This window comes from Nocardia sp. NPDC058480, assembly GCF_042720495.1.
GTDB lineage: Bacteria > Actinomycetota > Actinomycetes > Mycobacteriales > Mycobacteriaceae > Nocardia.
In genome coordinates, this window is the sequence record NZ_JBHXMN010000004.1 from 1 (window position 1) to 57,671 (window position 57,671).

50 protein-coding genes (1 of these 50 running past the window's edge) are annotated in these 57,671 nt (G+C 66.8%); 31 read left to right on the plus strand and 19 right to left on the minus strand.

The window, feature by feature from the left end; all coding sequences use genetic code 11:
- Window positions 1-183: 183 nt before the first annotated feature.
- Entirely contained in the window at window positions 184-1,542 is a 1,359-nt protein-coding gene (locus ACFWO8_RS11690) for a sulfotransferase (protein ID WP_378948326.1), read from the plus strand.
- 104 nt (window positions 1,543-1,646) lie between these two features.
- On the opposite strand, the gene ACFWO8_RS11695 is transcribed toward ACFWO8_RS11690, so the two are convergent.
- Window positions 1,647-2,429, minus strand: a complete 783-nt coding sequence (locus tag ACFWO8_RS11695; protein ID WP_378948329.1) for a dioxygenase — start codon at window positions 2,427-2,429, stop codon at window positions 1,647-1,649.
- Window positions 2,430-2,528: 99 nt separating this feature from the next.
- Between ACFWO8_RS11695 and ACFWO8_RS11700 the strand changes: the two genes are divergently transcribed.
- From ACFWO8_RS11700 to ACFWO8_RS11725, 6 genes are all read left to right on the plus strand, one after another.
- Window positions 2,529-3,023 (plus strand): MarR family winged helix-turn-helix transcriptional regulator, encoded by a 495-nt coding sequence (locus ACFWO8_RS11700; protein ID WP_378948332.1) that lies wholly within the window; start codon window positions 2,529-2,531, stop codon window positions 3,021-3,023.
- A gap of 40 nt (window positions 3,024-3,063) precedes the next feature.
- Window positions 3,064-4,263: a PucR family transcriptional regulator gene (locus ACFWO8_RS11705; RefSeq protein ID WP_378948335.1), complete on the plus strand. Its 1,200-nt coding sequence runs from the start codon at window positions 3,064-3,066 to the stop codon at window positions 4,261-4,263.
- A 161-nt stretch (window positions 4,264-4,424) separates the two neighbouring features.
- Window positions 4,425-5,873: a dihydrolipoyl dehydrogenase gene (lpdA, locus tag ACFWO8_RS11710; protein WP_378948338.1), complete on the plus strand. Its 1,449-nt coding sequence runs from the start codon at window positions 4,425-4,427 to the stop codon at window positions 5,871-5,873.
- An 11-nt stretch (window positions 5,874-5,884) separates the two neighbouring features.
- Window positions 5,885-6,979 carry a pyruvate dehydrogenase (acetyl-transferring) E1 component subunit alpha gene (pdhA, locus tag ACFWO8_RS11715; protein ID WP_378948341.1) on the plus strand — a complete coding sequence of 365 codons (1,095 nt, stop codon included), beginning with the start codon at window positions 5,885-5,887 and terminating at the stop codon, window positions 6,977-6,979.
- 19 nt (window positions 6,980-6,998) lie between these two features.
- Window positions 6,999-7,982, plus strand: a complete 984-nt coding sequence (locus tag ACFWO8_RS11720) for an alpha-ketoacid dehydrogenase subunit beta (protein WP_378948346.1) — start codon at window positions 6,999-7,001, stop codon at window positions 7,980-7,982.
- Between the two features lie 27 nt (window positions 7,983-8,009).
- Window positions 8,010-9,290, plus strand: coding sequence for a dihydrolipoamide acetyltransferase family protein (locus tag ACFWO8_RS11725; protein ID WP_378948349.1), 1,281 nt, complete (start codon window positions 8,010-8,012; stop codon window positions 9,288-9,290).
- A 95-nt stretch (window positions 9,291-9,385) separates the two neighbouring features.
- Here ACFWO8_RS11725 and ACFWO8_RS11730 read toward each other — a convergent pair whose 3' ends face one another.
- The 3 genes from ACFWO8_RS11730 to ACFWO8_RS11740 all read right to left on the minus strand — a co-directional run bounded on the left by ACFWO8_RS11730 (window position 9,386) and on the right by ACFWO8_RS11740 (window position 13,797).
- Window positions 9,386-10,525: an AI-2E family transporter gene (locus tag ACFWO8_RS11730; RefSeq protein ID WP_378948352.1), complete on the minus strand. Its 1,140-nt coding sequence runs from the start codon at window positions 10,523-10,525 to the stop codon at window positions 9,386-9,388.
- A 70-nt stretch (window positions 10,526-10,595) separates the two neighbouring features.
- Window positions 10,596-12,383, minus strand: a complete 1,788-nt coding sequence (locus ACFWO8_RS11735) for an FAD-dependent oxidoreductase (RefSeq protein ID WP_378948356.1) — start codon at window positions 12,381-12,383, stop codon at window positions 10,596-10,598.
- Window positions 12,376-13,797, minus strand: coding sequence for an NAD(P)/FAD-dependent oxidoreductase (locus ACFWO8_RS11740; RefSeq protein ID WP_378948359.1), 1,422 nt, complete (start codon window positions 13,795-13,797; stop codon window positions 12,376-12,378). Before ACFWO8_RS11740 ends, ACFWO8_RS11735 begins: the two co-directional genes overlap by 8 nt.
- A gap of 202 nt (window positions 13,798-13,999) precedes the next feature.
- Between ACFWO8_RS11740 and ACFWO8_RS11745 the strand changes: the two genes are divergently transcribed.
- Window positions 14,000-14,638 (plus strand): TetR/AcrR family transcriptional regulator, encoded by a 639-nt coding sequence (locus ACFWO8_RS11745; RefSeq protein WP_378948362.1) that lies wholly within the window; start codon window positions 14,000-14,002, stop codon window positions 14,636-14,638.
- A gap of 13 nt (window positions 14,639-14,651) precedes the next feature.
- Here the strand turns inward: ACFWO8_RS11745 and ACFWO8_RS11750 are convergent, their stop codons facing one another.
- Window positions 14,652-14,816 carry a hypothetical protein gene (locus tag ACFWO8_RS11750; protein ID WP_378948366.1) on the minus strand — a complete coding sequence of 55 codons (165 nt, stop codon included), beginning with the start codon at window positions 14,814-14,816 and terminating at the stop codon, window positions 14,652-14,654.
- Between the two features lie 152 nt (window positions 14,817-14,968).
- Between ACFWO8_RS11750 and ACFWO8_RS11755 the strand changes: the two genes are divergently transcribed.
- Window positions 14,969-15,886 carry a helix-turn-helix domain-containing protein gene (locus tag ACFWO8_RS11755; RefSeq protein WP_378948369.1) on the plus strand — a complete coding sequence of 306 codons (918 nt, stop codon included), beginning with the start codon at window positions 14,969-14,971 and terminating at the stop codon, window positions 15,884-15,886.
- A 23-nt stretch (window positions 15,887-15,909) separates the two neighbouring features.
- On the plus strand, window positions 15,910-16,740 hold the full coding sequence (locus ACFWO8_RS11760; protein ID WP_378948372.1) for an SAM-dependent methyltransferase: 831 nt from the start codon (window positions 15,910-15,912) through the stop codon (window positions 16,738-16,740).
- 53 nt (window positions 16,741-16,793) lie between these two features.
- Here the strand turns inward: ACFWO8_RS11760 and ACFWO8_RS11765 are convergent, their stop codons facing one another.
- Both ACFWO8_RS11765 and ACFWO8_RS11770 read right to left on the minus strand, forming a co-directional pair.
- On the minus strand, window positions 16,794-18,074 hold the full coding sequence (locus ACFWO8_RS11765; protein ID WP_378948375.1) for a class I SAM-dependent methyltransferase: 1,281 nt from the start codon (window positions 18,072-18,074) through the stop codon (window positions 16,794-16,796).
- Between the two features lie 72 nt (window positions 18,075-18,146).
- Entirely contained in the window at window positions 18,147-18,539 is a 393-nt protein-coding gene (locus tag ACFWO8_RS11770; RefSeq protein WP_378948378.1) for a hypothetical protein, read from the minus strand.
- Window positions 18,540-18,709: 170 nt separating this feature from the next.
- Here ACFWO8_RS11770 and ACFWO8_RS11775 point away from each other — a divergent pair, with 170 nt between their 5' ends.
- Together ACFWO8_RS11775 and ACFWO8_RS11780 are read left to right on the plus strand one after the other, a co-directional pair.
- Window positions 18,710-18,937, plus strand: coding sequence for a hypothetical protein (locus tag ACFWO8_RS11775; protein ID WP_378948381.1), 228 nt, complete (start codon window positions 18,710-18,712; stop codon window positions 18,935-18,937).
- Window positions 18,934-19,317, plus strand: a complete 384-nt coding sequence (locus ACFWO8_RS11780) for a DUF1304 domain-containing protein (protein WP_378948384.1) — start codon at window positions 18,934-18,936, stop codon at window positions 19,315-19,317. Before ACFWO8_RS11775 ends, ACFWO8_RS11780 begins: the two co-directional genes overlap by 4 nt.
- 28 nt (window positions 19,318-19,345) lie before the next feature.
- On the opposite strand, the gene ACFWO8_RS11785 is transcribed toward ACFWO8_RS11780, so the two are convergent.
- Both ACFWO8_RS11785 and ACFWO8_RS11790 read right to left on the minus strand, forming a co-directional pair.
- A complete protein-coding gene (locus ACFWO8_RS11785; protein ID WP_378948387.1) occupies window positions 19,346-20,548 on the minus strand; it encodes an AI-2E family transporter in 1,203 nt (400 codons plus the stop codon).
- Window positions 20,549-20,574: 26 nt separating this feature from the next.
- Complete coding sequence (locus ACFWO8_RS11790; RefSeq protein WP_378948390.1) at window positions 20,575-22,416, minus strand: glycoside hydrolase family 15 protein; 1,842 nt, start codon at window positions 22,414-22,416, stop codon at window positions 20,575-20,577.
- Between the two features lie 235 nt (window positions 22,417-22,651).
- Here ACFWO8_RS11790 and ACFWO8_RS11795 point away from each other — a divergent pair, with 235 nt between their 5' ends.
- A complete protein-coding gene (locus ACFWO8_RS11795; RefSeq protein WP_378948393.1) occupies window positions 22,652-22,843 on the plus strand; it encodes a hypothetical protein in 192 nt (63 codons plus the stop codon).
- On the opposite strand, the gene ACFWO8_RS11800 is transcribed toward ACFWO8_RS11795, so the two are convergent.
- The gene (locus tag ACFWO8_RS11800; RefSeq protein WP_378948396.1) at window positions 22,833-23,822 is read right to left on the minus strand and encodes an AraC family transcriptional regulator ligand-binding domain-containing protein; all 990 of its coding nucleotides are present in this window, start codon (window positions 23,820-23,822) and stop codon (window positions 22,833-22,835) included. The two genes, ACFWO8_RS11795 and ACFWO8_RS11800, sit on opposite strands and share 11 nt — an antisense overlap.
- A 243-nt stretch (window positions 23,823-24,065) precedes the next feature.
- Between ACFWO8_RS11800 and ACFWO8_RS11805 the strand changes: the two genes are divergently transcribed.
- Window positions 24,066-24,800: an ATP-binding cassette domain-containing protein gene (locus tag ACFWO8_RS11805; RefSeq protein WP_378948399.1), complete on the plus strand. Its 735-nt coding sequence runs from the start codon at window positions 24,066-24,068 to the stop codon at window positions 24,798-24,800.
- Here ACFWO8_RS11805 and ACFWO8_RS11810 read toward each other — a convergent pair.
- Window positions 24,789-25,244, minus strand: a complete 456-nt coding sequence (locus ACFWO8_RS11810; RefSeq protein WP_378948402.1) for a MarR family winged helix-turn-helix transcriptional regulator — start codon at window positions 25,242-25,244, stop codon at window positions 24,789-24,791. The two genes, ACFWO8_RS11805 and ACFWO8_RS11810, sit on opposite strands and share 12 nt — an antisense overlap.
- Window positions 25,245-25,358: 114 nt before the next feature.
- Here ACFWO8_RS11810 and ACFWO8_RS11815 point away from each other — a divergent pair, with 114 nt between their 5' ends.
- Window positions 25,359-26,486, plus strand: coding sequence for an NADH:flavin oxidoreductase (locus ACFWO8_RS11815; RefSeq protein WP_378948405.1), 1,128 nt, complete (start codon window positions 25,359-25,361; stop codon window positions 26,484-26,486).
- A 55-nt stretch (window positions 26,487-26,541) separates the two neighbouring features.
- On the opposite strand, the gene ilvD is transcribed toward ACFWO8_RS11815, so the two are convergent.
- Together ilvD and ACFWO8_RS11825 are read right to left on the minus strand one after the other, a co-directional pair.
- Window positions 26,542-28,233 (minus strand): dihydroxy-acid dehydratase, encoded by a 1,692-nt coding sequence (gene ilvD, locus ACFWO8_RS11820; RefSeq protein ID WP_378948408.1) that lies wholly within the window; start codon window positions 28,231-28,233, stop codon window positions 26,542-26,544.
- 63 nt (window positions 28,234-28,296) lie between these two features.
- Window positions 28,297-29,145: an acyl-CoA thioesterase domain-containing protein gene (locus ACFWO8_RS11825; RefSeq protein WP_378948412.1), complete on the minus strand. Its 849-nt coding sequence runs from the start codon at window positions 29,143-29,145 to the stop codon at window positions 28,297-28,299.
- Between the two features lie 189 nt (window positions 29,146-29,334).
- Here ACFWO8_RS11825 and ACFWO8_RS11830 point away from each other — a divergent pair, with 189 nt between their 5' ends.
- Window positions 29,335-30,597: a hypothetical protein gene (locus tag ACFWO8_RS11830; protein ID WP_378948415.1), complete on the plus strand. Its 1,263-nt coding sequence runs from the start codon at window positions 29,335-29,337 to the stop codon at window positions 30,595-30,597.
- Between the two features lie 127 nt (window positions 30,598-30,724).
- Here the strand turns inward: ACFWO8_RS11830 and ACFWO8_RS11835 are convergent, their stop codons facing one another.
- Window positions 30,725-31,021 carry a hypothetical protein gene (locus ACFWO8_RS11835; RefSeq protein WP_378948418.1) on the minus strand — a complete coding sequence of 99 codons (297 nt, stop codon included), beginning with the start codon at window positions 31,019-31,021 and terminating at the stop codon, window positions 30,725-30,727.
- 447 nt (window positions 31,022-31,468) lie between these two features.
- Here ACFWO8_RS11835 and rph point away from each other — a divergent pair, with 447 nt between their 5' ends.
- Window positions 31,469-34,087 (plus strand): rifamycin-inactivating phosphotransferase, encoded by a 2,619-nt coding sequence (gene rph / locus ACFWO8_RS11840; RefSeq protein ID WP_378948421.1) that lies wholly within the window; start codon window positions 31,469-31,471, stop codon window positions 34,085-34,087.
- Window positions 34,088-34,134: 47 nt separating this feature from the next.
- Here the strand turns inward: rph and ACFWO8_RS11845 are convergent, their stop codons facing one another.
- On the minus strand, window positions 34,135-35,079 hold the full coding sequence (locus tag ACFWO8_RS11845) for a LysR family transcriptional regulator (RefSeq protein WP_378948424.1): 945 nt from the start codon (window positions 35,077-35,079) through the stop codon (window positions 34,135-34,137).
- Window positions 35,080-35,187: 108 nt separating this feature from the next.
- Between ACFWO8_RS11845 and fdxA the strand changes: the two genes are divergently transcribed.
- Window positions 35,188-35,523: a ferredoxin gene (fdxA, locus tag ACFWO8_RS11850; RefSeq protein WP_378948427.1), complete on the plus strand. Its 336-nt coding sequence runs from the start codon at window positions 35,188-35,190 to the stop codon at window positions 35,521-35,523.
- 60 nt (window positions 35,524-35,583) lie between these two features.
- Window positions 35,584-36,504 carry a D-alanyl-D-alanine carboxypeptidase family protein gene (locus ACFWO8_RS11855; protein WP_378948430.1) on the plus strand — a complete coding sequence of 307 codons (921 nt, stop codon included), beginning with the start codon at window positions 35,584-35,586 and terminating at the stop codon, window positions 36,502-36,504.
- Here the strand turns inward: ACFWO8_RS11855 and ACFWO8_RS11860 are convergent.
- A complete protein-coding gene (locus ACFWO8_RS11860; RefSeq protein ID WP_378948433.1) occupies window positions 36,462-37,544 on the minus strand; it encodes a hypothetical protein in 1,083 nt (360 codons plus the stop codon). The two genes, ACFWO8_RS11855 and ACFWO8_RS11860, sit on opposite strands and share 43 nt — an antisense overlap.
- 111 nt (window positions 37,545-37,655) lie before the next feature.
- Window positions 37,656-38,666 (minus strand): glutathione S-transferase family protein, encoded by a 1,011-nt coding sequence (locus ACFWO8_RS11865; RefSeq protein WP_378948436.1) that lies wholly within the window; start codon window positions 38,664-38,666, stop codon window positions 37,656-37,658.
- A gap of 343 nt (window positions 38,667-39,009) precedes the next feature.
- On the opposite strand from ACFWO8_RS11865, the gene ACFWO8_RS11870 reads away from it, so the two are divergent.
- From ACFWO8_RS11870 to ACFWO8_RS11890, 5 genes are all read left to right on the plus strand, one after another.
- Window positions 39,010-40,554, plus strand: a complete 1,545-nt coding sequence (locus ACFWO8_RS11870) for an MFS transporter (protein WP_378949748.1) — start codon at window positions 39,010-39,012, stop codon at window positions 40,552-40,554.
- Between the two features lie 367 nt (window positions 40,555-40,921).
- A complete protein-coding gene (locus ACFWO8_RS11875) occupies window positions 40,922-42,247 on the plus strand; it encodes a lipase family protein (RefSeq protein WP_378948439.1) in 1,326 nt (441 codons plus the stop codon).
- A gap of 14 nt (window positions 42,248-42,261) precedes the next feature.
- Window positions 42,262-43,857: a GMC oxidoreductase gene (locus tag ACFWO8_RS11880; RefSeq protein ID WP_378948442.1), complete on the plus strand. Its 1,596-nt coding sequence runs from the start codon at window positions 42,262-42,264 to the stop codon at window positions 43,855-43,857.
- Between the two features lie 48 nt (window positions 43,858-43,905).
- A complete protein-coding gene (locus ACFWO8_RS11885) occupies window positions 43,906-44,574 on the plus strand; it encodes a TetR family transcriptional regulator (protein WP_378948445.1) in 669 nt (222 codons plus the stop codon).
- A gap of 31 nt (window positions 44,575-44,605) precedes the next feature.
- A complete protein-coding gene (locus tag ACFWO8_RS11890) occupies window positions 44,606-45,937 on the plus strand; it encodes a glycoside hydrolase family 76 protein (protein WP_378948448.1) in 1,332 nt (443 codons plus the stop codon).
- Between the two features lie 97 nt (window positions 45,938-46,034).
- On the opposite strand, the gene ACFWO8_RS11895 is transcribed toward ACFWO8_RS11890, so the two are convergent.
- On the minus strand, window positions 46,035-46,508 hold the full coding sequence (locus tag ACFWO8_RS11895) for a hypothetical protein (RefSeq protein ID WP_378948451.1): 474 nt from the start codon (window positions 46,506-46,508) through the stop codon (window positions 46,035-46,037).
- A 282-nt stretch (window positions 46,509-46,790) separates the two neighbouring features.
- Here ACFWO8_RS11895 and ACFWO8_RS11900 point away from each other — a divergent pair, with 282 nt between their 5' ends.
- The 4 genes from ACFWO8_RS11900 (at window position 46,791) to ACFWO8_RS11915 (ending at window position 51,089) form a co-directional block, all read left to right on the plus strand.
- Window positions 46,791-48,032 carry an oxygenase MpaB family protein gene (locus ACFWO8_RS11900; RefSeq protein WP_378948454.1) on the plus strand — a complete coding sequence of 414 codons (1,242 nt, stop codon included), beginning with the start codon at window positions 46,791-46,793 and terminating at the stop codon, window positions 48,030-48,032.
- A 34-nt stretch (window positions 48,033-48,066) separates the two neighbouring features.
- Window positions 48,067-48,360, plus strand: a complete 294-nt coding sequence (locus ACFWO8_RS11905) for a hypothetical protein (RefSeq protein WP_378948457.1) — start codon at window positions 48,067-48,069, stop codon at window positions 48,358-48,360.
- 140 nt (window positions 48,361-48,500) lie between these two features.
- Complete coding sequence (locus ACFWO8_RS11910; RefSeq protein ID WP_378948460.1) at window positions 48,501-50,477, plus strand: trypsin-like serine peptidase; 1,977 nt, start codon at window positions 48,501-48,503, stop codon at window positions 50,475-50,477.
- A gap of 240 nt (window positions 50,478-50,717) precedes the next feature.
- Window positions 50,718-51,089: a hypothetical protein gene (locus ACFWO8_RS11915; protein WP_378948463.1), complete on the plus strand. Its 372-nt coding sequence runs from the start codon at window positions 50,718-50,720 to the stop codon at window positions 51,087-51,089.
- Between the two features lie 153 nt (window positions 51,090-51,242).
- On the opposite strand, the gene ACFWO8_RS11920 is transcribed toward ACFWO8_RS11915, so the two are convergent.
- A complete protein-coding gene (locus ACFWO8_RS11920) occupies window positions 51,243-51,992 on the minus strand; it encodes a hypothetical protein (protein ID WP_378948466.1) in 750 nt (249 codons plus the stop codon).
- A gap of 293 nt (window positions 51,993-52,285) precedes the next feature.
- On the opposite strand from ACFWO8_RS11920, the gene ACFWO8_RS11925 reads away from it, so the two are divergent.
- From ACFWO8_RS11925 to ACFWO8_RS11935, 3 genes are all read left to right on the plus strand, one after another.
- Window positions 52,286-54,073 carry a peroxidase family protein gene (locus ACFWO8_RS11925; protein ID WP_378948469.1) on the plus strand — a complete coding sequence of 596 codons (1,788 nt, stop codon included), beginning with the start codon at window positions 52,286-52,288 and terminating at the stop codon, window positions 54,071-54,073.
- Window positions 54,070-55,164 carry a catalase family protein gene (locus ACFWO8_RS11930; protein ID WP_378948472.1) on the plus strand — a complete coding sequence of 365 codons (1,095 nt, stop codon included), beginning with the start codon at window positions 54,070-54,072 and terminating at the stop codon, window positions 55,162-55,164. Before ACFWO8_RS11925 ends, ACFWO8_RS11930 begins: the two co-directional genes overlap by 4 nt.
- 119 nt (window positions 55,165-55,283) lie before the next feature.
- Window positions 55,284-57,671, plus strand: partial view of a LuxR C-terminal-related transcriptional regulator gene (locus ACFWO8_RS11935; RefSeq protein WP_378949750.1) — the 5' portion only. Its footprint extends 195 nt past the window's final position; 2,388 of the gene's 2,583 nt are visible here — the first part of the coding sequence; the start codon lies at window positions 55,284-55,286; its stop codon lies beyond the right edge, outside the window.

The following is a 57,671-nucleotide window of genomic DNA, read 5'->3' on the forward strand; positions in this document are numbered from 1 at the left end:
TTCACCGCAGGCAGCCCCCAGGAAGCCCTTGACTGCGCCTGCGATCTCTACCTCGGACACTGACCCCCGAACGACTTACGGGCGTGACCACTTAGTCGCACCGCGCCATCCGGGCTCACTACCTGCAACATCGTGCATCATCACGACGTAGCAGTGCCCGTGGTGACGGAGCTGCTGCAGCGTATGTCACCGCTCCCGCTGACTCTGGTCTCCGAACCGCTGACGAATCCGAACCTGTACGAGCGCAGTGTCATTCGTAGCCCTGCTCGCGTCGTCATCCCCTATTTGGCACACCGCCGGACATTCGACGACACCACGTCTCGCCGGTTGATCGGCCCACCGACTCGTGAGACCACAGTCGACCTGAACTACCTGCTCTCCGGTATCGGGTTCGACCGCGAAATCGCGGAGACAGGCGCAAACGAGCCAGCGCCGGACCGCATCGCTGCCCGCACGATCCCAGCCCCGCAACCGATCCCGGCACCGCCACTGATTCGGGACGTTACGGCCGTCCGGGGGCTGACATTCGTGGTCACCACAGGCCGCAGCGGATCCACCGCCGTCTCACGCATTCTGCGCGCGCATCCAGATGTGTTGAGTCTCAATGAGTTCTTTCTGTCGGTACGGACCTCGACAACTCCCGACACCATCCTGACCGCCGAACAATTCTGGCAGGTCCTGGCCGATCCGCATCCGTTGTTCGACCCGATGATTCGCGGCGGTTCCGGCATACCCGAACTGCTCTACCCCCATCTGTCCGGCACTCGGTTCGACGCAGACTCCACAGGCATCCCCGCGATCAGTCTGATGACACTGCCCCACCTGTCCGACACACCCGATATGGCCTTCGACGAACTGTCCGTCGAGGTCTCCGGGTGGCCCGAACAGCGTGTCGCACAACACTTCCGCTCACTGTTCGGGTGGCTTGCGGCACGCTTCGGCGGATCGGTCGTCGTCGAACGCTCCGGCATGTCACTGGGCTGGGCCACCTGGTTGCGCCACAGCTTCCCCGACGCGCGCTTTGTCCACCTCTACCGAAACGGTCCCGATACCGCGCTGTCCATGAGCCGCCAGACCGGCTACCGCATGATGGCCCTCATCCAAGACGGGCTCGACCTACTTGCCCTCGGTGATGCCGGGACTGAACGGTACTGGCAGTTCGACCCAGCGGCTATCCCGGCCGAGGCCGCCGAACTGCTCGGCGACCGCATCGACTCCGATTACCTCGCCGACCTCGACATACCCCTGAGCCGATTCGGACGGATGTGGTCACAACTCGTCCACATCGGCACCACCGCCCTCGCAGACCTGCCACCAGACCGGCATCTCCCGCTGTCCTTCGAGCGCCTGCTCACCAGACCGACCGAAGAACTGACGCAGCTGGCCGCATTCCTCGATATCGACCCCGATCCCACTTGGCTTGCCCGTAGCGCCGCCACCCTCGATACCACCCGCATCGGTACCGCCCATCAGCTCACTGCCGACGACTACCGTGCATTGATCGAAACCTGCGATCCCGGAACACAACTCCTGTCCCTCTGAGTTCCGCGGACGTGCTGAACTCGCGGCTGATCTGTTCTCGCCGCTTCGCATGATCATGTCCTTGGCTCGGGTAGGCCAGGCTGAGGTACCGGACCGGGGTTGTCTCAGCCGAGCTGGATGGAGCGTTTGGACAAACCCAGCCAGAAGTCGTCGATGACGGTGCGCTGGGTGGTGATGTCGTCGGCGCCCGCGCCGAGTGTGACGAAGAGTGGGGCGAAGTGTTCGGTGCGCGGATGCGCCAATCGTGATGCGGGGGCTTTGTCTTCGAAGTCGAGCAGCGTGTCGATGTCGCCCGCGGCAAGAGCGCGGTGGCCCCAGTCGTCGAACTCGGTCATCACCGGATGCACCGAGCCGTCATGGGTCAGCGCGCGCAGATTGTGGGTGAAGAACCCGCTTCCGATGATCAGTACGCCTTCTTCTCGCAGTGGTGCCAGTTTCCGGCCGATTTCCATGAGTCCGACAGGGTCCAGTGTCGGCATCGACATCTGCAGGACCGGTACCTGTGCGTCCGGGTACATCTCCACCAGTGGCACGTAGGCGCCGTGATCGAGTCCTCGGTGCGCGGCATCCTGCACCGATCGCCCGGGTCCGCGGAGGAGTTTGCGTACCTTCTCGGCCAGTTCCGGCGCTCCGGGTGCGGGGTAGGTGACCTCGTAGTAGTGCTGCGGGAAGCCGCCGAAGTCGTACACCAGAGGCACGGTGGTCGTCGCGCCGAGAGTGATCGGAGCGTCCTCCCAGTGGGCCGAGATCATGAGGATTGCGGTGGGTTCGGGTAGCTCGGCGGACCAGGCGGCGAGCTGGCCCGGCCAGATCGGATCGTCGGCCAGCGGTGGCGCACCGTGGGAGAGGTAGAGCACCGGCATCGGGGCGGTGTGGTCTGCGTTCATGTTCTTCTCTCACCCTCCGGTCATGTTGTTCGAATTTGAACTACATAGTCGAAGGTACATCATTATTCGAATTTGAACAATGTGCGTTAAGCTGGGGTAATGGATCAACCGAGGTGGCTGAACGAGGACGAGAGCCGCGCCTGGCATGCCCTCATCGCTGGGTGGTCGTTACTGAACCGGCAGATCGAGGCTCAGCTCAAGAACGATGCCGGGCTCTCCCACGTCCAATACGAGGTGCTCGTCCGTCTCGACGCGGCGCCGGGCGGGCGACTGCGGATGACCGAGCTCGCCGACGCGCTGTTCAACTCCAAGAGCGGGCTGACCTATCAGATCGGCCAGCTGGAGAAGGCAGGGCTGGTCCGGCGCGAGTTGTGTTCCACCGATGTCCGGGGCGTCAACGCCAGTCTCACCGATGCCGGTCGCGATGCCCTGCGTCAGGCGGCCCCTGGCCATGTCGGCCTCGTCCGCGAGGCCTTCATCGATGTGCTGACACCCGAGCAGCTCACCGCCATCGCGGAGGGTCTGGGGAAGGTAGCTCACCGCATGCAATCACCCACTGCCGAACGCCCAGGGCGTGATGGCCGGTCGAGGTGATGATCCTGATCAGCGGCGCCCGCGCGTAGCGTCTAGCGACATGGCCGCGCGACCCGAACACACCCCGCCCCCGGCGGGCACCAGGCAGTTGGTGGCCGCGTGCCGAACCGAGATTCCTGGGCTGACCCGGCAGCTGATCGCCGCGATCTTCACCGACATTCCGGAGTGGACCGACTACTCGCCGGTCAGCCGGGACGACCTGCGCCATGCGTGCTGCCGCTATCTGACCAGGGTGCTCGATCTTGTCGCCGGCGACGTGACCGGCCCGGACCGCGACGATGTCGCCGCGGCCATCGGCCGCAATCGCGCGGCGCAGGGCGTGCCGCTGGAGGTCATGTTGCGGACGTTCCGGCTCGGCGGTCAGATCGTGTGGGAGGCGCTACTCGACAGGGCGGGCGAACTCCCGCCCGGCGAGGTCCGCAAGATCGGGGTGGCCACCTGGTCCGCCATCGACGGCATGTCGTCGGCGTTGGTCACTTCCTATCGCAGCACCGAACTGGAGCAGGTACGTCGCGACGAGCGTCGTCGACATGGGTTGATCGAAGAGCTGCTGGCGGGCAGTGCGCGCGACGCGACGTTCGCCGCGCGTGCGGCGCGCGAGCTGAACTTGCCCGCCCACGGCGGGTACCTGGTGGTCGCGGTGCGCGGCGACCGGCCGAATGTGGAGATCGGTACCGAGACCGCGTTGGCGGCCTTGGGGGTTCGGTCGGTATGGCACGATCGCGTCGACACCGTGGTGGGGCTGGTCTCGCTCGAGCAGCGGGATGGTTCGGCTGTACTGGACCAGGTGCGGAATCGGATCCGGGGCCGGGCAGCGGCTTCGCCCGTGGTGCAGGGATTGGCGCACATCGAGACGGGGCATGCGCTGGCGATGCTCGGCTTGGAAACCTTGCCCGCGGCGGCGGGGGGTTTGGTGTCGTTGGAGGAGCGCTACCCGGAAGCGCTGTTGCTGCGCTCGCCCGACCTGACCGCGCTGATGATCGCTCGCACCCTCGGCCCGGTGCTGGCACTGCCGGCGAAGGAGCACGAGATCTTGTTGCGCACGCTGGCGATCTGGCTGGAGGAGAACTGTTCGGCGGCGAATGCCGCGCCCCGGCTGCACTGCCATCGCAACACCGTGATCAACCGGCTACAGCGGATCTCCTCGCTGTTGGGTCGGCGACTGGAAGGACAACGGTCCTACCTGGAGCTTTCCCTCGCCTTGGCCGCACTGGAGATGGGCGTGAACACACCCGGCTGAGGGCCACGCCGCTGCGACCGATTGGGCGCTGCGCCCATTCTCTAGCCCCGAATTCTGGGCTGTCGGTAGATTGTTTGTGCATTTGTGGACCACAAGACTCGACAGATGACCCGAGCCGCAACCGTGGATGGGTTGATCGTTCGAGCTGAGGAGCACCACGAGTGCCGGAATTCGATCTATTGGTGATCGGTGGTGGACCGGGCGGATACGTGGCCGCGATCCGCGCCGCGCAACGCGGCCTGAAGGTCTGCGTTGTAGAGAAGGAGCGCCCCGGCGGCGTATGCCTGAACTGGGGTTGCATCCCAACCAAAGCGATGCTGCGCTCGGCCGAGGTGTTCCAGACCCTCGCCACCGCAGCGGAATTCGGTGTTTACGCCGATAATGTGCGCTACGACTTCGCCGCGGTGCGGCAACGCAAAGACGGCATCGTCAAAGAGCTGACCGACGGTGTCGCGGGCCTGTTGAAGGCCAACGGGGTCACGGTGATCGAGGGTCATGCCCGGTTCGTCGAACCGACCGTCGTGGAGGTACACGAGGTCGGCGCCTCGCCGATCTTCGACGGCGGCCCCCGCTACGCCGCCGCCGCGGGAAACGCGATGCGCCGGGTGAGCGCGCGCGACGTGATCGTGGCGACCGGCTCGGTGCCCGCACAGCTGCCGATCCCGGGCGCGGGATTGCCCGGCGTCGTCACCTCCGATGGCGCGTTCGGGTTGACCGAGGTGCCGCGACGGTTGGTGATCATCGGCGGCAGCGCGGTCGGGGCGGAATGGGCCAGCCTGTTCGCCACGTTCGGTAGCCAGGTCATGGTCGTGGAGATGCAGGACCGCCTGGTTCCGTTGGAGGACAAGGAGATCGGTGACGCGCTCGGCCGGTCGTTCCGCAAGCGCGGCATCACCGTCCTGACCGGCGCCACGGTCACCGCCATCGCCGAGGGCGACGCGCTGCGGGTGTCGGTCGGCGGTTCGGCGGCACAGAACCTCGACGCCGACGTCGTGCTGGTCGGCGTCGGGCGACGTCCGAACACTTCTGAGCTAGGCCTCGACGTGGCCGGAATCGCCACGGACGCACGCGGTTTCATCGAGGTCGACGATCAACTACGCACCGGGGTCGAGCACGTGTACGCGATCGGCGATGTGACCGGGCGGGCCCTGCTCGCCCACGTCGCCTCACACCAGGGCATCACCGCAGCCGAGGTGATCGCCGGCCACGACGCCCACATCGACTACTCGGTCATCCCGGCCGCGACGTTCACCCACCCGGAGATCGCGAGCGTCGGTCTCACCGAAGAAGCCGCCCGCGCCGCCGGCCACGAGGTGATCACCGCGAAGTTCCCGTTCGCGGCGCTGGGCCGGGCCAAGACTTTCGGCGAGACCGAGGGGTTCATCAAAATCGTTGCGGGGCAGGCACATCAGGAAGTGCTCGGCGTGCACATCATCGGTCCCTCTGCCAGCGATCTGATCGCCGAGGGCGCACTCGCGATCTCGCTGGAAGCCACACTCGACGAGCTGGCCGACACCATTCACGCCCACCCCACTCTCGGCGAGATCGGTATGGAGGCGGCCATGGCCGGACTCGGACTGCCGGTACACATCGCGCCACGCAAGCGTTGAGGAGCTCGACCATGACCACGACCACCGTGCGGATCAAGCCAACCCGCAAGCCGACGAAAACCGATCCCGGGACAGACGTCGAATCCGCTGTCGCGACGGAAGATCCCGAGACCCTTCGTGGTCTCTATCGCGACATGCTGTTCGTGCGACGCTTCGAGGAGCGCACCGCACAGAGCTACCAGCAGGCCAAGATCGGCGGCTACTGCCATCTCAATCTCGGTGAAGAAGCCACCGTGGTCGGCCTGGGTGCCGCGATGCGCCCCACCGACTACCTGTTCACCAACTATCGCGAACACGGATACGCACTGGCTAAAGGCATCGAGGCCGGTCGAGTGATGGCTGAGCTCTACGGCCGCACCACCGGCACCTCGAAGGGCTGGGGTGGCTCGATGCACATGTACGACACCGCGACCCGTCTGCTCGGCGGCTACGCCATTGTGGGCGGACAGGTTCCCCTGGCCATCGGCGCCGCACTGGCCATCGACTACAACGACGGCGACGACGTAGTGGTGTGCCAGATGGGGGAGGGCACCACCAACATCGGCGCCTTCCACGAATCGCTCAATATCGCGGCGCTGTGGCGGCTGCCGGTGGTGTTCCTGGTGATCAACAACCAGACCGGCATGGGCACCACGGTCGAGAAGTCCTCGGCCGAACCGGATCTGTGGAAGCGCGCCGCCGCCTATCGCATGCGTGGTGAGCGGGTCGACGGCACCGATGTGCTGGCCGTGCGCGACCTGGCGAGCGAACTCATCGAAGACGCCCGCCGCGAAGGCAAACCCGCACTGCTCGAAGCGGTGAGCTATCGCCTCAAAGGCCACTCGGTCGTCGACCCGGCCAAGTACCGCAGCACCGACACGGTCGCCACGGCCCGCGAGCACGATCCGATCGTGCTGTGGGAGCAGCGTCTGCTCGCCGCCGGGGTGCTCACCGAACAGTCGCTGGCCGATCTCGACCGCGAGGTGGCCGACGGGGTCGCCGCCGCCGTCGAATTCGCCGACTCGAGCCCACATCCGGAGCCGTCGAGCTTGTTCGACTACACCTACGCCACCCCGGTGCCGGGCGATTCCCGCCGTCTGCCCGCCGATCCGCTCTTCACCCACTGAGGACTCCACTGTGCCTGTCATGACCTATCGCGAAGCGCTGCGCGAAACCCTGCGCGAAGAGATGCGACGCGATGACGACGTTTTTCTGATCGGTGAGGAGATCGGCGTCTTCGAAGGCTCCTACAAGATCACCGCCGGTCTGCTCGAGGAGTTCGGCGAGAAGCGGGTGCGCGACACCCCCATTGCCGAGGAAGGTTTCGTCGGTGCGGCGATCGGCGCCGCGATGCTGGGGTTGCGTCCGGTCGTGGAGATCATGACGATCAACTTCTCGCTGCTGGCGCTGGATCAGATCGTCAACCACGCCGCGAAGATCTACGGCATGTTCGGCGGGCAGACCAACGTGCCCATGGTGATCCGGACTCCCGGTGGCGGCGGCCAGCAACTCGGGGCGACCCATTCGCAGAATATCGAGCTGTACTACGCCTTCGTGCCCGGTCTCAAGGTCGTGGCACCCAGCACTCCCGCGGATGCGCGGGCATTGCTCAAGGCCGCGATCGAGGACGACGATCCGGTGCTGTTCCTGGAGAACCTGTCGCTCTACAACACCAAAGGCGAAGTTCCCGAGGATCTTCCACCTGTTCAGATCGGCAAAGCCGCGGTCACCCGGGAAGGCACCGACATCACGCTGATCGGCTATTCCCGCATGGCCACCGTCGCCACCGAGGTCGCACAACGCCTTGCGGCCGAGGGTATTTCGGTGGAGGTGATCGATCTGCGCAGCCTGCGTCCGCTGGACCGCGACACCATCGTGGCCTCGGTCCGCAAGACCGGTTGCGCGGTCATCGGCGAGGACGACTGGCTCACCTACGGTATCGGCGCGGAAATCGCGGCATCGATTTCCGATGGCGCGTTCGACTATCTCGACGCCCCTGTTCGTCGCGTCGCGATGGCTGAGGTCCCGCTGCCCTATGCCAAGCCGTTGGAGAAGCTCGCCCTGCCGTCTGCGGAATCGCTCTATACCGCGGTGACGGAAACCCTGGCGGCCGTCGGCCGGCGGCGCTGAGAACCAGGAATAGGACGGACACAAGTCATGCCTGAAATCGTCATGCCCCGGCTCTCCGACACCATGGAGGACGGCGTCGTCTCCGCCTGGCTCAAGCAGGTCGGCGACCAGATCACCCGCGGCGAGATCGTCGCCGAGATCGAGACCGACAAAGCCCTGATGGAGCTCGAGGCCTACGACGACGGAGTCCTCGAAAAGATCCTCGCCGAGCCCGGCGTTCGTGTCCCGATCGGCGAACCTATCGCGATCGTCGGAGATGGCACCACATCGACTGCGGATTCCGTGGTACGAGGCACCGCTACAGCGGCCACGCAAACGAGCGTCGCACCCTCCGGCGTCGGCTCGACCGCCCAAGACACTGGGCCGCACCGTGATTCGCACAGTGAGACCGGCTCTGGCTCGCCCCGGACCGTGATCAAGTCCTCGCCCCTCGCCCGCAAGATCGCACGCGAGTTGCAGGTCGATATGGGCACTGTCGTGGGCACCGGTCCCGGCGGGCGGGTCACGAAACGAGACGTGGAGGCCGCTCACAGCGCCGGCGCCGCCACTCCCAGTGCCATCGCGACGCCGTCACGCGAAACGAGTGCGGTTGCTGTGCACCCTGTTCCGGTGTCAGGGGAGTTCGAGGAGGTCGCGCTGACGAACATTCAGCGCGTCTCGGCCATTCGGCTCACCGAGAGTAAGCAGCAGGCACCGCACTTCTACGTGACCAGCGCGATCGACGTGACCGAGTTGTTCGCCTTCCGGGGCCGGATCAACGCGACGCTGGACGCGGCGGGCGAAGGCAAGGTCAGTGTGAACGATCTGCTCGTCAAGGCCGTAGCCGTCGCTCTGCGAAAGAATCCCTCGATCAACGTCAGCTTCGCGGGTGATAAGCTGTTGCGGCACAAGGGAATCCATCTCGGCGTCGCGGTGGCGACCCCGGCCGGGCTGCTCGTTCCGGTGATCCGTGACGCGGACCGCAAGAGTGTGTCCGAGATCGCGACCGAGAGCCGTGACAAAGCGACCCGCGCCCGCGATCGCAAGCTCCGCGCAGACGAGATGTCGGGCGGCACGTTCACGATCTCCAACCTCGGCATGTTCGGCATCGAGCAATTCACCGCGGTCATCAACTCGCCCGAGTCCGCGATCCTCGCGGTCGGAGCGGCGGCCGACGAGCTACGCCTGGATGGCGACAATGTGGTCGCCCGCAAGATCCTTCGCGTGACTCTGTCAGCGGACCACCGCGCTATCGACGGCGCGGTCGCAGCCCAATTCCTGGCAAATCTGAAAGAACTGGTCGAAAACCCGTTGCGGATTGTGGCGTAGCGACGGGCGACTGGCAACGTCGACCTGATCGACGACTTCGGGTGGGGCCGGCCAACAGTGTGCGGGTTGGTCGGTGTCGCCGCCGGTGGCGCGGTTCAGTCGTGGGTGGGGGTTCGTTTCCGGCGCGGTGTCGTCTGTTCGATGCGCGGATCCTCGGTTACCGCAAAGTGTTTCACGTACTCGGACAGGAACGCCTGCAATGTCGCGGTGGCCGGGATGGCCAGGAGCGCACCGACCGCTCCGAGTAGCGCGCCACCGGCCAGCACGGACAGCAGGGCGATCGCGGCGTTGACGTCGACGGTGCGCGCGGTGATCCGAGGCTGCAGCAAGTAGTCCTGGAACCACTGGTAGACGACCGCGAACAACAGGATCCACACCGCGTCGAGCGGGTCGACCGTCAGCGCCACGAACACCGGGACGATCGCGGCGATGTAGGTACCGATGGTCGGGATGAACGCGGAGATCACGCCGAACCACACACCAAGGGCGATGGGGTTGGGGATGTGGAGGATCGACAGGAACACCCCGTGCGCGACGGCGGAGATGATTGCCAGGATCAGCCGCGAGAATAGGTAGCCGCCGGTTTTGTCGATGGCGAGGTCCCAGGCGTGCAGGAAGGTCTGTTGACGGGCAGGCGGTAGGAGCGAACACACGGTGCGCCGCACCCGCGGGCCGGCCGCGGTGAGGTAGACGCTGAACAGTGCGATGGTCAGGATCTGGGCCAGGCCGCCCAAGACCGTTGTCGACACGCCCCAGGCGTTGTCGGCGGCGGCGTGAGCGTAGCCCTCGATCAGGTCGGACTCGTGGAGCAGCCGCTGGCTCAGGTCGTGCACCGTGAAGTGCTGACCGAAGGTGTGATTGACCCAGGCGACGCCCTCGTTGAGCAGGCGCGGCGTCTCATGGGCCAGGTTGGTCGCCGTCTCCACCAGCAGCGTCACCAGCGCGGCCAGAAAGGCCAGGACACAGGCGAAGGTACCGACGAACACCAGGCCGGTGGCGAGTCCGCGCGGGACACCCCGTCGCACCAGCACCGCGACGGCCGGCTCCATCGCCAGGGAGACGAAGAACGCGACGAACAGGATGATCAGGAGGCCGGTCAGCCGGTGGAAGGCCCAGTCGGCGAGCAGGAACAGCCCGAAGAACACCAGAGCCAGCACCATCGCCCGGGGCAGCCACTTCGGCATTCTGGTCCGTGCGGGCGCCTGCGGGGCGTTGTCCGGGGAGTCGATGTCCACGGCTCCCAGTGTCGCCCCGGATCGGCCCATTTCCCGGCACCAACGCGGGCTCGGCTCGCAAGGTAATGGCTCAGCCGTCGAGTAGGTGCGGTAGGCCGGCGCGGAAGCGATCGGCATCGATGGCTTTGGCGGCAGCGAACGCGGGCAGGGATACCAGCGGGAAGATCTGCGCGCGGGGACTCGGGTCGTCGGCGGCATCGAGGATGGCGTTGGCAGCGGCGCGTCCGGATTCGTTGGCACCCTCCATGGTGGCCAGGTCGATGTGGTTGCGGACGTGATCACCGCCGAAGTAGAGGTTGGGAATCGCGCAGTGCGCATCGGGGCGATTGTCGTAGGAGCCGATCGTATTGACCAGCAGTGGGGTTTCGTTGTGGATGCTGCCGCCGGACCAGGTGATACCGGGGTCGAGGTGCCAGGAATGGATGTCCTCGTCGCGTAGCCAGTCGGTGCCGGTGTTGAGCCAGGCTTTGAGCTGAGCCCAGGTCTCGGTGGCGATCTCGTGCGCGGTGCACTCCTTGGCAGTGCGGCCGAAGCGGATTCCGGGTGTGTCCCAGTCGGAGATGTCCACCGACAGACATTCCAGCACCGAGCCGTCGCCGTAGGTCGCGGGGAAATCACCCACCCACATGGGAGCTTGGCGCAGGGCGGTGAGGGCCCAGGGGGAGCCGAGTGCGGCGATGTGTCCTTCGGGTATATCGGTCGTGCGGCGGAGGAAGAACTGGATGCCGACCATCCAGTCGGTGACGAGGTTTCGCATCCCGCCCAGGCGTGGATCGGCGTCGATGATCGCGTCGTCGAGGAGATCGACGGTGCGGTCGACGGGCATGGCGCACAGATAGTGATCGGCGGTCACCGTAGTGCTCCCACTCGTGCCGGTGATCGTTGCCGATGCGATGCGGCCGCCCGCCATCTGGAGCGCGGCAACTCCATGACCCATCACGAAGCGGACCCCGAGTGATCGTAAGTACTCGACCCACGGATCGATCCACGCGATGCTGGTCGGGCGGTTGAGAATACGGTCGACACCACCGGCGAACTGCGGGACCGTGCCGGACGCGGCGAGGACGAGTGCCTCGCCGATAGTACCGATGGTGCGTGCTGAGCTGGTCTGTGGTTTCGCGGCGACGGTGATCCGGGTGAGCGCGTTCACCAGATACTTCCGGTAGGCGGGCGACTTCCCCTCGGCATGCATGATCTGTTCCCAGGTCACGTATTCCCACTGGCCGAAGCGCCGTTCGGTGCTGGAGGTGAACCACACGAGCATCTGTTTGGCGAAGAACGCCAGCTCGTGTGCCGGTAGGTCGGGGATGAAGCCGAGCGCGCCGATGATGCTGTTGCGCACCAGTTCCGGCGTCAGTTGACTCAGTCCACCGATCTCGACCGGGGCGAAGATCGGCGGGAGATCCTGGAATCCGGCGACTGTCCCCTCGACCCGCACCAGGTTGTCGAGCACGCCGTTCGGGTTGCCGGGGAACGGGATTCGGCGCATCGTGTCGGGAACGTGCTGATAGCAGCCGGGGAAGAAGCGGAACCCGTGCTCTCCCGGCAGTTCCTGTCGACCGGGCGACGCTGTCCCCGGCACACCCATGCTGCGCGCTTTGCCACCGAGGAACGCGGGTTCGTAGACGGTGATGTCGTATCCGCGCTCGGCCAGTTCGTGAGCCGCGCTCAGACCGGCCATGCCGCCACCGAATATCGCCACCGTCTTACCGACGGAGCGCAACAGTGGCGTGCGCCGGGCGCTCGGCGCGGCGGCGACCGGGGGAGCGACGGTGAGTGCGGCGCCGGCGACGAGACCAGCGCGCAACGCGGTGCGGCGGGTGATCGGTGCTGACAACGGTGTCGGCTGATCAGGCATGGTGTTCTCCTGGACCTGCGATGGTGAGGGTAGCGGGCGGCGTGGATGGTGCCGCGGAGTGCGGTGCATTGCCGCGCAAGGTCGTTCGTGTGGTGCGCCATTCGCGGGTCGAGTCGCGGATCTCGCGCGCCATGTCGGTGAGGACGGCGGGCAGGTGCGCCCGCTGATGGCGCAACGCGCGGACCGCGAGACCGAGCGCGCGTGCCGGGGTGTAGAGCTCGGCGGGCCGGTGGGTGCGAGAGAAGATGCCCACGGTGATCTCCGCCAGCTCCGGATTACCGACGGCGCTGCGGTAGAGCTCGATCTCCAAGGGCCGCATGTTCTCACCACGGGCCAGCCGGTTGGTCCAGTGGAAGATCTCGCGGCACTCGATGACGCGACGGCGCTCCCACTCCGACAGCGCCGCGTCGAGTGCACGCGGGTCGTCGAGAGCTTCGACGACCGACTCGGCGAGCGTGCGTCCGTAGTGCAGTGCGTCGCGGATGCCCTGCGCGGTGACGGGATCCTTGAAATGTCCGGAGTCGCCGGGCAGGGCCCAACCGGGGCCCGCGGAACGACGGAAGTACGAGGAGATGCCGGTGGCGGAGCGAACCCGGCTCACCCGCTCACAGCCGCTCAGTCGGGTGGTCAGGTCCGGAATCCGGGCGAGGGCCTCGGCATAGCGGCGTTCCGCCGCGCCGGGACCGCGTCCGTGTTTGCTGACGGAGGGTGGCTGCACCAGGCTGAGCACCAGGCCGTCGTCGCACGGGAAGGCCGTGCCGAGGTCGGCGCCCGCACGCCACTGGGCGGCGATGTGGCGTGGGGCGTCGGCGGTGTCACGCCAGTACGCGAAGTAGCAGTCGCGCCCGCTGGGCACGGTCAGGAACGGCCGCTCGGCGCCCACCGCCCTGGCGATGGTGCTGCGCCGCCCGTCCGCGCCGACGACGAGCGCGGCGCGAAGCTCCACGATCTGGCCCGCGGCGTCGAGATAACGCACACCGGCGCAACGGTTTCCGTCCCACACCACCGAGGTCACCCGACAGCGTGGCCGCACCTCGGCGCCCGCGGCCTCCGCCGTGCGCAGCAGCGCGGCGTCGAGTCCGGTGCGGCGCACGCACATCGCGTAGTCGATGCCGTCGACCGGCGGAAAGCCGGAACCGACACCGTATCCGGCGCCCTGTGCGTATGCCCGCGTCAGCCGTGGCGCACCGAGAGCCTCGACGGCGGCCAACGCGTCGAGGCGCTGGAGTTCGGCCAGGCCGGCCGGCCAGAGCAGATGAGTGGACAGTGTGTCCGACGGCAAGGTGGCGGCGTCGAGCACGACGACGTCGCGGCCCGCCCCCGCCAGTGTCGCCGCGGTCGCCGATCCCGCGCAGCGCGCGCCGACCACGACAACGTCGACCCGTTCGACCGCGGTGGCAAGGGCATCGACCATGGGAACCGCCTCGGTCACTAAGTCTCGGACAGTGTGTCCGATTGATGATGAGACGGGCCGCGCACAGGTGTCAATAGCCAACCAGGACAGGGGGATTGCCGCGGCGCGTACCCCGCCGCCACGGCGGCCCGCTGCGCTACGGGCACAATAGGGCCATGGTCAATGCCAGCGCACCGGGTGCTGCCACGACGACGGTTCGCCGATGTCTTCGCTGACCCGTGTCCCGCGATCAGCGCGCAAACCCACCGACGACCGGCGGGCCGAATTCGAGCGTCGCGTACTGGCCGCGGTCGAAGACCTGCTCGCCGACGGAACGCCGTTCACCGAGATCGCCGTGCAGAAGATCGCCGCGGCCTCCGGGTCGGCCAGGTCAACCTTCTATCGCTACTTTCCGGACAAGAGCAGATTGCTGATCCGGATGGCCGAATTGGCGACCACCGATCTGTTCGCGGCGGCGGAATTATGGTGGAGTGCCGAGCACACCGATCAGCAGGCCGGCGTCGTGCGGGCAATGCGCGCGATGATCGGCGGATTCCGCGACCATCGCTATCTGCTGCTCGCGCTCAGCGAAGTCGGCTCCTACGACCGGGAAGTCGGTGCCTACTGGCGTTCCAGGGTGGCGACCTTCGCCGAACTGGTGCGCGCGCGGCTGGAGGCCGAACAGGCAGCGGGCCACGTTGCCCAGCAACTCGATCCCCGGGCCACCGCGCTGGTGCTCACCTCGATGGTCGAACGCACGATCTCCATCGCCTTCGCCGCCGAAACCGGTATCGGCGAGGAGGAATTGGCCGAATCGCTCGGGCGCGCGATCTGGCTCGTCATCTATGGGGACGCGCCTTAGTGCTCGATTCCGATCAGCCGAGCGCCTCGAGTTCGCGTTCGATAGCTGCTGCCGCGTAGTGCATTCCGGTGCCGCGCAGGTGCTCGATCCTGATGTGTACTTTGTCGATCCCGTACGACCGGACGACCTCGGCGATCCCGACCCTGCCGCACGGATCGGCGACGAATCCCGCGGTCATATCACTCATTCTCATTGCAAGCCCCTCCCAACCGATCCCCTCCGAGTCTACGGGTATGCACGTGCATCTGCACGTGCAGGGAGTTGAGTATCGGCATGTAAGAGGTTGTGGCACACTCAGGTTCGCGAAGCTTGTTGCCGACAGGAGTGGTCGTGAGTGAGGATTTGAGCGCTGTCGCTGGCGCCTGCACGGGTCCGGATCCGGATGAAGATCCCGCCCTGCTGCGCCGGGTGCTCGGGGTGCGCTTGCGGCGCTTGCGTGAGGCCGCCGGCATCAGCGGCGACGCTGCCGGTCGGATGATCCGCGCCTCGCACTCGAAGATCAGTCGGCTCGAAGCCGGCCGAGTCGGCTTCCGTGTCGCGGACGTCGACGATCTGCTGACGGCGTACGGAGTCCGTGATGCCGAACTGCGCGACGAATACCGGCGACTTGTGCAGCGGGCCAATCGGACCGGACGATGGCAAGCCGGTGCGGATCTCACGGTCGCGCGACCGGATACCTATCTGGCACTCGAGGATGCCGCCGCGATGATCCGTTGCTACGCGCCGAACTTGCTGCCCGATGTGGTGTGGACGCCCTCGTACGCGCACACGGTCTTCGCGATCGCCGATCGGCAACCGGCCACCGACATCCAGCGCCGCATCGAATTGCTGGCCCGGCGGCAACGACTGCTCACCCGTACCGATCCACCCCGGGCGTGGTTTGTCATCGAGGAAGCCGCGCTGCGCCGCCCGATCGGCGGGGCCGAGATCTGGCGGGGACAAATGGAACATCTCGCCGAGTTGGCGGAGCGTCCCAACATCACTGTGCAGGTGCTCCCCGATTACATCGGCGGCCCCGCTATCAGCGGCACCCCGTTCACCATGCTGCGGTTCGCGGCACCCGAGTTGAGCGATATCGCGCACTTTCTGCACCTGTCCGGCCCCCAGTTCCTCGAGAAGCCCAGCGAACTGGACCGATTCAACGCGGTCTGGGATCGGCTGTGTGTCTGCGCCCTTCCGCCCGAGCAGACCACTGCGCTCCTGGACACCCTCCGGACGGCCCCCTCTACTGTCGACCTCTCCTCGTAAACACCGATCAGAACAGAGATCCAATGTCCGACAACGCCTTCGGTGCCTCACTGTCCACCGATGTCGATACCACCATCGCCCACGAAGCACGCGTCTACGACTACTGGCTCGGGGGCAAGGACAACTACCCCGCGGACCGGGCACTCGGCGATGTCATCGCGGAGCATGTCCCTGCTATCAAGACGATGGCGCGCGCCAACCGCGCTTTCCTGAGCCGAGCGGTCCGGCACCTGGTCAGTGAAGCGGGGATCACCCAATTCCTCGATATCGGTACCGGAATACCCACGGCCGGAAACACGCACGAGGTCGCCCAGCAGCTCGACCCCAATGCGCGGGTCGTCTACGTCGACAAAGATCCGATCGTGCTCGCCCACGCCCGAGCGTTGATGAGCAGCACCGAGCAGGGCAGCACCCGATTCATTCACGCGGACCTGCACGACCCGCGGTCCATCCTCGACCACCCCGACCTCGCCAGCACCCTCGACCTCGACCAGCCGGTTGCCATCATGCTCGTCGCGATCATGATGTATTTCGCGGACAGCGACCGCCCCCAGGACGTCATCGCCGAGCTGCTCGACGCGGTCCCCGCCGGCAGCTACGTCGTCATCACCCACCCCACCGGGGATTTCGCGCCCGAGGCGATGGCCGGAGTCAAGGCGGCCGCGGAAGCGTCGGGCATCTCCTTTCACCCCCGCAGCAACTCCGAAACCAGCGAGCTGTTCGCCGGAACCACCCTCATCGAGCCGGGGCTGGTCCCCGTCGCCGCCTGGCGACCCGAACTCGTCGACCGTCCCGTCGCCGTCGCCGAGGCCGACAGTGCTTGGTACTGGGCAGGTATCGGTCGCAAATCCTGATTCCTGGTAGGCGCTCTCGAGCGACAGCGACGATCCCGGAACGCGCGGCGGGTTTATCCCCAGATGCGCCGTGTCGCGGGCATATCGGCGTTTCCCGTTGCTTCCGGGACGACGCCGAGTACCTGGTGAATTCCGAGTCCGCCGTCCTCGAAGCCCAAAGCGGAGGCGGCCATATAGAGCCGCCATATTCGTGCACGCCCTTCGCCGACGAGTGAAACCGCTTGTTCCCAACCGGTTTCCAGATTCGCGACCCAATGGCGAAGGGTCCGCGCGTAGTGCTCGCGCAGGGCCTCGACATCGCGAACCTCGAATCCGGCGCGTTCCATGGCCAGGACGACTTCGCCCACATCGACGAGTTCACCGTCCGGGAAGACATAGCGCCCGACGAACGAACTGTTGCGCATGACGGAGCCGCCCGGCGAGGAGATGGCGTGGTTGAGCAGCCGTCCGCGCGGGCGCAGCAATGCGCGCAGGGTGTCGAAGTACTCCGCGGCGCGCTTGGAGCCGACGTGTTCGAACATGCCGATCGAGGAGATGGCGTCGAACTCTTCGCCGCGCAGGTCCCGATAATCGGTCAGCCTGATCTCGACACTGCCCGACAGCCCCGCGTCGGCGACTCGTCGGCGGGCGAGCTCGACCTGAGCACTGCTGATCGTGACGCCGACAACCTGTGCCCCATAGGTCGCCGCCGCGTGCATGGCCATGGACCCCCAGCCGCATCCCACGTCGAGCAGGCGCATACCCGACTGGTCGGCCAATCCCAATTTGCGGCAGATCAGGTCGTGCTTGGCGCGCTGGGCGTCCGCCAATGAGCTGTCGTCCGGCACGAACCGGGCGCAGGAATAGGTCATGCTCGGTCCGAGCACCAGCCGGTAGAAGTCGTTGCCGACGTCGTAGTGATGACTGATCGCCGCCGCGTCGCGATGTTTGGTATGCAGGGGTCCGCGTGCTGGTCGCGCTTCCTCCGGTGGTCGTGGCGGGCGGCGACCGAGCGCCCCGAGCTGCCGGGCTGCGCCGATGGCCTGCCAGGCGGCACCGAGACCGAGGCGGGCGTCGTTCGGCGCGGTCGACTGGAGTGCTCGGAGCATCAGGAAGATGTCGCCGTCGAGATCCACTGTGCCGGAGACGAATGCACGCGCCAAGCCGAGTTCGCCGGGCGCCCAGACCAGGTGGCGCAGCGCATCCTCGGATCGCACACGCATCGTGCCGGGGCTGTCACCATCGGGTTGGATCGTGCTGCCGTCCCAGAATTCGAACCCCACCGCGGGGTGTGGGCCCAAGGAGGCTCGCAGCAGAGGTTCGAACGCGGCGGCGATCGTGGCCTGATTACCCATCCGACCACTATGGTCCGCGTCGCGTCGCTGGTGTGGCAACGACGCGGCGCCATCCGCTGGATCAGCGTCCGATCAGGGCGAGTCGAGCACGCTCACCGGAACGCCGTAGGGGAGAAACCGCACCCGACGGCGGTCGTCGGTGTTGTCGCGGTGGGCGCGTAAGGCTTCGAGCTCGTTCGGGAACACCTGGTCGATCCTGGCCTGACCGGCATCATCGACGGTGTAGATCGCCCACACACCGCTGCCGGTCTCACCGGTGGTTTCGCCCTCGGGTGCCGTTGAACGTGGGCGTTGCGGCTGGACGAACTGGCCGAGGAGCGACGACAGCGCACCGACGCCGACCTGATCCACGCGATCCAGGTATCCGGCGGCTTTCCCGAACAGTTCGTTGAGTTCGGCTCCCGTCCCACGTAGTGCGCGTTCGAAGTCTTCCGGATCGATGCCGAATGGCCCGGTGTTTGCCATCGTGTGTCCTCCTGCGGACGAGTTGGCTTGTCTCTCCACAGTGTGCTCGCCGAATGGCGGATTCGCCACGATGTCGCTGGCCGGTCCGCGGGTCGGTGCCAGGGATATGTCCGTTTTACTCGTAGGTTGATCACAGCCGTACTACTTCCACTTCGAGAAGGGGCTCACACGTGTCGACTCACAAGATCGCGGTCGCCACCGGCATCGTCACCGCTTTCCTGACCGCGGGCACTGTCTCCGCTCAGCCATCGGCACCCGTCCCACACCAGCAACACAGTGAGGTCGCCGGGAACGAGAATGGTGGCAAGGCCGGCAACGCGGACGATCCCGGGAGCGAAGCCGACGAGAAGGGCAAAGGTAAGGGGAAGGGCAAGGGCAAAGGCCAGGCGGATCGATGACCGCGATCGGATTGGTCTTCACCGGCGTGGCGGTGCTGCTGCACGGCTACATCTTCGTGATGGAGTCGCTGCAGTGGACGGCGGCGCGGACGCGAGCGACGTTCGGGATATCCGCGGCGGATGCGGAGGCCACCAAGGAGATGGCCTTCAATCAGGGGTTCTACAACCTCTTCCTGGCCGTTGTGGCGGCGTTCGGGATGGGGTTCACCGCGTTCGGCGACAAGGGAATCGGGCTCGCGCTGGTACTGGCCGGTGCAGGTTCGATGGTGGCGGCCGGCGTGGTACTGCTGGCGTCGTCACCAGGCAAGGCGCGTCCGGCCCTGATCCAGTTGGTCCCGCCGCTGATCGGTTGTGTCGCTGTGGTGATCGCCCGGCTCTGAGCATATCCGCGGCGAACGGCTGACCAGGCTATGCGCTGAGGTCGGGTGATGTGGCTGAGTCGGGTGATGGGGGGCCCACGGCTTCACCGATATCGGGTTCGTCTGTTTCTGGTCGTGAACCGGTGGCAGCGTCGATCTGCTCGCCGATGTAGCGGATCACCACCGCGACCATCGCGACCACCGGTACCGCGAGGAAGGCGCCGGTGATGCCGTAGAGCGAGCCGCCCGCGGCGACGGCGAGCAGCACGATAACGGCGTGCAATTCCATGCTGCGACTCTGGAGGACCGGTTGCAGCACATTGCCTTCCAGCTGTTGCACCGCGATGACGACGCCGAGCACGATCAGCGCTGTGGTGAGCCCGTTGCCGACCAGCGCGACGAGGACCGCGAGTGCACCGGCGACGAAAGCTCCGACCATCGGGACGAATCCACCGATGAAGGTGATCACCGACAGCACCAGCGCCAGCGGAACGTCGAGGATGAACAGTGCCGCGCCGATGAGTACGGCGTCGACCATGCTGACGATCGCCTGCGTACGGATGAATCCGCCCAGGGTCGCCCAGACTCGTTCCAGGACGGCTTCGACGTGGCGGCCGCTGCGGTTACCGAACACCCGATGCATCCAGGGCAGAAAACGTGTGCCGTCCTTCAGGAAGAAGAACACCAGCACCAAGACCAGAAACACGGTGATCAGGACCGAGGTGGCCGTAGACACGCCGGTGAACACACCGTTGGCGATCTGCGCGCCGCTGGACTGGAGTCGCCCAACGATCGCTTCGACCGCGGAATCGAGTTGCTCGTCGCGAATACGCAGCGGTGGTCCCTGGATCCAGTTGCGTACTTGGTTGACTCCGGCGGTGGCCTTGTCGGCGAGTTGGGGTGCCTGATCGGCCACCGAGGGCACGATCAGCGCGATGACCCCGGCCAGCAGTGCTACGAACGACAGCAGGGTGATCGACGCGGCCAGCGCGGGCCGCAGCTTGTGCTGGGTCAGCCAGCGGGTCGGCGGCCACAGAATGGTGGTCACCACGATCGCGAGTGCGACGGGCAGGATCACCACCCAGAGCCGGGCGGTGACGGTACCGAGTACCCACGCGCCGGCCGCGATCGCCACGATGCACAGTGACCATTTGGCCAGCCACAGGATCCCGCCGCCGATCGCGTCGCCGCGGTCACGCGACGGCTTTCCGTTCGGTTGTGCCCCACTGGTTTTCTGCACCGGCCCGCTCACGTTGCTAGTCTGGCACGCTCGCCGGATCAGTGCGTCGTCGACGGCGGCTCGTCCTCGACCCGATCGAGTTCTTCGTCGAGCGCGATGGCCGCGGTGATCAGGGCCAGGTGGGTGAAGGCCTGAGGGAAGTTGCCCAGCTGCTCGCCGGAGGGACCGATCTCCTCGGCGAACAGGCCGACGTGGTTGGCGTAGGTGAGCATCTTGTCGAAGGCGTAGCGGGCCTGTTGCAGGCGCCCGGTCCGGGCGAGGGCTTCGACGTAGAGGAAGCTGCACAGGTTGAAGGTGCCTTCGGCGCCGCGCAGGCCGTCGGGTGATGCCGCGGGGTCGTATCGGTAGACCAGGCTGTCACTGACCAGTTCCTTGTCCATCGCGTCGAGCGTGCTCAGCCACATCGGGTCGGTGGGGGAGAGGAACCCCATTCGGGGCATGAGCAGCAGCGAGGCGTCCAGTACGTCGGTGGCGTAGTGCTGCACGAATGCCTGGCGTTTGTCGCTCCAGCCCCGTTCGACGATCTGCCGGAAGACCGCGTCGCGTTCGGCTGTCCAGCGGGTCACGTCGGCGGGTCTGGCGTGCTCGGTCGCCATGCGGATGCTGCGGTCGAAGGCCACCCAGGTCATCAGTCGGCTGTAGGTGAATTCTTGGCGACCGCCACGGGTTTCCCAGATGCCCTCGTCGGGGCGGTCCCAGTTGTCCGCGAGCCAGTCGATGAGGCCGGTGAATGTCCGCCAGCCGGCAATGGCGGCCATATCCGATGCCTGCGCCAGCGCGTCGGCTGCCTCGCCGTAGATATCGAGCTGGATCTGGTCAGCTGCCCCATTGCCCACCCGCACCGGCGTCGAGCGCTGATATCCCTCCAGATGGGTCAGGGCCACCTCGTCCAGGTGGGGGTCGCCGTCGACGCGGTACATGATCTGCAAGGGTTCGCCGGAGGCGGTGCCGCCTGCTTCGACCCGTGCGCGCAGCCAGCGACGGAAGGCATAGGCCTCTTCCGTGAAACCGAGATCGACCAGCGCGCGCACCGACAGCGAAGCGTCCCGGATCCAGGTGTAGCGATAGTCCCAATTGCGTTCGCCCCCAATCTGTTCGGGCAATCCCATGGTGGCGGCGGCGATCGGCGCGCCGGTCGGGGCGTAGGTGAGCAGTTTGAGGGTGATCGCGGAACGGTTGACCATGTCGCGCCAGCGCCCGCGGTAGGTGGACGAGCGCAACCAGGTCTGCCAGAACAGACGGCACTGGTCGAATTCGTGGGCGATCGATGTCCACGCCGGTGCCGACGAGACTCCCGCGCCGGCCGAGCTGGTGGTCAGCACCACCGCCGCTCGCTCACCAGCGGACAGTGTGAATCGCGCGGTGATGTCCGCGCCGTCGGCGTGCAGGGTGATCGGGTCGGTGGACTGTAGGTGCAGATCGGCGGTGGCGGAACGGAAGACGGCGGTTCGTTCGTCGACTAGATCGAGGGTGTGGGTGGCGCGTGCGTAGTCGAACCGGGGGCGGCACGCGAGGGTGAACGTCAGACTGCCGCGTACCACTCGCACGACCCGAACCAGCCTGTGCCGTGCGGCGGGTTCGGTGCCGCGAATCGGTTCCATGAAATCGGCGACCTCGCCCACGCCGTCGGGTCCGGAGAACCGCGTCAACAGGATGGCGGTATCCGGAAGGTATAGCTGCCGGACGGTTACCGCACTGGTGGGTTCGACGGCGAGCGAACAATGTCCGCCCTTCTCGCTGTCGAGCAGCGACGCGAACACGCTCGGTGAATCGAATCGGGGAGCGCACCACCAGTCGATCGTCCCGGCGGCCGACACCAGCGCCGCGGTCTGCAAATCGCCGACGATGCCGTGCTCGTCGATCGGCGGGTACGTGTTCACGAACGCTCCTCGCCTCGGACCGCCCGTCCGTGCGGGCGGCGAGATTCAGCAAACCAGCCGACGTCGGCGACGCCCTCACCCGGAACGGGTGAATCCCCGCGCCAGGTCCGTGGACGACGGCTCGACGAGGTTGGCGCGTTCGGCACGAGATTGGCGCATTCTGTCCTTGTCGTGGCCCCGATGGAATTCGACACTTGCTTTCGTATTGTCGGTCTGCGAACGATGGGAGTGCGCGGTGTCGGTTACGAGGGAGAGCGCCACCGCCTATGTGATCTCCGCGCTGGAAGCAAAAGGAACCGCGACCCGTGACGATTTCGACGTCGCCGGGATAGTCACTGCGTTCCGGGACATCATCGATGGGTGGGATTTCCGGCTGTTGGAACGGGATACGTTCTGGCGGATCGCCTCGACCTACCTCAGGACGTGATGGCCCGGACCGGATGGGCACCCGCCCAGCGTCGGGCCGCCCTGCGCAGCGAGCCCGCATCGGAGTAGCCGAGGAGCTCGGCTTGCCTGGTGCCACTGAGCGACACCGCTTGCGATAACCGGGCACTGCGGGCGCGGTCCAGTTCGGCCCGCCACGTCGTGCCCGATTCGGTCAGCCGTCGTTGCAACGTTCGGGGGCTGACGTTGAGGATCCGGGCGACAGTATCGAGGGAGACCACCCCGGCCTCGATCGCTTCGTCCAAGGCGTCGGCCACCCGTTCGGGCCAGGCCGAGGCCAGGGTTGGTGGGGGTGCCAGCGCGGCGGCCAGCGGCTGCAGGACGGCGGCAAGTACTGGATCCGCGGTGGTCAGTGGCAGATCCAGGTCAGTCGCGCGGAAGGTCATGGAATCGGCTGGTGCGTCGAATTCCAGCGTGGCGGAACCGAAGACGGCGCGAAATCCGTCGACGCGCGCGGGAGCGGCCTGGCGCAGCGAGATGCGCACCGGGTTCAACGGATCGTCGACGACCCGGCGTGCGCGGCTCAGGACGGCCGACAATCCCCACAGTTGGGTGTGGTCCCGTCCACGACCTTCGCCATCGAGCATCTCGAGGTACAGGGTGGACTCGCCCTCGGCCTCGGACACCAGGTCGAAACGGTGATTGGTGGTGACCGCGGTGATGTAGGGACCGCAGGTGGCCAGCCCGGCGCCCAGCGTCGGCGCTGACGCGAACAGGTAGTCGTACAGGCCCAGGCTGGACAGCTTGTAGCGCCGGGCGACCTGCAGGGCGACGTCCGGGCCGAGACGATGTTCGCCGATCTCCCACAGCCGGGAGAACGTCGCACTGGGTAGATGCACGTCGTGGCCGGTCATCGACCAATCCGGGACCCCGGTGTCGCGAATCAGCTGCGCGCGATCCAGCCCGGCAGCGTCGAACTGGGAGATGACGAAACGATGCAGCAAACTCTGGTCGGTAGCCATGACGTCTCCTCGTGGCAGCATGCCGATCGGCGAACGGGTCGCGGCCGCAGACGTCGACCGATAGGGGAGAGTCCGTCGGTCAACGTCTGTCGTTTCGAGATCGGCACCTTTTGGTGTGATCCGGTTCTACAGTATTCGACCGTGCCATGTTCGTAGAGGGCCGGATATTCTTGGGCCCGAGTAGCCTGTGCCCGCAAAACGCGTGACGCATCGGCACCGGCCCCTCGTCCAGAAAGCTGGCTTATGACCGCTGAACTGTGCTGCCTGACCGTCCGCATAGACACCGGTCGATGGAGCGAAACCGTGCTCACGGAGGTCGACCTTGTCGTGCCTGTCGGTGAGATCACCGCCGTGCTCGGCGCGCCCGGTGCCGGCAAAACAATGGTTGGTTCGGCTCTCACAGGACGATTGCCCGCCACGGCGCGATCGCAGGGGCGTGTCGTGATCAATGGTGAGACCGTGACCGGTGAGCGATGGCCGGCTCTGCGTGAGCGTGTCGTCGGCTACGTGCCTCAAGAGGGTGTGACCGCCTTCGACACCGACAAGACGGTGGGCGCCCAGTTGCGAATTCTGGAGCGACGGCACCGAGCGTGGACTGTCGAGCGAGCATGCGCCGCGGCGCACTATCCCACCGACACCTTGGACCTTCTCCCGCATCAACATTCAGGAGGCCAGATCCAACGAGCCGCACTGGCCGCCGCGCTGCTACCCGCTCCGTCCATCCTCATCGCGGATGGACCTACCAATTCCCTCGATAGGGGAACGGCGTACGGGGTGTGGAGATCTTTGCGCGACTACGCCGACTCCGGCGCGGCGGTACTCGTGGTCAGCAACGAGGTGCGGATGCTGACTCAGGGCGGCTTCGCCGACCGAATGGTGATTCTGCACGCGGGCCGAGTCCTTGCCGCAGGGACGACCGCGGAGCTGACCAACTCGACCGACACGTTCGTGCGGGCCCTTCTCGGATCAAGCCTCTGATTCTGCTGACCGGCACGAACCGCGGGTGACGAAAACGCGTTCCAGCAGGGCGTAGAGACAGTCCCGGTCTCGGTCGGTGAGTCTCGTCAGGCCTTCTTGGGTGGCGCGCATCTTCGCCCGGATCGAATCGGTGACCTGCTCGCCCTCGGGCGTGATGACGAGATGGGTGACGCGGCGGTCGGAGGCGCTGGCCTCGCGGCGCACGAGGCCACGCTTCTCCAGCCGGTTGATGATTCCGGTGACATTGGACGCGTCGCAGCCCAAGGTGTCGGCCAGGGCACGCATCGCGACGGGGCCTCGGCGCAGCACGGTCAGCGTTTTGCCCTGGCTCGCGGTGAGGTTCTCGCTCGCGGCCGCGGCGGTGAAGTCCCCGTAATAGACCCCGAGCGACACCGAGAGCAGCTCCATGAGCTGGGCCGAATCGATGCGCGGAGCGTCTTCCATGAGGGTCAGCTTATCCGCAGAAACTTGACTATCTCAAATATTTGCCTCTAGCGTGTGAGTATTGCTTGAAGTTCTCAACCATCGATGTTGTCAAGTAGCTCTGAGGAGTAGCCAGTGATCGTCACCCCGTCCGAGGTCTCCCGCACGGCCGAGATCCTGTCACGGCCCATCACGCTGAACGGTCTGACCGTCCCGAACCGCATCGTGATGGCGCCGATGACGCGGATGTTCTCGCCGGGCGGCGTTCCCGGTGACGACGTGCGGTCGTACTACGCCCGCCGCGCCGCCGCCGGCGTTGGCCTGATCGTCACCGAGGGGACCTATGTCGGCCACGATTCGGCCGGGCAGAGCGATCGTGTGCCGCGGTTCCACGGCGAGGAGCAGTTGGCGGGGTGGGCCAAGGTCGTCGAGGACGTACACGCGGCGGGTGGCACGATCGTGCCGCAGCTGTGGCACATCGGCATGGTCCGCAACCAGGGCGAACCGCCCTATGTCGACGCGCCTGCCGTCGGCCCCTCCGGCATTCGCGTCGACGGCACCGAGGGCACCGGCAAGGCGATGACCCAGCGTGACCTGGACGACGTCATCGGCGCGTTCGCCGAGGCCGCCGCGGCCGCCGAGCGCATCGGCTTCGACGGCGTCGAACTGCACGGTGCCCACGGCTATCTCCTCGACCAGTTCCTCTGGGCGCGGACGAACCGCCGTGACGACGTCTACGGCGGTGACGCGGTGGCCCGGACGAGGTTCGCGGCCGAGATCGTGGCCGCCGTCCGGTCGGTGGTCTCGCCCGAGTTCCCGGTGATCTTCCGCTACTCGCAGTGGAAGCAGGAGGCCTACGACGCGCGGCTCGCCGAGTCCCCGCAGGAGCTGGAGGCGATCCTGGCCCCGCTCGCCGCGGCCGGTGTCGACGCCTTCCACGCCTCCACCCGCCGCTATTGGCTCCCGGAGTTCGATGGCTCGGACCTGAACCTGGCCGGCTGGACCAAGAAGCTCACCGGCAGGCCGACCATCACCGTCGGTTCGGTCGGCCTCGACGGTGACTTCCTCCGTGCGTTCTCGGGCCAAGGCGCTGAGCTCGGCAGTCTGGACAACCTCCTCGACCGCATGGAGCGCGACGAATTCGACATGGTCGCCGTCGGCCGCGCCCTTCTCCAGGACCCGGAGTGGGCGTCCAAGGTCCTGGCGGGGCGGATCGACGAGGTGAAGGCGTACCACGGAGCGGCGCTCAACACACTGAGCTGAGCGACCATCGACGCCCTGATCCCCGCGCGGTGGCCGTGGGGATCAGGGTCGCGGGTCAGCCTGTGACGGCGCCGTGCGCGGCCGAGCTGACGAGCTTGCGGTACTTCGCCAGCACGCCCGAGGTGTACTTGGGTGGGAGCGGTTCCCAGCCGACCTTGCGCGCGGCGAGTTCGCTCTCGTCGATCTCGACGTCGAGGATGCGGTTGGCGACGTCGAGGACGATCGGGTCGCCGTCGCGGACAAAGGCGATCGGACCGCCGTCCACGGCCTCGGGCGCGACATGGCCCACGCACAATCCGGTTGTGCCGCCGGAGAATCGGCCGTCGGTGAGCAGCAGGACGTCCTTGCCGAGGCCGGCACCTTTGATCGCGCCGGTGATGGCGAGCATCTCGCGCATGCCGGGTCCGCCCTTCGGCCCTTCATTACGGATGACCACCACATCACCGGCCACGATCGTGCCGTCCTCGAGCGCGTTCATCGCCCCACGTTCCCCGTCGAACACCCGAGCCGTGCCGCGGAAGACATCGGAGTCGAATCCGGCGCTCTTCACGACGGCGCCTTCGGGTGCGAGCGAGCCGTGCAGGATGGTGAGTCCGCCCGTCCGGTGGATCGGCCGATCGAGGCGCCGAATGACATCGCCGTCGAGGCCGAGTTCGATATGGGCGAGGTTCTCGGCCATGGTCGCGCCGGTGACGGTCATGACGTCGCCGTGCATGAGACCCGCGTCCAACAGGGCTTTCATCACGACGGGAATGCCGCCGACCCGGTCGACATCGTTCATGACGTAACGACCGAAGGGCTTGAGATCGCCCAGATGCGGCACCTTGTCACCGACGCGGTTGAAGTCGGCGAGGGTGAGGTCGACACCGGCCTCACGGGCGATGGCCAGCAGGTGCAGCACCGCGTTGGTCGACCCGCCGAGCGCCATGACAACCGTGATGGCGTTCTCGAACGCCTCCATCGTCATGATGTCGCGTGCGGTGATCCCCTTGCGCAGCAACCCGACGACGGCTTCTCCTGACTTCTCTGCGTAGTCGTCACGACGACGGTCGGGGGCGGGCGGGGCGGCCGACCCGGGCAGGCTCATCCCGAGTGCCTCGGCCGCCGAGGCCATGGTGTTGGCCGTGTACATGCCGCCGCACGCGCCCTCACCCGGACAGATCGCCCGCTCGATGCGATCGACCTCCGCACGGGTGATCAGCCCTTTGATGCACGCGCCGACAGCCTCGAAAGCGTCGATGATCGTGACGTCCTTGCCATCGATATTGCCGGGCAACGTCGAACCCGCGTAGAGGAAGACACTGGCCAGATCCAGACGCGCGGCGGCCATCAGCATGCCCGGCAGGCTCTTGTCGCAGCCCGCGAGCAGAACCGAACCGTCGAGGCGCTCGGCCATCATCACGGTCTCGACGGAGTCGGCGATGATCTCGCGGCTGACCAGCGAGAAATGCATCCCCTCGTGCCCCATCGAGATGCCGTCGGACACCGATATCGTGCCGAACTCGAGCGGATAACCACCCCCGGCGTGCACGCCGCGCTTGACCGCCTTGGCCAGCCGGTCGAGCGAGAGGTTGCACGGGGTGATCTCGTTCCAGCTGGAGGCCACACCGATCTGTGGTTTGACCCAGTCCTCGTCACCCATGCCGACCGCGCGAAGCATGCCGCGGGCGGCAGTTTTCTCGAGTCCGTCCGTGACATCGCGCGAGCGTGGCTTGATGTCGACGGGCTGTTCGGTGTCGTGTGCCATAGCGCAAGCCTACGATCCCGGATCGCGAAATCGCCACGATGGCGCAGCGACGAACGGTGCGGTCTACCCGATGGCAACCGAGGACGATGACGTCCCGATAGCGCCCAGGTCCGCGGGACCTCGGGCATTGGCGATGGAACTGACTGTCGCGGTACCGAATACGCCTTTGCGGTCATACATCGCCGCGGTGCCGACCGCGATACCGTCCTGGGATATCCGGTCGAGGCCGACCAGGCCTGCTTCGTCCCCTTCCGGAAGCCGGGTCAACGTGAGCGTGGTATCGGCGTTGATGTATTCCAGGCCGCTGCTGCCGAGGTTGATGACCACATTGGTGACATCGGCCAGCCCTGCGACGAACTGGAAAGGAGTCGGTTGCTCACCGACCACGACCGCGATCGGATGCTGCCAGATCCCCGTACGCGCGGCATTGTGGTGGGTGCTCGGATCCGGACTCCACCCTTCTTCCTCGCTGAAATACACCCGATTCTGACCGGACGAGGGTTCCCGATCGGCAGGCGGAGGGTCCGCGGTCGTACCCGGCGACCAACAGATGCCATCAGGTGACGGCCCCGGCCGCAGGAACAGCGCCCCGGCACGGGCGACAGGTCGGTCGTCTTGGATCAGAATCGCATCGACCAGCACCAATCGGCGGCCGTCTCGAACGACCTCGAAGCGAGTTGTGCAGGGCCGCATGAACACTGGGCGGAACAGATCGAGCGTCCATCGCGCCGGTCGCAAGTCGGTCCGGTCGCGGATGGTCGATTCCCGTTCCACCGCACGTGCCAGGACGGCCCCGACGGCCATGCCGCGCAACTGTCCGCCGATCCACCCACTGCTCGCCGCGGGTTCGGGATGAAGGATTTCCGTGCGACCACTCGGGTCGGGCATTGCGCGAAAGAATGCGTGGCTCACCGGCGGACTCCTTGAACATGGGCAGTCTCGCTGGATACGCGGCATCGATGGCGCGCGACTGACAGATGCCCCAGGTCTGAGAGTCGGCGATACATCAATGATGCGCCCACCGGAAGTGGGCGGCCACTCGGCCGCCGAAGATCACACGGATGAACTGTGCGGGAACAACTCTCGGGGTTAGGCTCGGATATGGCCCGCCGATCCGACGTTCTCGGTGCGATGCTCATCGCGGTGTCGTTGCTCAGTGCGTGCACTGTGTTCGGGCGGGGAGAGAACGATCCGCCCGCCGCGCGTGACGCGGACGTGTTGGTGTCGATCGCGGAGTCGCCGGGGTTCCTGCACACCGAACGAGTGGGGAGCCGACGCGTACCCTTCTTCGAATTGCGGCGCGACGGTACGGTTTTCACCAACGTGGACGACGGCGCCGAGCAGAGCGCGTTCGGCGTGTACTGGGCCCGGCTCACCGAGGAAGGTATCGAGCAGGTTCGGGCGTGGTTCGACGAACTCTCCTTCAACGATGCCCACTACCGCGAACTCTCACCGTCCACGGACCAGCCCACAACATCGGTGTACGCGAACTTCGATGGGCCGGTCGGTGTGTCGGTCTACGGCTTGGACACCGAGCCCGGTGCGCGATCGGGCAATGGTGAGGTGCGCCGGTTGGGGGGCGTGATCGATCGCTTGCGAGCTCTGCCCGACGACGAACAGCTCACGGTGCAGCGACGTGCGCCGTACACCCCGACCGCCCTCGATGTGGCGTTCCAGCCCGCGGTCCCCGAGGACGACGAGCAGTTGCCCGCACCGATCAGCTGGCCGTTCGCGATCCCGCTGACGCAGCGCCCGCTGGGTGTCGGCGGCTATGGGACGGTGCTGTGCGCCACGATCGATGGCGACGAAGCGGCCACGGTCATCGAGCTCATGGCAGACAACGACCAAGACAGCCCACCGCACTGGTCGACCGGGGCGGCACCGGGATCCGGACAACCCACCTCGGTCTTGGTCACCCTTAATGCGCTTCTGCGCGGTCAATCTGGTTGCAGCGCGGCGAAATCCGCCCCGACGGCGTCGAACCGCGTTGTCGTCGAGCCGCTCCAGGATGTGGTACTCGCCGATCCGGCAGCCTGGAACGGCCCGTATCCGGCGGACCGGTTCACGACCGCGGCCAGCCTGGAACTCTATGCGGCGGTGCCGATTCTGGTCCGCGAACTCGAGACCAGGGAAGCGATCGAGGACGCCAACGGCACCAGTGACAGTACCGAACTCCATGTGCCGACCGGATCGGACCTCACCTGGTACGACTACCGATTCGTGGCCGCCGAAGTGGACGGCGCCCGCTACATCGACCTCGAGGCCCGCTATCAGGGCATGGCCCCCGATCCGTGGGAGCCGCCGACCTGGCATGCCCGCATCGCTCTCGACCCCGAGGCCGTCACCGACCTCGACCTGCGTTGACAAGCTGGGTGGCGCCGATTACCAACGCCAGCAGGATAAGTCGGACATTCACCAGGTCGCTGCCGATTGTTCGCGGCACATCGGAGGGGCGCGGGGTGCGAGTTCGATTCAGGTGTTCGCCCACAATTCAGAATGGCTGCTGATCGGGTTCGATATCGAGATGGAGCGGGAACAGGCTCACGGTCCAGGCGGCCACCGCGGTCGACGCCAGTACGTGGAGCAGGTAGACCGAGCCGACCAGGCCGATGCCGTAGTCGCGCATCCAGGCGCCGAGCGGAATCAACGCCACCAGGTCGAGGCCGAGCATCAGCATCGAGAACAGTAGGGCGGGCGCTGCCCACGACGGCGGCCCCGGTTCGGCCGGCGAGTCACGCTCGGTCGAAGTCTGGGCGGGTGTGGCATCACAGGGGTTCTCGGTGACCATGTTGTCCTCACAAGCAAGCCGGTGTTGCGGGTGGAGTGGTCGACACCTCATCGTGCGTCCGATGGCGGGATGCTGCGTACTTGCTGATCTGTCAGGTATTCGGGGTCGCGGACGGCCTGGATCGGCGGGCGAGGTGAAAATCTCGGCATCCGCAATCGATCGGCAACATGGACACGAAGGCGTGCCATGCGGGCAGCATCCGGCTCCGAGTGTTCGATGGGACCCGTTGTCTCACAAGGCGGCAACCTTGACGAATCGGCACCGATCGGAACTGCGGTCGATCGGAAGATGGGTTGGTCCCGGATTTGCCGCCCGTGTCAGGCGCGCGAGCCCCCTCGCTGCTTCCCCCTTCTACTGTATACACGATTCCGGGCCCTCATGAGGCGCTGATTCCTGGTCCATAATCGCTCGCGAAAGACCGAAACCACCAGGTGAGGAGTAGCGGGGATGGCCTTTGTGCTCGGGTTCAGCGAGATCGATCGGACGCAGGTCGCGATCGTCGGCGGTAAGGGTGCGAACCTCGGTGAATTGTCGCGAATCGACGGTGTCGAGGTACCGGACGGCTTCTGCGTCACGACCGATGCCTTCGCACGGACGGTGGCGGGGGCGATGTCGCTCGACGATCGGCTCGACGATCGGCTCGACGAGTTGTCGCGCGTCGAGCCGGGGGATCGGGCGGCGATTTCCGCGCTGAGCGCCCAGCTCCGGCGCTCGGTCGAGGAACTGGTCGTGCCCGCCGAGGTAGCGGAGGCGATCCTCGCCGCGCATGCTCGGCTCGGAATCGACGGCGCCTACGCCGTGCGATCCAGTGCCACGGCCGAGGACCTGCCCACCGCGTCGTTCGCCGGTCAGCAGGACACCTTTCTGAATGTGATGGGATCGGCGGCGATCCTCGAGCATGTGCGCCGGTGCTGGGGTTCGCTGTTCACCGAGCGGGCCGTCACCTATCGACTGCGAAATGGCTTCGACCAGAAGAAGAGTCAGATGGGCGTCGTTGTGCAGCGGATGGTATTCGCGCGCGCCGCGGGCATCCTGATGACGGCCGACCCTGTCACCTCCGACCGGACCGTCGTGTCCATCGACGCCGGTTTCGGTCTCGGTGAGGCGCTCGTATCAGGGCTCGTGAACGCCGACGTCTATCAGGTTCGCGACGACCACATCATCGGCAAGGCGATCGCGACCGAGAAGGTCGCCGTGGAGCCGGTGCCGACGGGCGGAACGCAGGTGAGCGAGATCGCGCGGGAGCGCCGAAACGAGCCGGTGCTCTCCGATGTCGAGGTGCTGCGACTCGCACAGCTCGGCCGCCGTGTCGAAGCGCATTTCGGGAGTCCCCAGGACATCGAATGGTGTTCGGACGGTGATGATTTCCGCATCGTGCAGAGCAGGCCGATCACGACGCTGTTCCCGATCCCTGCCGCCGCCGACGGGGAGAACCACGTCTACGTGTCGGTCGGCCATCAGCAGATGATGACCGACGCGATGAAGCCGCTGGGGATCTCGGTGTGGCAGCTGACGAGCAATGCGCCGATGCGCGACGCGGGCGGCCGGTTGTTCGTCGACGTCACCGCGATGGTGTCGTCACCCGCGAAAGGCGCCGCCTTGGCAGCGCGCCTCGGCAAATCCGACCCGTTGATGGGGGACGCGCTACGGACGGTGCTCGAACGCGGCGATTTCGTTCGTCAAGTCCCAGAAGAGGATTCCGGCACACCAGCCGCGCCGTTCGGTATTGCCCCCGCACCGATCGAGACCGATCCCGATATCGTCACGGGACTGATCGCCGAGAGTGAGGCGTCTCTCGCGGCCATGAAGCGCGACATCGGGGACCTGTCCGGACCCGCGCTGCTCGACTTCATCCGGTCCGATATCCAGGAGGAACTGCGCCGGGTCCTGTTCGCGCCGAGGGGTTTACAGGTGATCATGGCCGCGATGGATGCCACGGAGTGGCTCAACGATCGGTTGCGAGAATGGCTGGGTGAGAAGAACGCCGCCGACGCCCTCACCCAGTCGGTTCCCGGGAACGTGACATCGGAAATGGGTCTGGCACTGCTGGAGGTCGCCGACGTGATCCGACCGCACCCGGAAATGGTGGCGTATCTGGAGCGGATCGGGGGCGACGATTTCCTGATCGGTCTGGTCGGCTACCCGGGCGGCGACGAGGCGCGAGCCGCGATCGAGGACTTCCTCGGCAAGTACGGCATGCGCTGCACAGGCGAAATCGACATCACCAGGCCGCGATGGAGCGAGAGCCCCGCCACGTTGGTGCCGACAATCCTCGGCAATATCAAGAACTTCGGACCGGGCGCGGGTAGACAGCGTTTCGAGGACGGCCTGCGCGACGCCGAGCAGAAGGCACAACAGATCCTGCGACGCCTGCGCGCCCTACCCGACGGGGAGCAGAAATCCGTCGAGACCGAGCAGATGATCGAGCGTGTCCGCATCTTCGCCGGATATCGGGAGTACCCGAAGTACGGCATGGTCAGCCGCTACTTCGTCTACAAGCAGACGCTGTTGCGCGAGGCCGAACGACTCATGGAGTCCGGGGTACTCCGCGAGTCCGACGACATCTTCTACCTCGGATTCGATGAGCTGCACGAGGTAGTTCGCACGCAGCGAGCCGACCTCGAACTCATCGACGCACGAAAAGACGCGTTCCGTTCGTATGAGTCCCTCACCGCGCCACGAGTGCTCACCTCCGACGGCGAAGCGCTCACCGGGGCGTATCGGCGTGAAGACCTACCCGTCGGCGCATTGGCCGGCATGGCCGTGTCGGCCGGGACGATCGAGGGCCGCGCCCGCGTCATCTCCGATATCGCACAGGCCGACCTCGAATCGGGTGACATCCTGGTCACCGCCTACACCGATCCGAGCTGGACCCCGCTGTTCGTCGCGATCGCGGGACTGGTCACCGAAGTGGGCGGCCTGATGACCCACGGTGCGGTGATCGCCCGCGAATACGGCCTGCCCGCTGTTGTCGGCGTGGAACACGCCACCGAGCGGATCCGCGACGGGCAGCGGATCCGGGTGAACGGCACCGACGGCTACGTCGAGATCCTCTCGCAGCCGTAGTTATGGGAGCTTTGAACGATGGCGGACATGCGCGTAGGTGTGGCTGATCAGTTTCTCGGCGGTCGTCGCGCCGCCGGACGGGCTTGTTCGATGCGGGCGGCCAGGTCGACGAGGTCGGCCGCGGGGCCCGATGGTGGCGTGCGGCGGTGCCAGATGGCGCGGAATTTTCGGGTCAGAACTATCGAGTCGGCCAGGTCCACCTCGTGCAGGGTGCCCGCGCGTAGCTCGTGGGCGACGATCAGACGGCTGACCACCGCGGGGGCGAGGCCGCTGCGGGTGGTCGCGAGAATTGCTGCGGCGGAACCGAGTTCGGCCGCAGGTCGCGCGGGGGTACCGTGAATTTCGAGCGCCGCCCAGACCGTGTCCCTGGTTCCGGAGCCCTTCTCGCGCCACACCAGGGGCGTGTCGGCGAGTTCACGCGGGCTCACCGGGCGAGCGCGGGTCGCCCACGGATGGGTCGGTGCGACAACGACGACGAGCTCGTCGGCCACAAGTACCCGGCTACCCAATCCCGAGGGCGCCTGCGGTCCCTCGACGAACCCGAGCACGACCTCGCGATCGCGGACCGCCGTGGTCACCTGGAGAGAATTCGCCACATCCAGTTCGACGGCAAGCTCGGGTCGAAGCTTCCGCAATGCCGCGAGCCACTGCGGAATCCGGTGGTCGGCAATGGTTTTCGAGGCGATCACATGCAGTTGTGGTGCCAGCTCACGGTGCAGGTTCGCGACGCCGTCCATCAAGGCAAGGCTCGCGGCCAGCACCGGGCGACCCAGTTCGACCACCGCCGAACCGGCATCGGTCAATGCCGAACCGGTGGGTCCGCGATCGAGCAGGCGCAGACGCAGTCGCCGTTCCAACGCGCTGATCCGCATGCCGACCGCGGGTTGGCTGATGCCGTGTCTGCGCGCGGCGGCACCGAGGCTGCCCAGCTCCGCCACCGACACCAGGAGCTCGAGCACCTCCAGATCAGGTGTTCCCGGCGGCAAGCTCATAAGGAAACCTTACGAGGTGGTGGGGATCGGGGTCTACCGGACGGTGCGCACTCGCACCAGGATCAGCACTACCGCAAGTCGCGGGTCACTACAGCTGAGGAGAACACCGTGACGTTCGTGATCGGCGCCGCCTGCGTGGACATCCTGGATCGGGCCTGCATCGAGGAGTGCCCGATCGACTGCATCTTCATCGGCAATCGGATGGCCTACATCCAGCCCGACGAGTGCATCGACTGCGGGGCGTGCGAACCGGCTTGCCCGGTCGAAGCGATCTATTACGAAGACGATCTGCCGCCGGGCCAAGAACAGTTCATCACTGAGAACGCCCGCTTCTTCCACGAACCACTGCCCGGCCGAGCCGAGCCACTCGGTCAGCCGGGTGGCGCGACATCGGTCGGGGTACTCGGCGTCGATACGGCCTTTGTGCGGGAGTTCGAGGTGTAGTTCTGCGAATCGAGGCGGTAAATCCCGCAGGTCGGTCTAGTTGTGCGCCAGAATGTCGCCATGCGGACATTCGCCAAGGTGTTGCACGCCGTCACTGTCGGGGTTCTGATCGTCGCCGCTGGTCACGGCGTTGCGGCCGCTGCACCCTCCGGGAGTGCCGACGGTCTGCTGCCGTGGCCGGCGGCCGGGCCGGACGGTGTGCAGGCGTCAGGTGCGGCGCTGGCGGACGGGCTCACCGGGACCCTCGTGTGGTCGCGCGAGGCGAACACCCCGGTTCCGATCGCCAGTATCGCGAAGGTGATGACGGCGGTGGTCGTGATCCTCAGCGGGGACCTCGAACGGCCGGTGACGGTGCCGCAGGAAGCGGGTGCCTACTGTGCCAGGGAAAACGGAAGCACCGCGGGGTTGGTGCCCGGCGAGGTGCTCACCGCGCGCCAGCTCTTGTACGCGCTGCTGCTGCCGTCCGGCTGCGACGCCGCCTACACCGTCGCCGAGTCGTTCGGTCCCGGCCAGGGCGGTTTCCTGGCCAGGATGAACGACACCGCGCGGGTGATGGGTTTGGCGGGAACATTTTTCAGCGACCCGGCCGGCATGCCGTACCCCACCGACCACTCCACCTATTCCACACCGGCGGATCTCGTGGCGCTGGGTGTCCGTGCGATGAACCTGCCGCTGTTCCGCGAGATCGTCGGTTCGCGGCACTTCCATGTTCCCGCCGGACCCGCCAACCGCGAGCACCACTGGGAAACGACGAACCGCATGCTCGATGAATATCCCGGCACCATCGGCCTCAAGACCGGCAACACCAACGCTGCGGGACACTGCCTGTTGTTCGAGACGGTCCGGGCGGGAATACCGCTGATCGGTGTGGTTCTCCACAGCTCGGACCACAGCAGCGCCGCGGCGAGACAGGACGCCGAGCGCATGCTGAACTGGGCCTACGACCCGATCCTGCGCGTTCTGCAGCCAGTCGGCGGCTGACGACCGATGAGATCCGCGTCGCTGAGCTCATCGCCCTCCAGGTCGACCTGCACATCCACCGAGAAGTTGTCGATCGGTAGCGGGTTCCCCGACTCGGTCATCGTCAGTTTCTCGGAGCCGAGCCCGACCCGGTGCAGGAACACCGTGGTGACGGTGGCGGCTGCCCGTGCCTGATCGCGCTCGGTCGGCCACATCCGCGTGGAGCTGCCGTCACCGCAGTCCACGAAGCCGAGCTGGTCGAGGTGTGGGCGGGTGGACTCGGTGGTGAACGCGCGCAGGCGGATCTCGGTGGGGGACAACTCGAGTTGGGCGTAGCGATCCGGCGTCTTGTCGCGGTCGAAGAAGTGCAGGACGAGGGGCTCGGGGCCGGGACCGAGCGCGCGCATGGCCAAGTGCACGCTGTGCAGCAGGTCGGTCAGTAGGCCTCGCAGGTGGCCGAGGGTGTAGACGCTCCAGATCTCGGCGCCGCGGCCACCCGAACCGGCGGACCAGGTGAAGCTGACCTCGTAATCGTCGGCGCTGTTGTGCTCGATGTCGTGTTCATCGGCCGGAATGCGGTCGTCCGCGTCGACGAAATCGGGATAGTGGTACTGGGTTTTCCAGTTCCACCACCGGCTGTTGACATCCGAATCGGTGGACTCGACCCGCACGAACAGGCCTCCCCAGTCGGAAAGCCCGAGTGTGCGCAGTGTTTTGCCGTCGACCCAGCCGACACCGAGATCCGACAGACCGCAATACCAGGTGGGCGGACCCCACGTCGCCACCGCGAGGTCCAGGTAGCGGCGGAACTGTTCGGGCTCGATCGTGGCGACGGCGATGGTCAGCTGCGTCCGTTGCTCGCCGTCGGCATACGGATCGCGGTCGTCGCGGATGCGGCCACCGGTGGGTGTGTGCGGGATGTCGACCGCACCGTCGTATGTCAGCGTCCAGCCCGCGGTGCGGCACACCTGTTCGACGTCGGCTCGGACGAACGTGCGGAAGTCGCTCGCACGCAACTGCGTCAGCAAGTCGGCGAAACGTCCATCGGGCATCGTGTCCATACCTGAGCACGCTAGCGATGACCACTGACACGAATCCGTACCGGTTTTGGCGGACCGGTCATCGGAAGCTGCTGTCGCGCTTGACTATCCGGTACGCATTCGGTGAGCGCCTCAGCTGATCGCGGGTACCTGCTCAGCGGGCACCGGTGGCGCCGGCGGGGTGCCGTCGCCGAAGGGGCGTCCACCCAGTTCCTCGCGGTGGTGCGGGGTCAGCCAATTCGACAGATCCGGCCCCGCGGGGACGATTCCGGTGGGGTTGATGTCGCGGTGCACGACGTAGTAGTGCTCCTTGATCTGCCCGAAGTCGATGGTGTCGCCGAAACCGGGGGTCTGGAGCAGGTCACGGGCATAGGCCCACAGCACCGGCATCTCACTGAGCTTGGTGCGGTTGCACTTGAAATGGCCGTGATAGACGGGGTCGAAACGGGCCAGCGTGGTGAACAGCCGCACGTCGGCCTCGGTGATCGTGTCGCCGACCAGGTAGCGCTGGGTGCTCAGCCGCTGCGTGAGCCGGTCGAGCGCGGCGAAGAGCCGGTCATAGGCGGCGTCGTAGGCCTCCTGATCACCGGCGAAACCGCAGCGGTAGACACCATTGTTGATGTCGCGGAACACTTCTCGGTTGATCTCGTCGATCTGCGCGCGCAGCGGTTCGGGATAGAGCTGCGGTGCGCCCGGCCGGTGGTAGGCGATCCATTCGGTCGAGAAATCGAGGGTCATCTGTGCGTAGTCGTTGGTGACGACCTGCCCGGTCGCGATGTCGACCACGGCGGGCACGGTGATCCCCCGGGGATAGTCCGGGAACCGGGCCAGATAGGCGTCGCGCAGGCGGTGGATGCCGAGGACCGGATCGACCTCGCCCGGATCCAGGTCGAAGGTCCAGCTGAGCTTGTCGTGCGTGGGTCCGCACAGGCCGAGCGACAGCACCGGCTCGAGCCCGAGCAGCCTGCGCACGATCAGCGTGCGATTGGCCCACGGACAGGCCCTGGCCGCGACGAGCCGGTACCGGCCTGGTTCGACGGGGTAACCATCACCTCCGTCGGCGGTGATCCGCGTGGTGATGTAGTTGGTGTCGCGACGGAACTCGCCCGCCTCGACGTAGGTGCCCGCACCGGCATCGCTCACCGCCCCAGTCTCGCACACCTACACGGGTGGGTGAGGCGGCCGATTACGCAACGCTGGTCGCCGATGTGAGGGCCGGTGGTAGCTCACGCTCGACGGATAAGGAAGCGACGTGTGCGGTGCGCGAATCTTCGATGAAATCGCGGGGCGTACCTCGTCGAACTGTTCCCGGCATGCTCGCCGAACGTGCGTGGAGCAGAGCCGAAGAATCAGCAGGTGGCATCGGGAATTCCGCTGGCTTCTCGGCACACTCGGTCCGTCACCGCGACGGGGCCTACCGGCGACGTGGCCGACCGTCGGCTCGCACACGGACGAACCCGCCAGTAACCTGTGGCCCGTGATACAGATGGGCAAAGCGCCGGGCGGGGCGGCGCGACCGCGCATCGCGCTGACAGCAGTCGCTGTAGTGGTGTTCGTGACGTTCCTCGACACCACGGTCGTGAGTGTCGCGCTGGGGGACATCCGGCGCGATCTGAGTGCCGACGTGACGATGTTGCAGTGGGTGGTCAACTCCTACACCGTGGTGTTCGCCGGGTTGATGTTGGCGGGTGGGTCGCTCGGGGACCGGTGGGGGCGCAAGCGGGTGATGATCGTCGGTTTGGTCATCTTCTGCGCCGGGTCGGTGGTCTCCGCACTCGCCAGCAGTGTCGCGGTGCTCATCGCAGGCCGCGCGATCATGGGCCTGGGTGCTGCGGCGTCGGAGCCGGGAACGCTGTCGGTACTGCGCCACGTCTTTCCGGACGATCGGACTCGCGCCAAGGCGATCGGTGTGTGGGCGGCGGTGTCGGGGCTGGCGTTGGCGGCGGGACCGGTGCTGGGCGGCGTGCTGGTCCACGCGTACGGGTGGCGCTCGATCTTCTGGTTCAACCTGGTGATCGCGGCGGTGGCGCTCGTCGTCGCGCTGTGGTCGGTTCCGGAAAGCGCTGACCCGAGCCCCGAGCCCATCGACTGGGCCGGCGCTCTGCTCGGCGCGACAGCGTTCGGGTCGGTGATCTATGCCGCGATCTCCGGTCAGGATCGGGGCTACACCGCGCCGTCGGTGCTCGCGTTCTTCGCGATAGGTGGGCTCGCGTTCCTCGGGTTCATCGCCGTCGAAACACGAGCGCGCGCACCCATGCTCAACCTGCACTACTTGCGCTTCCCGGCCGTGCGCAGCGCGCTGTTGGTCGCCTTCGCCGTCTACTTCGGTATCTTCTCGATCTTCTTCTTCACCGCGCTGTATCTGCAAGTGATGCAGTCGTATTCGGGAGCGCGCACGGCCACGGTCTTCGCGCCGATGGCCGCCGCGATCGTGGTCGGGTCGCTGGTCGCGGGATTCTGGGTGGCGAGGCGGGGTGCGCGCACCCCGATGATTCTCGGCTGTGTCATCGGCGCAGGCGGGATTCTGTTGACCCGGCACATGCTGTCGGGGGAAATCCATGATCCTTCGCTGTCGGCAGCGATGGCGGTGGCGGGCTTCGGATTCGGGATCGCGGTCGTGCCGTTGACGTCGGCGGTGATGTCGGGTGTCCCGCCGGAACACTCGGGAATGGCCGCCGCGGTGACCAATACGATGCGCCAGGTCGGCTCGGCGTTCGGTGTCGCGGTCCTCGGAGCGCTGGTGAGCGGATTCCTGTCTTCGGACCTGAAGGCGCGCATGAACGAACTGGGTTTGCCGACGTCGCTACAGCCCGACGCCATTCAAGCCGTGGAACTCGGGAAAATCCCCGAGGGCGTCGATATCGGTCCGTATCTGAAGTATCTGTCGAAGGTTTCCGAAGTGCTCAACGCAGGCAAGGCGGCCTTCCATCACGGACTCGACGTGGCTTTGCTGGTTTCGGCGCTGATGATCCTCGCTGCGGCGGCATTCACCACGCTCGATGCGGCACGCCACCGCGAGAACATCACCTAGTTCGGATCCAGGTGAAACCCGACTCGGGGTCGTAGCTCTGCGCGGTCTTACGGATCCTGCCCATGACGTGGATGGACATCGTTTCGTCGCCGGACAGAATCCGTCGCGCCTCCGCGATTCGCTATTCGTTGTTCAGCTGGAAGATGAAATCTTTCCGCTGTAGTCGGTGAATGCAAAGATCGCCATGACATTTCCCCACGCGATCCCGCGGTGCGATGGGTGAGCGGGGGAGCGGGAATCGAGCCTCGCAGTAACCGTGTTACTCTCTGTCGGCGCTGGTGTGACAGGCATCATGATCTGCTGATCCGGCGATCCGAGTCACTGCGGCGACGACGCCGGTCAGTGGTGTACGACTGAGAGGTTCTCGATGAAGCGACAGGATCTGCGACGGGTGCGGCCGCGGGCCGGGCGCATCGCCGCGGTGTTGGTCTTGGCTGGTGCGACGGCGGTGGCCGGTGTGGTGACCCAGACGCGGGAGGTCTCGGCCGAGCCGATCAGCTCGTTCTACACACCGCCGGACCGGATTCCGCAGGAGCCGGGCGCGATCATCAAGACTGCGCCCATGACCTTGTTCGTGACGCCGCCCACCGAGCAGGGGTGGCCGGGCCGTGCGCAGCACGTGATGTACACGTCTCGACAGCAGGACGGGTCCGCGGTCGCGGTGAGCGGGACGTTCATCGAGCCGACCGGTCCGTGGCGGGGAGCGGGACCGCGTCCGACGGTGGTCATCGGCCCCGGTACGTCGGGTCAGGCCGACCGTTGCGCGATGTCGATGGCGTTCTCGACGGGGGTCGCGGTGTCCACGGCGCCGCTCGGGTTGTCGGCGAACCAGGAGCTGCCGTCGTCGACGGTGTGGAGCGGTCTGGGTGCGCGAGTGCTGGTGACCGATTACATCGGTCTCGGCACACCCGGCATCCACACTTACGCCAACCGGTTCGACAGCGGGCACGCGATTCTCGATGGTGTGCGCGCAGCCAACAATCTGGGCGGTGTCGGCCCGGAGACGCCGGTGGTGCTCTGGGGTTACTCCCAGGGAGGTGGCGCCACCGCGGCCGCCGCGGAGATGGCGCCGACCTACGCGCCGGAGCTGAATCTCAAAGGCACCTGGGCCGGGGGGCCGGTCGCCGACCTGAGCGCGATCCTGGAAAAGATCGATGGTGCGCTGATCGGGGGTGCGATCGGGTTCGCCGTCAACGGCATGCTCGCGCGCTACCCCGAACTGCAGCGTGCGGTCGACCAGGTCACCAGCCCGTCCGGGCGCGCCATGCTCGAGACATTGAGCGACTCCTGCATCGCTGACGTGATCACCCACCACCCCTTCCTGAAAACCGAGACGCTGACCAAAGACGGCAGGCCGCTGTCGGCCCATCTCGCCGAATTGCCCGAAGCGGCACCGGTGCTGGCGGAACTGCGCATCGGCAACTCCACTCCGGCCGCGCCGGTCCTGATCACCAGCGGCCTCAACGACGACACCGTCCCGTACGGGCAGGCCCGTCGACTCGCCGAAGACTGGTGCGGTAAGGGCGCGACGGTCACCTTCCGCACGAATGACCTTCCGCCGATCCTGCCCGGAACCACCATTCCGAATCATTTCGGTCCGGAGATCATCGACGGTTTCGGTCCCGACAACGCGTTCACCTATCTTCTCGATCGCCTCGCGGACAAGCCGGTCGCCGGCTGCAGCATCGACTGACCAAGGATCTGGGTGTGAAGAACATTTCACGCCGCTCCATGCTGGTTGCCGCGGCAACAGCGGGCGGCATGCTTCTCGGTGCCCGTTCGACGGGCACGCCGACTCCGATCGCGCTGCGGGCCAACGCTGTTCCGCTGACCTTTGAAGACCATCGTGTGGTGGTGATCGGGTCGGGTTTCGGCGGCGGCGTCAGCGCGCTGCGCCTTGCGCAGGCCGGTGTCACGGTGACAGTTCTGGAGCGAGGTCTGCGCTGGCCCACCGGGCCGAACGCTGAGACCTTTCCGCGTGCGTCCGCCCCGGACAAGCGATTGCTGTGGTATCGGTCGAGTCCGAACCTCTTCGGGAAGCCGCTCGTGTTCGACCCGTACGCCGGGTTGATCGAGGCCATCCCCGGGGTGAATATGACCGCGCTGTGCGCGGCCGGTGTCGGTGGCGGTTCGCTGGTCTACCAGGGCATGACGCTGCAGCCCGCCGAATCGGTGTTCAACGCGCACTTTCCGCAGGAGCTGGACTGGGCGACGATGGACCGGGTGCACTATCCGCGAGTGGCGCGCATGCTGGGCCTGGCCGAAGCGCCGGACGAACTGATCGCCAGCGAAAACTACCGGGCCGCACGGATTTTCGCGGAACGCGTGCGCGGGGCCGGGATGCCGCTGTCGAAGATCCCGATGCCCATCGACTGGAATTTCGCGATGGCCGAGCTACGCGGGGAGATGAAGGCCTCCTACACCAACGGTGACGGTGCGATGGGTGTCAACAACGGCGGCAAACACTCCGTCGATGTCACCTATATCGCCGCCGCCGAGGCGACCGGCCGGTGCCAGGTGCACACGCTGCACGAGGTGACCGATCTCGAACGCGCCCGCGATGGCCGCTGGACCGTGCACGTGCAGCGCCTCGACAGTTCGGGCGTCGTGGTCGAGAACAAGGTGCTCACCGCGGGAGCCGTGATCATGGGGGCGGGCAGCATGAACACCACCCGACTGCTCATGCGCGCCGGTGCCAAGGGCCTGATTCCCGACCTGCCCGATGGCCTCGGTCAGGAGTGGGGAACGAACGCCGACCGCATCTACGTCTGGAGCGATCCGACCGCGGAATTCGGTGCGCCGCAAGGTGGTCCGGTGATCTACGGCAGCAAGAACTGGGACGATCCACGGGCCGCGCACACCGTGATCCAGGCATCCATCCCGCCGATGGCGGTGGATCCGGCCAGCACGATGCTCGTCGGCTACGGCGTCAGCGACAGTCGCGGTGCGTTCGCCTACGACGCTGCTCGCGACGACGCGATCCTGCACTGGCCCCACGACGGCGACCGGGTCATCCAGGACAACCACATCGGCCCCGCGGTCCATCGCATCGCGGGCCCCACCGGCATGCTGCTCGACACCAACGCGCTGTTTCCCTCGACCTGGCATCCGCTCGGTGGGGCGAGCATGGGCTCGGTGTGCGACCTGGACGGCCGCGTCCACGACCAGCCGGGGCTCTACGTTCTCGACGGTGCGCTGTTGCCGGGCAACGCCGCTGCGTGCAATCCGTCGATGACCATCGCGGCGGTCGCGGAGCGGGCCATGGACAATCTCGTCGCCGTGGACGTGGGAACCCGGATCTGAGTCGAATCGCTTCGGTGACAGGCCGAGCCGATGGACTACTGTGGCGTGGTGGCTAGAAAGGGCGAAGGTGATCCCGCGCGCAAGATCACCGAGACCACCTTGTCGCTGCTCGAATCGGAAGGTTACGACGCGGTGCAGTTGCGCCGGGTGGCGCGCGTCGCCCAGGTGTCGCTGACCACGGTCTACAAGCTGTACCCCACCCGGGACGAACTCGTCCTCGCCGCGGTGGCCCAGTGGATGGCCACCAACACCTATACCGAACTCGACCCGCCGCGCGTCGGCGAATCACTCGCCGACCTGCTGAATCGGGTGACCCGCTACGTGTTCGAACCGTGGGAGCGTCACCCCCGGATGCTGGCCGCCTACTCGCATGCTCGTTCCGGTCCCGGCGGGCAGCGACTCGACGCCCAAGGCTTCGCCGCGGTGTTGCCCGCCGTCGGCACGATGTTCGCCAGTCTCGACGAGGACTACGCCGCCGATCTCGCACTCGTCCTGACCAACATGGTCTATGCCCTGCTGGGACGTTTCGCGCACGGCGATCTCGCGATCACCGAGATCCTGCCCGCACTCGAACGCGCCATCCTCCGATTGACCCAGAACAACGCTCCATTCGCCGCGGCCGCCGAGCAGACCGCCGATTCGGGTGTCACGCCATTCGAATGGGTCGCCGGCTTCAGCTCGCCGTACTCCCCGGGAACCGAGGCCGACGAATCGTAGCCCGGGTACCGCCCGGTGGGTGATAGCCCAGGTGGGTTCCGCCGGCGGTTGCGCAATCGTTTCCGCGGCTCACCGGAGCAGTTCAAGCTCTGGCAATCCCGACACGGAATCCTGGAGATTCGGCGCCGGCGCCGATGTCGAAGAGGAGGAGCCCGAGCGGATGAATCGCCGCAACCACGAGTTCAGTCGGCGCAGGGTGCTGTTTGCGGCGGGGGCGGCGATCGCGCTGGCGACTGTGGCGCCGCCGACACCGGCGGGGACGATCACCCGGGGCTGCTCGCGCGACCCCGATGCGGGGGAGCGGGCCGAGCTGGCGGAACAGGCGATCGTGGAGCGACATGTGCGCTCGCTCTGGGGGCTGCCACAGCGTCGGTTGGGCGTGCTCGTGTGGCCCGCGGATCTGGCGGAGCGGGCGTTCGGGCGATGGTGCTATTGGTGGCAAGCGCACTTGCTCGACTGTGCCGTGGATGCCGCGCACCGCGCACGCACCCCCGAACGCATCGATCGGGTCGTCGCACTCGCGCAGGGTATCCGAACCCGCAATGTCACCGGTTGGACCAATCGGTATTACGACGATATGGCGTGGCTGGTGCTGGCGCTCGAACGTGCCGACCGGCTGCTCGATATCCGGTTCGACGACGCGATAGCGGGTTTGCGGACCGCTTTGATCGATGGCTGGAACCCAGATGTGGGCGCGGTGCCATGGCGGTCCGGCGACGATTTCTACAACACCGCGGCGATCGGTCCGACCGGAATCGCGATGGCTCGACTCGGCGAACTTTCCCGCGCCGGTGAACTCGCCGATTTCCTCAACACTCGATTGCGTGACACCGACAGCGGCCTGATCCACGATGGTGTCCACGAGCCCGGCGGCCGGGTGGATCGCACCGTCCACACCTACTGCCAAGGCGTGGCCGTCGGGCTGGAAACCGAACTGGCGCTGCGCACAGGCGAATCGGGTCATCGCCACCGTGCGGCAGCACTTGTGACCGCAGTCGAGCACCGGCTCACCGACACCGGGGTGATCGCTGGGGCAGCCGGAAACGACTCCGGGCTCTTCATGGGAATCCTCGCGCGATATCTCGCCGAAACCGCACTGTCGCTGGGTAATGCGGCCGCCGCGAATATCGTGCACGCTTCCGCCGAGGCGGCCTGGGCACACCGCGCCGAGGTCGACGGCCTGCCACTGTTCGGTGCGGACTGGAACCGTGCGGTCGCGGTCCCGGAACATCCGGGAATCTTCCTCCAGCTCGCGGACGCGTCCGCTGCTTCGGCGGCGAACCTGAGCCGCGATCTGTCGGTGCAGCTGAGCGCATGGATGCTGCTCGAAGCCGACTACCGGCTCACCGCCGCAGGCCGCTGAGCCCAGCCAGCAGTTCATCAGTGGCGCAAGACATCTCGACGGTGGGGCGCCTCGTTCGAACCGCGCGCTGCGGGGAAGCGGCACCGCGCAGAGCACGTCAGGGCATTTCGATCGTTTCAGCCCTGGCGATCTCGTTGATGGCGCGTTGAATGGATTCGTGCGGCGGTGTCCGGGCAGGCTCGGCGAGGTACTCGATCAGCAGTACCGCCGCAGGTTGGGGGTTCGTCCATGCGCGGTCCGGTGCTGCCGACTCGTCGACCCCGAGCGCCCCGGTGAGCGCGCTGACGACCGCGGCGGCATCGAATCGAGGCAGCCACGCCGCCGATCGCCGCACCACTGATTCCAGCACGGCACGGACATCGTCACCGGTGAGACCGTCCGGATGCGCGGTCTCGAGCAGCTCTCGAACGATGGCCGCCAGCACCGAGGTGACCTGATCGGCGGGCAGTTCGGACAGGTCGGCGGTGGTCGCGCTGAACCCGGATTCGTCGGCCGCCTTCGCCGCGGTGACGGCGGCCTCGATGGCGGTCGCGATCGCGCGGGCGGACGAGGGCCAATCGGCAGGCCACATGGGTAGTTCTCCTCGCGGGTCGGCGCACGTGCCGCGCATACCTCGTATGCAGGCTGGTGTCAGCGTAGTCAGTGGCGACGCGTGTGCTGCGCAGGTGTCATAAGTTACTGGCTATTTCTGTACGAACTTTGTTGTAAACGGCAGTTGATCGATTGTTCGAAGCGAATACAGCGCGCTCTCGAGGCGGTTAAGTTACTGCTCATTCCGGTCCTGATGCTGCTAGATGCGCCACCTGCGTTCCGAGCGGTCGGGGTCAGCTAGCGCTCGACGAGGAGTGAGGTCATGGATGGATTCGACAGACGTAGTGTGCTGAAAGCCGGTGGGATCGTGGGGGCGCTCGGTGCGTTGTCGATGGTGACGCCCGCTCGGGCGCAGCCGTGGACCTGGTCGCCGCAGGGGTCGGTGGCCGGAACCGGGTCCGGCGTCGACCCGATGACGGTGTGGGACGCCGAAGCCGATGAGCTCGTCGCCGGACTGATCGATCGCGGGGAAGTGCCCAGGGTCAACGAGTTGTTGCGTACCTGGACCAGAAATGGTCAACCGTTGCCGGACGGCCTGCCCGCGCAGCTACGGGATTTCATGGAGTACGCCCGTCAGCTGCCGCCATGGGCCGATCGGGGCGCGCTGGGTACCGCGATCGAGTTCAACAAGAAGCGCGGGCTATATCTGGGCGTGCTCTACGGATTCGCCAGCGGCATGATGAGCACCGTCATTCCCAAGGAAGCGCGGGCGGTCTACTACTCCAAGGGTGGTCACGACCTCAAGGACCGCATCTCCAAGACCGCCAAGCTCGGCTACGACATCGGCAGCGCGAATGCCTATGCCGCCGACGGGGAAATGATCGTCACCTGCGTCAAGACCCGCCTCGTTCATGCCGCGGTGCGGCACTTGCTGCCGCAGTCGCCGCACTGGGTGCACTCGGCCACCGAAGACATCCCGATCAGCCAGAACGACATCATGGTCACCTGGCACAGCCTGCCCACGACCGTCATGAAGCACTTGACCGCCTGGAATGTGCCGATCCCAGCGCACGAATCGACAGCATTCCTGCACTCCTGGCAGGTGGCCGCGCACCTGCTCGGCGTTCGCGACGAGTACATCCCCACAACGTGGCCCGACGCGAATTCCCAAGCGGCACAGGTCCTCGACCCCATCATCGAGGCAACCCCCGAAGGCGCCGCGCTCGCCGATCGGCTCCTCGGATTGGGCGCCAACATCGACTTCGCACTGCTCAGCAAGCCGATCCTCGGTGCGTTCACCCGCTTCTTGCTCGGTGACACCATCGCCGACGGCCTGGCGATCCCGAGGGAACCGGTCTGGGACCCGCTGCTGCGAATCAGCTGGGGCCCTTTCATCGCTGTGCGCGAAGGCCTGCTCACGGCCGCGCCTCCGCTGGCGGATCCCTACTGGCTGCTCGACGAATTCCTGCGCAAGGCCGCCCTGGTCTACCTGGCCGAACTGCGGATGCCGATCAGCATCGAACTTCCGACGACGAACCGCGACATGAACCAGCCACCACGCTGAATCAGCTGACATCACCTGAGAAATGGAGCGCGCAATGCGTACCACCCTTCGCCTCGCCGCGGGCTCGGTCCTGGCGGCAAGCCTTGTCGCCACCGCCGCGACGGTAACCGCCGAACCCGTGCCGGTCGCCGCAACCGGCTCGTCGGCGCTGGACTACGGATCGGCGGCCGCGGACTCGGCCGCGGGATTCCTCCAACGCGGCGACATCATCGGCTTCATCGTGCTGATGGGCGTCGCCCCCATTCAGATGCTGACCAGCGGCATCTGCGACCTCGCCACGATGTCGGCATTGGCGAATCCGTGCACCTCGCAGTCTCGATATCGGTAGGAGAGACCCTCGGCTACCCGGTCGCGCCGGCGCGTGACCGGGTAGCGCGGTGAAAGTCGAGTGGTCCACTACTCGTGATCGGCACCGCACCCGCGCCCACGCTGAATACCCCAGTACAAATTCTCCGGGCGAGGTGACCCATGGGTACCGAAAGTGAAGCACGCACCGCCGCATGGCACGAGCAGATGGACGCCGCATCGCGGCGATTCGACGACACCGAGGCGCAACGCGACGAGGTGGCCCGCCGCCGTGAGGTGAGCGATTCCGATGTCGTCGACACCGAGGAACAGATCCTCGCCCGGGCCGACCGCCTGCTCGTCACCGGCGAAGTTCCCGCGCAGGCGGTGATCGAACTGGGCAGGCAGGACCCGGTCGACAGCATCCGTTCGCTCGAGCGGGTGATCGGCTTCGCCAACGAGTTGCAGGCCGCCAACTTCCTGACCCGCGGTGCCAGGGCCGCCGCCGCGGTGGCACGAATCTCGTTGGCCGACAACGGACGTGAAGTGCCGATGGGTACCGGTTCGATGGTGTCACCGCAACTGCTGCTCACCAACAATCATGTGCTGCCGACGCCAGGGGCGGCCGAATCGGTCGTGATCGAGTTCCGCGCGGAGGTCGGCATCGACAACGACCCGTGTCCGACGGCGCGCTTCCGGCTCGCGCCGGCCGACTTCTTCGTCACCGACAAGCACCTCGACTACACCGTGGTCCGCGTGGCGCCGGGACCCGACGGCGTGGCGCCCGGTACCACGTTCGGCTGGAATCCGTTGATCGCCAAGCCGGGCAAGATCGTGATCGGCGAGGCGATGAACGTCGTCGGGCACCCCTCGGGACGGCTCAAGGAGATCTCGATCCGGCACAACCGCCTGGACCTGCAACTCGACGATTTCCTGCACTACGCCTCCGACACCGAGCCGGGTAATTCGGGCTCGCCGGTCTTCAACGACCAGTGGGAGATCGTCGCGCTGCACCATGCCGGAGTCCCGAACAAGGATGACAAAGGCCGGGTGCTGCGCAAGGACGGCAAATTGTGGCAGTCCGGGGACGGCGACGACGCGATCGACTGGATCGCCAACGAGGGCGCGCGGGTGAGCGTGCTGCTGCACGATCTGGGAGCGCGACAGTTCGATCCGGCTCAGCGCGCCCTGCTCGACGAACTCGGGTTCGCGGCGATCTCGCCACAGGAAGCCGCGGCGACAATGCCGGTGCCGCATCGGGTCTCGGCCGCCGAAAGTCTGGTGCGCGGCTTGCGCGGCAGGACGACCGCGTTCGGTGGTCGTCGCAGCGTGCTGTTCCTGCACGGGCGCGGACAACAGGGTCGCGACCCGGTCGAGCTGCGCCGTAACTGGACAGCCGGCTTGAACAAGGGACTCACCCTCGCCGGTCTGAGCCCCATCGACCCAGCCGATGTGTATTTCCCCTTCTATGGTGACCGCCTCGTCGAGAGTATGGACACCCGCGAGGCCGTCGACACCGGTCCGGCACTGTACGAAGACCTGATCGCCGAGGCGGCACGCCGGGCGGGGATGCCGACTGCCGACGAACTGCCGGTCGATCCGCAAGCGCGCGAGCTCTTCGGCGGAATCGGCGCGGTGGTGCTGGGGCGACTGCACGATCAGCTCAGCTGGATCGCCGCTCGCAGCGGCCTCGACTCCGCGCTCATCGGCGCCATCTTCAAAGATGTCGCCTCCTATCTCGACGACGAGCGAGTCCGCAAAGGTGTGCTGGACACGGTGCTCACCGATGCGCCCGCCGCAGGCGAACTGATCCTGGTCAGCCACAGCCTCGGCACGGTGGTGGCGATGGACCTGCTCACCCAGTTGCCCCGCGAAGTGAACGTGAGCCTGCTGGTGACGGCGGGCAGCCCGCTCGGAATGGACGGGGTATACCGCAAGCTGCAAAGCGGCGGCGCGAATCGACCGGAGCGGGTCGGCGAATGGCTCAACACCTGGTACGCCGGTGACCCGATCGCTATCGGCTGCCCGCTGCGTCAGGCCTGGGGGCCCCAGCTGCGCGAGCTTCCGGTCGAGAACCCCAAGGAACGGGCGCACGACATCGCCGAATACCTCGCCCATGCCGCAGTGGCCGCCATCATCGGGCACACACTGTCCGCCTGAACGACAACAATTCACGCCGTCGTCGCGATCGTCCACCCGCGACGACGGCCGGGTCGTCGTCTGCCTGTTCGGCCTTGTCGAGGATCGCTGCCCGTGCGGAGATGATCGGCACCGCACCCGCGTAGTGGGGTAGTCGATTACGCATTCGGGCCGGCCTATCCGCGCGCGACGATAGCTCCACACATTGTTTCGCCGAGAAAGGGCAGCGAAATGTTGGCGACGGATACGGAGGACGCGGTCGTGGCAGCGAGCGCGGATACCGAAGAAGAAGACGCGTTCGAGTCGGCGAAAATCGGCAACGGTGCCGAAGAGGCAGGAGTGCGGGCGATCGGCCGGACGAATATCACGTCGATCTTCTGGGCACGCAAGATTCTGCGCACACACGGAACGGGTGCCTGGGTATTCGGCTTCCCGAGTGTCGACGTGCGGGCCGACAGTCAGGTCTCGGTGAGCATGACCGAGATCGACACCGACAACACCCCGTTCCTCGGGCCGGCCACCACTCAGGTCCTGAACGTGGTTCCGCACGCCGACGGGACCATGACGGTGCGGTATCACGTCGGCTGGAGCAGCAATATCAGGGTGCTGTTCAACTTCATCATCGCCAATTGAGCCGCCGCGGTGGCAGTGCCACGGGTGTACTCGGTTGGCGAGCTCGGGTCGACAGCGTGGTCGATTCGGGATCCAAGGCCCGTGACAGTCGCAGGGCAGGTCCGCGTCGCCGACGAAGTCGATCAGGACCGGCCATCGACCCTCTGCCGAGAGTTACCCGGGCCTGCGGGCTGCCGTCAGGGCGGTGAGCACCTGCTCGGTCTTGGTATCGCCCGTCGCGATCATCAGGCCGAGCCTGCGCAAGGCGGCTTCGAGCGCACGCTGGGCTTCGAGCGCGCGCAGATGCAGATCGACGGGCGAATCACCTTGTCGGGGTGCGACTTTGAGCGACAGCTCGACCAGATCGAGACCGGCGGCGGTCCATCGTTCGATGTCGGCGCGCAGATTCCCCACCGCGACCCCCGACCACCGCGCCGAAGTGACCGGGCCCATCGCGCACAAGTGGTCGACCGCGACGCCGGGGGGTGTGCAGCTCACCAAGAACTGCCGCTGGGCCGAGTTCAATGTGTCGGTGACATCGACACCCCGGGCCACGGCAGCGCGCAGGGAACCGGGGGACCGCGAGCTGATCGCCGACGCCGACAGCATTCGCCGTTCGCCCGACCAATCGCTTTCGATGCGGTACCCGATCCCGGGCTCGGTGAAGGGCGCCGCCCAGCGGCCCGTCAGCTGGGAGCTCAGGCACGGTCGCAGTTTGACGGTGAGGTCGTCTTCTTCACCGCTGCGCAACCGGATGACGATGCGGCTCGACAGCAGGGTGGGCGCGCCCGTGGGACCGGGGTGCACAGGCTCGGCGAACCAGATGTCGCGGTAGGCCGCGGCGGTATCGGTACATCGGAGCCGGTGCAGTGCGCCCGCGACATCTCCGTCGAGGTTCACTTTGATCTCGATCGGCGTGATCACCCGGGCCCCCTTTCTGTCGCTGTTACGGGTACTGCCCGCGGTGCGCGGGCGCCCTGGATGTCAGATTCGCCCATCGACGGGCCGCAGCGCGCGCGTAGTGCGCTACCCGATCAGGTCGGGTGTCCGGTTCGCGGGAGGACCATCGCCGACGGCAGCCCCGGTTCGGCGATGCTGGGCGGCCCGTCCCGGTTCGCGCGTAGTCGACTACTCGTGACAGACCTGACCGGTGTCACCAGACTGGATTCGATCGGTCCGGTGGGCGCCGAGTCGGCGCCGTCCCGTGGAGGTTCTCGATGGTCGACGCACAGCAACAGACACTGGTCACCCGCGCACTTGTCGCCGCGGCCGAGGCGCTCGACCGGCGCGTCGGGTGGTTCCGGTTGCCGACCCCGCTGGGATTGGCCGTGCTGGTCGGCCTGCGCAGCAGACTGCGCTCGCGCAACCTCTTCGACACCGGCCCGCACCCTGCCGGACCACTGCCACCGGACGTCTCCGGCGAACACCGGAACGCGCGCACTGTCGATGGCACCTACAACAGCCCCGACGACCCGCGCGCGGGGTCGATCGGCTGCCGGTTCGGCCGCAATTTCCCGCTGGATCGCACCTACCCCGAGGATCCGGCGCGGATCATGGAACCCAACCCGCGCATGGTCAGCAGGCAACTGCTCACCCGCGACCGATTCCAGCCGGCCACCACCCTGAATCTGCTGGCGGCGGCCTGGATCCAGTTCGAGGTGCACGACTGGTTGGTGCACGACCCGGCCGAGCACGACCCCTTCACCGTCACCCTGGCGGACGGCGATCCGTGGCCGTACCCCTCGATGACGATCCCACGAACGGCGACGGCGGCCGCCCCCGATCCGGCCGCCCCGCCGACCTACCTCACCGGCGAGACCCACTGGTGGGACGCCTCCCAGATTTACGGCAGCACCGCCGAATTCGCCGCGTCCCTGCGCTCGGGCAAGCATGGCCAGCTGGTGATCGACGAACTCGGACTCCCGCCGCTGGACGCCGAACGGCTGGTCGCGCTCGACCCCGCGGCAGCCAACGCCTGGGTCGGCCTCGCGCTGCTGCACTCGTTGTTCCTGCGTGAACACAACGCGATCTGTGCCCGGCTGGCCCGGCGCTACCCCGACATGAACGATCAGCAGCTCTACGACACCGCGCGACTGGTCAATTCGGCGCTGATCGCCAAGATCCACACCGTCGACTGGACACCGGCGGTGATCGCCCATCCCACCACTGTCGCCGCCATGCGCGCCAACTGGTTCGGCGTGCTGGGGGAGCGAGCATCGCGTCGGTTGGGCGATCTCATCGGCAACGAAGTGCTGTGTGGCATACCGGGTTCCGAGCGTGCGGACAGCGGAGTGCCGTACTCGCTCACTGAGGAGTTCGTCGCGGTATATCGCATGCATCCACTGATCCCCGACGAACTCGTCATCCGCAGCATCGCCGACGACACCGTGCTGGCCGAGCATCCCCTCCCCGAACTCGGTGTCGCCCACATCCGCGAGCGCCTCGCCGAGATATCGATGGACACCCTGCTCTACTCCTTCGGCCGAGCCAATCCCGGCGCGTTGACGCTGCACAACTACCCCGCACACCTGCAAAAGCTCGAACGCCCCGGCCAGCCGCTGCTCGATCTCGCGACCGTGGACATCCTGCGGGTCCGCGAGCGAGGTGTGCCGCGCTACAACGAATTCCGGCGCCAACTTCGGCTGCCACCGGTCACCTCGTTCGACGAGCTCACCGATGACCCGCGGTGGGCGCGCGAACTCGAACAGGTCTACGGCGACGTAGACGACGTCGACCTCATGATCGGCCTCTACGCCGAACCCAAGCCGCCCGGTTTCGGCTTCAGCGACACCGCCTTTCGCGTGTTCGTGCTGATGGCGTCGCGGCGGCTGTCGGCCGACCGGTTCTTCACCACCGACTTCCGGGCCGAGGTCTACACCGAGGCGGGCCTGGCCTGGGTGCGCGACAACACCATGCGCAGCGTGCTGCTACGCCATTTCCCCACCCTGGCCCCCGCGCTCGACGGCATCGGGAACCCGTTCGCCCCGTGGAGGAGTACGCGATGAGCTACCTGCGCTACCGCGACGACCTGGAACAACCGCGGATCGACGAAGAGCAGATCATCGACAAGATCATCGCGGTGCTGCGCGACAACAACGAACGCGCCTACCGCAAGTACAAGCGCGGAATGCGCGACGCGCACGCCAAGAGCCACGGCATCCTGCGCGGCGAACTGACCGTGCCGCCCGGCCTGCCTGCCGAACTGGCGCAGGGCATGTTCGCCACCCCGGCCACCTACCCGGTGATCGCGAGGCTGTCGAGCACGTCCGGGGTGATCCGCAGCGATCAACTGCGCGGCGTACGCGGACTCGGAATCAAGGTGCTCGGTGTGCACGGGCCGCGCGCGATGCCCGAGGACGAGGCGACCACGCAGGATTTCGTCATGGTGACCCATCGCGAATTCCTCTTCGCCGACGCGCACGCCTACCTCACCAAAGGCATGCCGACCGCCTGGGTGCTGGCCCGGCTGCCCGACGCCGCCCTGCGTGCGGGCAGCGACCTCGTCGCCGCGCTGAACACCCACGTCCTGCGCCGGATCGGGCGCAGCGTGCCACCGAATCTCGGTGTCTTCGTCGCCCCCAACACCCACATCCTCGGCGAGACCTTCTTCACTTCGGCACCGCTTCGGTACGGGGACTACGTGGCCAAGCTGCTCTACGCGCCGGTGTCACCGGAAGTCGTTGCGCTGCAAGGGCAACCGGTCGACACCGACGCGGGTGTCAACGTGCACCAGGAGCTGATCGTCGACTTCTTCGCCGGGCACAGCGCCACCTACGAACTGCGCGCGCAACTGTGCACGAATGCCACCACCATGCCGATCGAGGACGCGACCGTTGCGTGGCCCGAGGCCGAGTCGCCGCACCGCACCGTGGCGACCATCCGCTTCGACGTGCAGGATCCCTACACCCCACAGCGACGTGCCTACGGCGACGATGTGCTCTCGTTCAACTCCTGGCGTGGTCTTGACGCGCACCGTCCGCTCGGATCGATCAACCGGCTCAAGAAGCGGGTCTACGAGGCATCGAGCAACTACCGTCACGACGTCAACAACGCGCCACGCGTCGAGCCGCGCGACGCCACCGAGCTCCCACCATGACCACCACGCCACTGGCACGTCCGCCGCGCGCGCTCGCCGCGCCGGTCCACCCGCGCGCTGTCCGTGTCGCGGGGCCGATTCGTTGTGACGGCGCCGGACGAGAACTACACTTTTCATGCATAAACGGAATCTGGCAACTGCTCGATCGCCCCACCGAATACGACGCCGTCCGTAGGGCTTTGACGAACCCCGGCACCGGCGGCGTGATCTTGGTCGGCGCCGCAGGCGTCGGCAAGACCACGCTGGCCCGGCTGGTCACCGCGGTGCAGTCCGAGCCGGTGCGCTGGGTGGCCTGTACCGCGTCGTCACAAGCCATTCCGCTCGGTGCGTTCGCGCCCTGGATCGCCGCATCGGCGTCGCGTGACCCGCTCGCGTTGCTGCATTCAGCCAGAGAGAACGTGCTCGCCCAGCCCGGCACGGTCATCGGCGTCGACGACGCGCACCTGCTCGACACCCTCTCCGCGACGCTGGTGCACCAGATCGCCGTCGACCGCCGGGCCCGCATCATCGCCACCGTCCGCACCGGGGAATCGCTGCCCGACGCGGTCACCTCACTGTGGAAGGACGGCTACCTCGAGCGGATCGAGCTGGCGCCGTTCACCAAAACCCAGTGCACCGAAATCGTCGAGACCGTGCTCGGCGGGACCTTGGAGGGGCTCAGCGCCGACGTGATGTGGGAATCCTCGGGTGGCAACCCGCTGTTCCTTCGCAATATGGTCGAGGGCGGTGTGGAGGCGAGCACCCTGACCGACGTCAACGGCGTCTGGCAGTTGCGCGGGCCCACCGCGGTGCCCTCGGGGCTGGTCGAGCTGCTCGGCGAGCGGTTGAGCAGGGCGGGTGCGCCCGTGCTCGACGTGCTGGAGACGCTGGCCGTGCACGAGCCGCTCGATATCGACATCCTCAGCGAGCTCGTCGGTGCCGATGCCGTCGACGCCGCCGAAGCCACCGGCTTGATCCGGGTCACGAGCCACAACGGTGTCGTCGATGTCCGGTTCAGTCATCCCCTGCTCGGTGAGGTGGTGCGCTGCCGGGTCGGCACCGCCGCCGCGCGCACCCGGCGCGGACGCCTCGTCGAGACGCTCCAGGATCGGGACCTGAGCACGCCGGCCCACCGGATCCGGCTGGCACAGCTGTGTGTCGACAGTGATCGGCCGATCGACATCGTCTTGCTGATCGACGCGGCCAAGGACGCGGTGGCGCTGACCAATCTGCCACTGGGTGAACGGCTCGCGCGCGCCGCGTGGGAGCGGGGCGGCGGGCTACGCGCGGCCGAACTGCTCTCCCGTGCGCTGCTGTGGCAGGGCAGGCCGCAGCACGCCGACGAGATCCTGGCCCGGTTCGATCCCGACCGCCTCGATCCGCTGCAACTGGTCCAGTGGGGTGTGGTGCGGGCCAGCTTGCGGTTCTGGTCGTTGGGCGATGTCGAACATGCCCGTGACTTGGTCGAGATGCTGCGCGCCCGCGTCGAGCATCCGGCACTGCGCCTCACGGTCGAGGCGGCGGCAGCGGCGATGGCGGTGCACGAAAACCACCTTGCCGCGGGCATCGAGGCGGCCGAGCAGGTGATCGCCGACCCGAACTCGCCCCGCCAGGCCATCGATTTCGCCGCATTCGCCCTTGGCTTGGCGATGCCGGTGGCCGGGCGCGGCGCCGACTTCGCGCCGATCGCGGCCCGGAGCCGAGCACAGCAGAAGTCCACCGACGGGCTCATCCGGGTGATGGTCCGTTACGGCGACGTCCTCGCGCTGACCACCATCGGCGACCTCGATCTCGCCGAGCGTCGCGCCACCGAATACCGCGAGTTCTCCTCGGCGGGCCAGTTCGTCGGCTGGGCGATCGCGCGGATCGCCGACGGGGTGGTCGCCACCTATCGCGGTCGGTTCCGCGAAGCGATCGCCGCCTTCGAGCAGGCGCTGGCCGCGCTCAACGCCGAATCCTCGCTGCCGTGGAAACTGCCGGCGCGTTTGCTGCTGGCCCGCGCTTACGCGGCGCTGGGCGAGGTCGAACAAGCCGAACGGGTCCTCGGCGACGCCGACGAACACAGCGGCCCACACATGGCACTGCACGAACCGCAGCGGATGATCGCGCGCGCCTGGGTGGCCGCCGCCGAACACAGCGCTCACTCGGCGGTTGACCAGGCCCGCAAGGCCGCCGACCTGGCCCACAGCGCCGGTCAATACGCCATGGAAGCCGAAGCGCTGCATCATGCCACCCGATTCGGCGACCGCACTCTCGCCGCCCGGCTCACTGCCCTCGCCGACCGCGTACAGGGACCGGTGGCGGCGATCTACGCCCGCCACGCCGCGGCGCTCGCCGCTGCGGACCCCTGTGCGCTCGCGGCGGTCAGCCGCGAGTTCGAGTCCGCGGGCCTGCTGCTGTCCGCCGCCGACGCCGAGGCGCAGACGGTGCCGATCTACGACCACGCCGGGCAGCGCAGGCCCAGCGCCCAGGCGGCCGCCCGCACGCTGGCCCTGGCGGCCCGCTGCGACGGCGCGGGCACCCCCGCC

Excerpts from the sequence above, each read along its gene's own strand:
- ACFWO8_RS11690 (WP_378948326.1), top strand. The coding sequence starts at position 184 with ATGTCACCGCTCCCGCTGACTCTGGTCTCCGAACCGCTGACGAATCCG.
- ACFWO8_RS11695 (WP_378948329.1), bottom strand. The coding sequence starts at position 2,429 with ATGAACGCAGACCACACCGCCCCGATGCCGGTGCTCTACCTCTCCCAC.
- ACFWO8_RS11700 (WP_378948332.1), top strand. The coding sequence starts at position 2,529 with ATGGATCAACCGAGGTGGCTGAACGAGGACGAGAGCCGCGCCTGGCAT.
- ACFWO8_RS11705 (WP_378948335.1), top strand. The coding sequence starts at position 3,064 with ATGGCCGCGCGACCCGAACACACCCCGCCCCCGGCGGGCACCAGGCAG.
- pdhA (WP_378948341.1), top strand. The coding sequence starts at position 5,885 with ATGACCACGACCACCGTGCGGATCAAGCCAACCCGCAAGCCGACGAAA.
- ACFWO8_RS11720 (WP_378948346.1), top strand. The coding sequence starts at position 6,999 with ATGACCTATCGCGAAGCGCTGCGCGAAACCCTGCGCGAAGAGATGCGA.
- ACFWO8_RS11725 (WP_378948349.1), top strand. The coding sequence starts at position 8,010 with ATGCCTGAAATCGTCATGCCCCGGCTCTCCGACACCATGGAGGACGGC.
- ACFWO8_RS11735 (WP_378948356.1), bottom strand. The coding sequence starts at position 12,383 with ATGCCTGATCAGCCGACACCGTTGTCAGCACCGATCACCCGCCGCACC.
- ACFWO8_RS11740 (WP_378948359.1), bottom strand. The coding sequence starts at position 13,797 with ATGGTCGATGCCCTTGCCACCGCGGTCGAACGGGTCGACGTTGTCGTG.
- ACFWO8_RS11745 (WP_378948362.1), top strand. The coding sequence starts at position 14,000 with ATGTCTTCGCTGACCCGTGTCCCGCGATCAGCGCGCAAACCCACCGAC.
- ACFWO8_RS11750 (WP_378948366.1), bottom strand. The coding sequence starts at position 14,816 with ATGACCGCGGGATTCGTCGCCGATCCGTGCGGCAGGGTCGGGATCGCC.
- ACFWO8_RS11760 (WP_378948372.1), top strand. The coding sequence starts at position 15,910 with ATGTCCGACAACGCCTTCGGTGCCTCACTGTCCACCGATGTCGATACC.
- ACFWO8_RS11765 (WP_378948375.1), bottom strand. The coding sequence starts at position 18,074 with ATGGGTAATCAGGCCACGATCGCCGCCGCGTTCGAACCTCTGCTGCGA.
- ACFWO8_RS11770 (WP_378948378.1), bottom strand. The coding sequence starts at position 18,539 with ATGGCAAACACCGGGCCATTCGGCATCGATCCGGAAGACTTCGAACGC.
- ACFWO8_RS11780 (WP_378948384.1), top strand. The coding sequence starts at position 18,934 with ATGACCGCGATCGGATTGGTCTTCACCGGCGTGGCGGTGCTGCTGCAC.
- ACFWO8_RS11800 (WP_378948396.1), bottom strand. The coding sequence starts at position 23,822 with ATGGCTACCGACCAGAGTTTGCTGCATCGTTTCGTCATCTCCCAGTTC.
- ACFWO8_RS11805 (WP_378948399.1), top strand. The coding sequence starts at position 24,066 with ATGACCGCTGAACTGTGCTGCCTGACCGTCCGCATAGACACCGGTCGA.
- ACFWO8_RS11810 (WP_378948402.1), bottom strand. The coding sequence starts at position 25,244 with ATGGAAGACGCTCCGCGCATCGATTCGGCCCAGCTCATGGAGCTGCTC.
- ilvD (WP_378948408.1), bottom strand. The coding sequence starts at position 28,233 with ATGGCACACGACACCGAACAGCCCGTCGACATCAAGCCACGCTCGCGC.
- ACFWO8_RS11830 (WP_378948415.1), top strand. The coding sequence starts at position 29,335 with ATGGCCCGCCGATCCGACGTTCTCGGTGCGATGCTCATCGCGGTGTCG.
- ACFWO8_RS11835 (WP_378948418.1), bottom strand. The coding sequence starts at position 31,021 with ATGGTCACCGAGAACCCCTGTGATGCCACACCCGCCCAGACTTCGACC.
- rph (WP_378948421.1), top strand. The coding sequence starts at position 31,469 with ATGGCCTTTGTGCTCGGGTTCAGCGAGATCGATCGGACGCAGGTCGCG.
- ACFWO8_RS11845 (WP_378948424.1), bottom strand. The coding sequence starts at position 35,079 with ATGAGCTTGCCGCCGGGAACACCTGATCTGGAGGTGCTCGAGCTCCTG.
- ACFWO8_RS11855 (WP_378948430.1), top strand. The coding sequence starts at position 35,584 with ATGCGGACATTCGCCAAGGTGTTGCACGCCGTCACTGTCGGGGTTCTG.
- ACFWO8_RS11860 (WP_378948433.1), bottom strand. The coding sequence starts at position 37,544 with ATGGACACGATGCCCGATGGACGTTTCGCCGACTTGCTGACGCAGTTG.
- ACFWO8_RS11870 (WP_378949748.1), top strand. The coding sequence starts at position 39,010 with ATGGGCAAAGCGCCGGGCGGGGCGGCGCGACCGCGCATCGCGCTGACA.
- ACFWO8_RS11875 (WP_378948439.1), top strand. The coding sequence starts at position 40,922 with ATGAAGCGACAGGATCTGCGACGGGTGCGGCCGCGGGCCGGGCGCATC.
- ACFWO8_RS11895 (WP_378948451.1), bottom strand. The coding sequence starts at position 46,508 with ATGTGGCCTGCCGATTGGCCCTCGTCCGCCCGCGCGATCGCGACCGCC.
- ACFWO8_RS11900 (WP_378948454.1), top strand. The coding sequence starts at position 46,791 with ATGGATGGATTCGACAGACGTAGTGTGCTGAAAGCCGGTGGGATCGTG.
- ACFWO8_RS11905 (WP_378948457.1), top strand. The coding sequence starts at position 48,067 with ATGCGTACCACCCTTCGCCTCGCCGCGGGCTCGGTCCTGGCGGCAAGC.
- ACFWO8_RS11910 (WP_378948460.1), top strand. The coding sequence starts at position 48,501 with ATGGGTACCGAAAGTGAAGCACGCACCGCCGCATGGCACGAGCAGATG.
- ACFWO8_RS11925 (WP_378948469.1), top strand. The coding sequence starts at position 52,286 with ATGGTCGACGCACAGCAACAGACACTGGTCACCCGCGCACTTGTCGCC.
- ACFWO8_RS11930 (WP_378948472.1), top strand. The coding sequence starts at position 54,070 with ATGAGCTACCTGCGCTACCGCGACGACCTGGAACAACCGCGGATCGAC.